Genomic DNA, 57,671 nt, shown 5'->3' with positions numbered 1-57,671 from the left:
CTCGAATGCTGTGGCTCATCCGCTTGTCGTCGGTGTTGCCTCGTGGGCGATCAATGCCCAGGAGTCCGTCGCCTTTGAGTACTCGCGTTCCAACGCGAACATGTTCCTCGCGACGGAGACTACGAACCCCTATCGCTCGTCCGATCACAATCCGGAGATTATCGGCCTCGACCTCGTCCGCGACGTCGAGCCCTCCCCGAACCCTCAACCCCAGCCTCAGCCTCAGGGCACACCTGGGCAGACGCCCCCCGTTCGGACTTCGCCGTCCGCCTCAAGGGGGCTCGCGCGTACGGGCGTCAATGACGGCTTCGCGCTCATCACCGTCGCAGGACTCGTCCTCGGGGCGGTAGGCGTCGCCGGTATGGCGGCGTCGAGGAAGCGACGCTGACCAGACCTGAGGTCAACGCCGCGCAAGCGCCCGCGATGTGGCGGGCGAATAAACGAAGGAACACCATGAATAAACACAGAACAATGCTCATCGGTGGTAGCGCCGCCTTCCTCCTGGCTCTGTCGCCCGTCGCGGCTCTTGCTGTGCCAACAACGGACGGAGCCTCGGATGAACCTCAATCCGGTGTTGCCGCAGGCGTTACCGGAGCCCAATCGGGGGTCGCGACAACCCTCGCCGACTCCGACGCCGAGGGCGCGAATGCCCCGTCGGCTCCCGATTCGACCCCGGCGACCGGGGTACCGGGGTCGGCGCCCGTGAACGGCGGGGGAGTCGTCGAACTCGACCTCTACACACTCACCGACGTCCACGGGCACATCGAGCAGGTAACGAAGAAGGGCACCGTAAAAGAGGCCGGGCTTGCAGCGATGAACTGCTACCTCAAGTCCGCTCGTACCAAAAACCCGAATTCGTCGTTCACGCTCCTCGGTGACAACATCGGCGCCTCGCCCTACACGTCCGGGTCTCTCAAGGACAATCCGACGATCGCCGCGCTCAACACCCTCGATCCGCTCGCTTCGACGATCGGTAATCACGAGCTCGACATGGGGCAGGCCGTCTTCAAGCAACGCGTCGACGGCTCGAATACCGCAGAGTTTGTGCAGGCGAGCTTCCCCTACCTCGGAGCCAATGTCCGGGGAATGGGCTCGTGGGAAGACGGGGGGATTTCAAAGCCCTACCTCGGTGACTACAAGGTGTGGGCCTCGCCCTCGGGCGTCAAAGTCGCCTTCATCGGCGCCATCGCCCAGGATGTCCCCTACAAGTTGAGTCCGGGAACGACCGCGGGGCTCGTCTTTGACGACCCGATCGCCAGGATCGACGAACTGGCCGCGCAGATCAAGCAGTCCGGCGAGGCCCAGGTGGTCATCGCCATGCTCGACGATGATGTGAAGAACAACTATCCGCTGGTCGGGAAAAATGTCGATGGCATCATGGGCGGGGATACCCACGTGCCCTACGAGTTCGACAAGGTTGACTCAGCCGAGAAGCTTGACTCGAAGAACCCGCTGCTCGCTGGCGTTGCGTCGGGCTCGTACACCGACAATCTTGGACTCATCCGCATCTCGTACGACATGACAGCAGGAGCCGTCGTCAAGGCGGACACCCAGCTCGTGCCTGCGGCGAAGGTCGCCGAGTGCGGCGAGGCTCCCGAGACCAAGGCCATCGTGGACAAGGCGGTCGCGGATTCGAAGGAAGCTGGCAAGCGGGTCGTCGGTACCGGTTATACGGAGGCGTTCCGACGGGGCGTCTTCACGACCCCGGGCGGACAGACCGATCCTGGATCCAACCGTGGTATCGAGTCGAGCCTCGGGGACTTCGTAGCCGACGCGATGCGCGAGACGATCACGACGAAGGAGGGGCGTCCCGTCGATATCGGTATCATCAACGCGGGTGGTCTGCGTGAGGACCTCGTCCCAAATGATGACGGCACCATCACCTACGCCCAGTCGTACGCGGTCATGCCCTTCTCGAACGAGCTCGGATATGTGTCCATTACCGGCGCTGACTTCAAGCTCGCCCTCGAACAGCAGTGGAAGACCAATCTCAACTCCCAGAATTCCCGCCCGCTGCTCAAGCTCGGGCTCTCCGAGAATGTTCGGTACACGTACGACCCGGAGCGTCCCTTCGGCGAACGCATCACCTCGGTTACCGTTGACGGTCAGCCACTGGACGAGGCGAAGACCTACACCGTCGGGTCCGTCACCTTCCTGCTCGCCGGAGGCGATTCCTTCGACGCGCTGACCAAGGGCGGGCCGTTCGTTAACAGCGGAAACCTCGACCGCGACAAGTTCAATGAGTTCCTTACCGCTCATTCGGGAGCTACGCCCCGATCGCTCAAGTCCGCGATTGGCGTCACGCTGCCCAAGGACCCCGTCAAGGACGGTGCCTCATTCACCGTCGGCCTGAGGGGGCTCTCCTTCTCGGAGGGGCCGTCAAAGACCACGGGCGTTCGAGTCGCGGCGGGCGGTGAGGTTGCTGCGGCCACTGTCGACAACTCCCTCGTCGAGGACCACGCCTCTGACGAATCCTCGGTGATCACAACCGACGGAGCCGGACGGGCGACCGTCTCGGTCACCGCTGTCGGGGCATGTGAGGGGAAGGCGGCTGGTGAGGTCGTATCGACGCCTGTGACGATCGATACCGACTTCGGCCGCGTCGTCGAGGCCTCCGCCGGTCTGAGCGTTAACGTCGCTTGCGCTGGGCCCGGCTCGATTCCTTCGGGCGACGGAGGCGCTGCGTCGTCTGCGTCCACTACCGGAACCTCGTCGGGGAAGACGGGGAAGAGCGGTCTCGCGCGAACCGGCTTCGATGGCGGATCTGGCCTCGTGCTCGCGGGACTCTTCCTCGGTGCGGGCGCCGTCGCTCTCACGACGAAGCGACGCTGATCCCCCGGCCCCGGACGCGGTTCTCACCCGCCGCGTTCCGGGGCTGACCCTGCCCGCGTTCCGCCGAGAGGCGGTTCGAACCGGGACGAAAGTCGCGACTGTCGACGCGTGCGAACGCTCACGCCTGAGAGGATGGGTGCCCCGTGTCGGGCAATTCATGTTGCGAAAAGATAACGGTGGCAGTCGTGACCTCCCGTCCTTGCTACAGTTGTCAACCCCCGACATCGCAGGATGTCAGTGTTCGACGACGAGCGCCGGATGAGGGGGTGGCCTCACCCCCTCATCCGATCCTCGGTTCCGGCCTCGTTGTCCTCGAAAACTAAGGAAGAATGCATGCCCTGGTGGGAAATCATCGGTTGGACCGGCTCGGCGCTCGTCGTCATCTCGCTCATCGTCCCTTCGATCAGGCGTTTCAGAACGCTCAATCTCGCCGGATCGCTCATCGCGACCGTGTACAACGTCGTCTTCGGGATCTGGCCCTACGCGGCGATGAACGCTGTCATCGCAATCATCGACGCCTATTGGCTCTACCGTCTGCGCAGCGGGGGGCGTGAATACCGTTTCGTGCCGGCCGAGGCGGATTCTCCCCTCGTCCGCGATTTCCTCGAGGTTCACGCCGCGGGCATCGAGGAGGCCTTCCCGGGCTTCTCCCATTCGGATCTCAGCACCGCCGGCGCTCATCTCATGATGTGCGCGGATGAGATCGCGGGAGTGTTCGTCCACGTGAACAACGGCGACGAGGGTCGGGTTCTGCTCGACTACGTCACCGACCGTCACCGTGATCTCACTCCCGGGCGCGCCCTCTATTCCGACGAGGGCGTTCGTCGGGCCGTGCCCGCCGCGCTGCGCCTTGCGCGTAGCGCAACGAGCGATCCGGCCTATTTCGAGCGGATGGGGTTCATCGCCGAGGGCGATGATCTCCTCTTTAGTCTGCACGATTGACCAGGGGACTTGACAGGTCCCGTTCCACTCTCGATAATTTTGTCACACGTCAATTCGGAGTTTTACTAATGTTCCATACGGGATGTCGACGCTCCGCAAGGACAGAGCCGAAGAAGGCTCAAGCAACAGCGCTGTTCATCGCCGAACAGCCCAACTGGAGGAAACCCATGAACACCTTCTCGAAGTACCTGGCAGTCGCGGGAGTCGCCGCGCTCGCCCTAGCCGGCTGCACGTCCGGCGCCAAGCCCGCCGCCGAATCTGGCGCCACCGCCAGCGAAGGCTCCTCTTTCAAGGCCTGCGCCGTTTCCGACGCTGGTGGCTGGGACGATAAGTCCTTCAACGAATCCGCCTACAACGGCCTGACCGCCGCCAAGGAGAAGCTCGGCATCTCGGTCAACACCGCCGAATCCTCCTCCGACGCGGACTTCGTCCCGAACGTCGAGGCCATGGTCGACGACGGCTGCAACCTCATCATCGGCGTCGGCTTTAAGATTGAAAAGGCTCTCCACGCCTCCGCCGATCAGAATGCGGATCTCCACTACGCCCTCGTCGACTCCTCCTTCTCGGACGCGGACTTCAACACCGTTGTCCTCGAGAACGGCCGTCCGCTCCTCTTCAACACCGCTGAGGCCGCCTACCTCGCCGGCTACGTGGCCGCAGGCATGACCCAGACCGGCAAGGTCGCCACCTTCGGTGGCATCCAGATCCCCTCGGTCACCATCTTCATGGACGGCTTCGCCGACGGCGTCGCCGCCTACAACAAGGCGAAGGGCACGAACGTCCAGCTCCTCGGCTGGGACAAGGCCGCTCAGAACGGCTCCTTCACCCAGTCCTTCGACGACCAGGCTCTCGGCAAGCAGCAGGCTCAGCAGTTCATCGACCAGGGCGCCGACATCATCATGCCGGTCGCCGGCCCGGTCGGCCTCGGCGCTGCCGCAGCTGCCAAGGAGCACGGCTCGACCTACATCATCGGCGTCGACTCCGACTGGTTCCTCACCAGCCCCGACTACTCCTCGATCATCCTTACCTCGGTGATGAAGGAGATCGGCGCCTCCGTCGAGCAGGCGATCACCGACTCCGTTGAGGGCAAGTTCACCTCCGACCCCTACGTCGGCACCCTTGAGAACGGTGGCGTCTCCATCGCTCCCTTCCACGACTTCGACTCCAAGGTCTCCCAGGAGCTCAAGGATGACATCGTGAAGCTCACCGACCAGATCAAGAGTGGCGAGCTCAAGGTCGAGTCGGAGAACTCCCCGAAGTAATCGGCCTCGAGGGCGTGGCGGGGCACCCCGCCACGCCCTCGTCGTCTCAAAAACCCGCTTACCGACACTCGAAGAAGAGCCAAAGGCAGGTTCTCAGTGAAACTGGAACTCAGGGGGATTACGAAGCGCTTCGGGCCCCTGGTCGCGAACGACCACATTGACCTCACCATCGAGGAAGGACGGATTCACGCCCTCCTCGGAGAGAACGGCGCCGGAAAATCGACGCTCATGAACGTCCTCTACGGACTCCACCAGCCCGACGAGGGGCAGATCCTCATCGACGGGGCGCCCGTCGTCTTCAAGGGGCCCGGCGACGCGGTCGCCGCCGGGATCGGCATGGTGCACCAGCACTTCATGCTTATCCCCGTCTTCACCGTTGCCGAATCGATCGCCCTCGGCGATGAGCCGGTCGGCAAGGCCGGGCTCATCGATCTGGCGAAGGCTCGCGCCCTCGTGAATGAGGTCTCCGCCCGCTTCGGATTCGACCTCGACCCTGACGCGAAGATCGAAGACCTCCCCGTCGGAGCCCAGCAGCGCGTGGAGATCGTCAAAGCCCTCTCCCGCGAGGCGAAGGTCCTCATCCTCGACGAGCCGACCGCCGTCCTCACCCCGCAGGAGACCGACGAGCTCATGGCCATCATGCGCCAGCTCGCCGACTCGGGAACCTCCATCGTCTTCATCACCCACAAGCTCCGCGAGGTTCGCGCCGTCTCCGACGACATCACCGTCATCCGCCGTGGCGCCGTCGTCGGCACCGCCTCGCCCGACGAGTCCGAGAACGAACTCGCCAACAAGATGGTCGGTCGTGCGATCATGCTCAAAGTCGAGAAGGAAGAGGCCAAGCCGGCAGGCGGAGGTCTAAGCTTCGACAAGGTTTCGCTCCTGGGCTCCGCCGGCAACACAATCCTCGATCACGTCAGTCTCGACGTCGAACGGGGCGAGGTCGTCGCCGTCGCCGGCGTTCAGGGCAACGGCCAGACCGAGCTTGCCGAGGCCATCCTCGGCCTCGTCAACCCCGACTCGGGCTCGATCACTCTCGAAGGTGTCGACATCACCCACGCCGGGCCACGCAAGTCGCTCGATGCGGGCATCGGCTTTATCCCCGAGGACCGCTCCACCGACGGCATCATCGCCGGCTTCTCCATCTCGGAGAACCTCATCCTTGATCAGTTCGACAAGGCGCCCTTCGCGGCCGGCCCGGCTCTTAGGCTCGGCGTCATCGAGAAGAATGCGAAGGCTCTCGAAGCGGAGTACGACATCCGTCTGACCTCCATCGAGGACCCGATCTCCTCCCTCTCCGGTGGCAACCAGCAGAAGGTCGTCGTTGCCCGTGAGCTCTCGAAGGATCTCAACCTCCTCGTCGCGAACCAACCGACCCGTGGCGTCGACGTCGGCTCCATTGAGTTCATCCACAAGCAGATCGTCTCCGTGCGCGACCAGGGGACGCCCGTTCTGCTCATCTCCTCCGAGCTTGACGAGGTCGTGGCGCTCGCTGATCGCATCGCGGTCATGTACCGCGGGCGGATCATGGGCGTCGTCGCCCCCGATACCCCGCGTGAGGTCCTCGGCCTCATGATGGCGGGCGTGCCCCTTGAAGAGGCCCTCGCCTCCCAGTCCGATTCCACCCAGGAGGAGGCACGATGACGAAGAAACCTCAATCCAAGGGCGGCCTCGTCGCCCGGCACATCCTCGGATCGAAATGGTTCGTCTCGATCCTCGCAGTCCTCATCGCCTTCGCGGTCGGCGCGATCCTCATCGTCATGGCTGGCGCCTCGGTGACCGACGCCTACTACGCGATGTTCCGCGGCGCTATTTTCGACCCGGAGGCCAATAGCTTCGTCCGACAGATCAAGCCGATCACGAACACCCTGCTCTACGCGACCCCGCTCATTATCGGTGGCCTCGGCCTCGCCTTCGGCTTCCGCGCGGGACTGTTCAACATCGGCGGCAAAGGCCAGGTCATCTTCGGCGCGCTCGCTGCCGTCTGGGTCGGCTTCAACCTCCACCTGCCACCGGTCCTGCACACCGTCGTCGCCCTCCTCGTCGCGGTCGTCGCGGGAGCGCTGTATGCGGGGATCGCGGGCTTGCTCAAGGCCCGCACCGGAGCCAATGAGGTTATCGTCACGATCATGCTCAACTCAATCGCGGCTCTCACCCTCGGCTACGTGCTCGCGCAGAAGTCCTGGCAGGTTCCCGGCTCGAACCAGCCGCAGACCCCCGATGTCGCCGACACGGCGGCCTTCCTCCCGATCCTTCCCTCGCCCTTCAAGCTCCACGCGGGCATCATCGTCGCCTTCCTGGCTGTCGTCGTGTTCTGGTGGATCTTGGATCGCTCGACCCTCGGCTTCCAGGTGCGCGCCGTCGGTGCCAACCCCGCGGCCGCCCGCACCGCTGGCATCTCCGTCGAGAAGATCACCACGATTACGATGATGATTTCCGGTGCCTTCATGGGTCTTGTCGGCGCGAACGAAGCCCTCGGAACCGTCGGGTATGTCTCGCGTGATGTCGCGGGATCGCTCGGCTTCGATGCGATCACCGTCGCCCTGCTCGGACGCAACAAGCCCCTTGGAACCATGTTCGCCGGTCTTCTCTTCGGCGCGTTCAAGGCCGGTGGTTACACCATGCAGCCTAAGGGCGTTCCGATCGACATGATCCTCATCCTCCAGTCGGTCATCGTTCTGCTCATCGCTGCCCCCGCTCTCGTGCGCTGGCTCTTCCGCCTGCCCAAGGAGTCCGAGAAGTCGCTGCGCGCCGAGCTCGCCACCCTTGGCATCGACGATGAGGCTCCCGCCCTCGTCACCCCGGCGACCTCGAAGGTGGCCGAGACCGCCGTCGACGCCACGGCCACCGATGCGGAAGGAGAATCGCGATGACCACCACCCGAACTCAGGCCGACGTCATGGACGACGTCCAGGTGAAGCGCTCCTGGAAACTGCCGATCGTCTACACCCTCGCGACGCTCCTGCTCGCCTTCTTTTCCTTCACGGCGAAGGGCGAGGTCACGATCCGCCTCACCGACAAGGCGCAGGCTTTCGAGATCCCCGATATCGTCCTTGGTGGCGCGGGCATCCTCTGGGTGCTACTCGCCCTCGTCGCGCTCGTCGCCGTTTGGTCGATCGTCACGACTTCGATGCGGGTCAAGAATCCGCGCTGGCTCGACATCCTCGGGATGGCCCTTGCCGGTATCGGCACGATTCTCGCGTTCCTCGTGTACGCGGGCTCGGGCTCGGCGGGCGTCGTCACCCTTACCTCGACCCTCGTGTCGACGGTGGCGATCTCGACGCCGCTCATCTTCGGCGCCCTCTCGGGCGTCGTGTCCGAGCACGTTGGCGTCGTCAACATCGCGATTGAGGGTGACCTGCTCGTCGGCGCATTCGCGGGCGTCATGGCGGCCTCCTTCTTCCAGACCCCCTACGCGGGTCTTGTCGCGGCCCCCCTCGCAGGGGCGCTCCTCGGCAGCCTGCTCGCTCTGTTCTCCGTCCGCTACGGAGTGGATCAGATCATCGTCGGTGTTGTGCTCAACGTGCTCGCCCTGGGTCTGACCACCTTCTTCTACGGAACGCTCATGAAGGTCTCGCCCGAGACTCTCAACACGAACAGGTTCTCCCTGCCTTCGTTGAAGATCCCCTTCCTCGCGGAGATCCCGATCATCGGCCCGATGTTGTTCAACCAGACGGTGCTCGTGTACCTCATGTACGCGACCGTCGTCTTCCTCGCGGTCTTCCTCTACCGCTCGCGCTGGGGTCTGCGCCTGCGCGCCTGCGGTGAGCACCCGAAGGCCGCCGACACCGTCGGCATCAACGTCAACCGTACGCGTTCGCGTAACACGATCCTCGCCTCGGCTTTCGCGGGCCTCGGTGGCGCGTTCTTCACGATCGGCTCCGGCCTGGCCTTCACGGACAATATCTCCGCGGGCAATGGCTACATCGCCCTCGCGGCGATGATCCTCGGCAAGTGGCATCCGATCGGAGCCATGTCAGCGGCCGTCATGTTCGGCTTCGCCCAGGCCGTCGCGAGGATGCTGCCGAACGTGGCACCCGCGATCCCCTCCGACCTCGTGTCGATGATCCCCTACGTCGTGACGATCATCGCGGTCGCCGGGTTCGTCGGGAAGTCGAAGGCCCCCGCGGCTGAGAACATCCCCTACGTGAAGTGAAGGACAGATCATGGTGGACACTGTCGATGAGGTGATCTGGGATCGCCTGCGCGTCGCGGCGATTGAGGCGATGAAGCGAGCCTACTGCCCCTACTCCGGATACCCCGTGGGTGCGGCGGGCCTCGCCGAGGACGGGAGCATCGTCGTCGGCTCGAACGTCGAGAACGCCGCCTACGGGTGCGGGCACTGCGCGGAGACCTCAATGGTCTCCGAGCTCATCCGCACGGGTGCGGGTCGCCTCCTCGCAGTCGCCTGCGTGAATGGGAACTCCGAATCGGTGGTCCCCTGCGGACGTTGCCGACAGGTGATCTTCGAGCATGGCGGTCCGACTTGCCTCGTCCTCATGCCGACCGGCGTCATGCCGATGAGCGAAGTTCTCCCCCAGGCATTTGGCCCCAGCGACCTTGATGAGGTCGCCACCTCCACCCCGCGCAAGGATTGAGGGCTCGGTTGGCTCCGGCGTCTCCGGAGCCGACCGCCCTCGTCCCTCGTACAGCTTCGGGCGCTCCCGACAGCGCCCGCAGGAAGGAAAGAGAAGATGGAAGTTTTCGACGTCGTCGATGTTATCCGTACCAAGCGGGACGGAGGCGTTCTCAGCGGCGAGCAGATCGACTGGACGATCGACGCCTACACCCGTGGCGCCGTCAAGGACGAGCAGATGGCCGCCCTCGCGATGGCGGTCTTCCTACGCGGGATGAACCGCGAGGAGATCGCGCGCTGGACGAAGGCCATGATCGCTTCCGGAGAGCGCATGGACTTTGGTCGCATCGTGCGCCCGACCGCTGACAAGCACTCGACCGGGGGAGTGGGGGACAAGATCACCTTGCCACTCGCGCCCCTCGTCGCCGTGTTCGACGTGGCCGTCCCGCAGCTGTCGGGTCGTGGCCTCGGGCACACGGGCGGAACCCTGGACAAGCTCGAGTCGATCCCGGGCTGGCGGGCCGCCATGACGAATGAGGAGATCTACCGCGAGCTCGGCGAGGGCTGTGGCGCGGTGATCTGCGCCGCCGGAGCGGGTCTGGCACCCGCCGACAAGAAGCTCTACGCACTACGCGACATCACTTCGACCGTCGATTGTATCCCGCTCATTGCGTCCTCGATCATGTCGAAGAAGATCGCTGAAGGCACGGGTTCGCTCGTCCTTGACGTCAAGGTCGGCTCGGGGGCCTTCATGAAGGATCTCGAGCAGGCGCGTGAACTCGCCCGGACGATGGTCGACCTCGGTACCGATGCTGGAGTGAAGACCTTCGCCTACCTCACCGACATGTCGACCCCGCTCGGCCTCAAGATCGGCAACGCCCTCGAGGTGGAGGAGTCCGTCGAGGTTCTCGCCGGTGGTGGCCCCGCGGATGTCGTCGAGCTCACCTGCGCGCTCGCACGCAAGATGCTTGAGATGTCGGGCAAGTCCGATGTCGATGTCGAGGCGGCCCTCAAGGACGGTCGCGCGATGGATCGCTGGCGCGAGATGATCCGTGCTCAAGGTGGTGATCCCGATGCGGAGCTGCCGACCTCTGCGGAGAAGCACGTCGTCTACGCGGAGTCTGACGGTGTCCTCGAGACGCTCGACGCGCTGGCCGTGGGCGTCGCCTCTTGGCGCCTGGGCGCCGGACGCGCCGTGAAGGAAGATCCGGTTCAGGCGGGCGCGGGCATCGAGATCCATGCGAAGCCCGGTGCGACCGTGAAGAAGGGCCAGCCCCTGCTCACCCTCCACACCGATGACGAATGGCGCATCGCCCGTGCTCTGGAATCTCTCGAGGGCGGCGTCGTGATCGGGTCGGCCGTCCCCGAGGCCCGTTCGGTGATCCTCGGAGAGGTCCAGTAGGGCGCGGTGCGGCCGACGCGCGCTCGCACGTAGCCCTGCGGATGTCCGCGATCGTGCGGATGCCCGCGACCGTGCGCACCGGGGCGCGGATCACGACACGGAAGGAGGAGGAGTGGATAAGAGGGACGAACAGGTGATTGACGCCGTCCGGCTCTATTTCGAGCGTGGCCTGAGCCAGGCCGAAGTCGCGGCCAAGATGGGCATTTCACGTCCGACCGTCGCCAAGCTCCTGCTACGTGGGAAAGAGGCCGGGTTCGTCACCGTGGAGATCCACGATCCTCGAGAGACCTCGTCGGTGTTGGGCGAGCAGCTCGCTGAGCAATTCGGCTTGGTCGAAGCGCGGGTCGTCCATGGTTCCGGTGCATCCGAGCGCGAGATCCTCGACGATCTCGGGCGCGTCGGTGCGGGCCTTGTCGAGTCCCTCGTCAAGGACGGCATGAGTGTCGGTGTCTCCTGGGGGCGGACGATGAACGCAATCGCGTCGCGTTTGCGCCACACGCTGAGGCGCGATGTCGAGATCGTACAGCTCAAGGGCGGGATCTCGCATTCCTCGGAGGTGACCGATGATTTCGAGGTCATGAGGGCCTTCTGCGAGGCCTTTAATGCGATTCCGCGCTACTTGCCCCTGCCGGTGATCTTCGAGGATGTCCGCACCTTGGAGATCGTGCGCTCGGACCCATATATCGCGGCGATCCTCGAGGCGGGCAGACAGACGGACCTCGTAGTCTTCACGGTCGGGGACGTCGCCGCCGAGAGCCTTGCGATCAGCCATTCTCGCCTCAAGGGATCCGAGGCTACTGAGTTGCTCGCGAAGGCGGTGGGGGATGCGTGTTCGCGCTTCTTCACCGCCGAGGGCGAGATCGCGGTGCCGGGAATTGATGAGAGGACTGTAGGCATTTCCTTGAAGGATCTTGCCTCGCGTCCGATCCGCGTGCTCGTCGCGGGCGGTCCGAAGAAGGCTGTGGCTTTTGCGACGGCTCTGCGGATGGGCTTGGCGACGCATGTCGTGGTCGATCAGGATCTCGCGAGGGTGCTTCTCGCCGAATCCGCTCGCGCTTGAGCCCCGCCCTCGTCGCGAACAAATGTAAAAGTAAAGCTTGACTCTTTGGAATACCTCTGATTAGTCTGATCGGACCCCGGCGCAAGGACGCCCGGCGAATGGTTTCGCCGTCGCGGGTCCACGAAGGAGAAAAAATGAAGGCAACGCCACATATTGACCCCCAGGCTCCGATCGCTGAGACGATCCTGCTGCCCGGCGACCCACTCCGCGCGAAGTTCATTGCCGAGACCTACCTCGAGGACGCGGTCCAGTTCAACTCCGTGCGCAACATGCTCGGATTCACCGGCACCTACCAGGGCACCCCGGTCTCCGTCATGGGCTCGGGCATGGGCATCCCCTCGATCTCCCTTTACTCCTGGGAGCTCATCCACGTCTTCGGATGTAAGAAGCTCATCCGCATCGGCTCCTGCGGCGCGATGCAGCCCGGCGTCAACCTCTACGATGTCGTCATCGGACAGGCCGCCTGCTCCAACTCGGCGTTCATGGACCAGTACGACCTGCCGGGCACCTACGCGCCGATCGCCTCCTTCCGCCTGATTGAGGCCGTGCGCCGTCGCGCCGAGGAGAACGGCGTCACCACCCACGTCGGCAACATTTTGTCCTCGGACACCTTCTACAACGCCGATGAGACCTTTAACGAACGCTGGCAGAGGATGGGGATCCTCGCCGTCGAAATGGAATCCGCGGGCCTGTACGCCACCGCCGCACACGCCGGCGTCGAAGCACTCGGCATGTTCACCGTCTCGGACTCGCTCGTCACGGGCGAAGCCACAACCGCAAAGGAACGCGAGACCGCGTTCACCCAGATGATGGAACTCGCGCTGCCCCTGGCGCAGATCTGAGGAAGGCACCACCATGAAGAAGACCGAAGTCGCCCAGATGATCGACCACACCCTCCTCAAGCCCGAAGCGACCGTCGCCGATGTCGCGGCCCTCGTCGCCCAGGGCGCCGAGCTCGGCACCTACTCGGTGTGTGTCTCACCCTCCATGCTGCCCCTCGAGACCCCTGAAGGTCTCATGGTTGCTTGCGTCGCAGGCTTCCCATCGGGCGCAGTCAAGCCTGAGATCAAGGCCGCCGAGGCCGCTCGCGCCGTTGAGGACGGCGCCGACGAAGTTGATATGGTCATCAACATCGCCCTCGTGAAAGAAGGCCGTGAGGCCGAGCTCGAAGCAGAGATTCGCGCCGTGCGCGACGCCGTTCCCGCTCCGCGCGTCCTCAAGGTCATCATTGAGTCCGCGGCCCTGACCGATGAGGAGATCGTCATGGCCTGCCGCGCCTCCGAGAACGCGGGGGCCGACTTTGTGAAGACCTCCACCGGCTTCCACCCTGCCGGTGGCGCCTCGGTGCACGCCGTTAAGCTCATGCGCGAAACGGTCGGCGACCGCCTCGGCGTCAAGGCCTCGGGCGGAATCCGCGATGCCGCGACCGCGCTCGCCATGATTGAGGCCGGAGCCTCGCGCCTCGGCGTATCGGCGACGGTCGCGATCCTTGAGGGCATTGAGGAGTGAGACGATGAACGATCAGCTTCTTGCGACGGCTCGCGAATGGGCCACTCATGATCCGGACGGTCAGACCTCTTCGGCGCTCCTCGCCTCCGTCGAGGCTGCTTCGGCGGGTGACGAGGGTGCCCTGGCCGAACTGCGGGCCGCGATGAACGGGCCCCTCGAGTTCGGCACCGCGGGTCTGCGTGGCGAGATCGGCCCGGGTGAATCCCGGATGAACCTCGCCGTCGTTATCCGTGCGACCGCGGGCCTCGCCGCCTACCTCAAGACGCAAACCGAGCGCGAACCTCGCGTCGTCATCGGTTGCGACGCCCGGCACGGCTCCGTCGATTTCGCCCGTGCGGCCGCGCGCGTCGTGTCGGCGGCGGGCTGTCGGGCCCTGGCCCTCCCCGTCTCGCACCCGACCCCGCTCACCTCCTTTGCGGTGCGCGCCCTTGACGCCGACGCGGGCATCATGATCACCGCTTCGCATAACCCCGCTAAGGACAATGGCTACAAGGTCTACCTCGGCGGAAGCGTCGTCACCGACGCCGGTCAGGGCGCCCAGATCGTGCCCCCGCATGACGCGGGCATCGCCGCTGCCATCGCGGCAGCCGCCCCGGCTGACGAGGTTCCCCAGGATGAGGAGCGCATTGAGCAGGTCGATCCGCGCGACGACTACGTCGCAGCCGCAGCGGCTCTAGCCACTGGCGAGCATCGGGGAGACCTCAAGATCACCCTGACTGCGATGCACGGCGTCGGCGGAGCACTCACCGAGCGCGTTCTCAAGGAGGCGGGCTTCACCCAGGTGTCGCTCGTCGTCGAGCAGGCGGAGCCCGATCCCGACTTCCCGACCGTCTCCTTCCCGAACCCGGAGGAGCCCGGCGCCCTCGATCTGGCGATGGCGCATGCGCGCGAGCACGGCTCGGACCTCATCATTGCCGTTGATCCCGACGCCGATCGTTGTGCCCTCGCCATCCCGGATGAGGCCTCGGCGAGCGGATGGCGTCAGCTCACCGGCGACGAGACCGGTTCGATCCTCGGCGAGTTCCTGGCCGGGCGGGCTCCGAAGGGCGGGGTCTTCGCCAACTCGATCGTGTCGAGCCGCCAGCTCGAGCGGATCGCCGTGGCGCACGGCCTCGACTACCGCCATACCCTCACGGGATTCAAGTGGATCGCCCGCACCCCGGGCATTGTCTTCGGCTACGAGGAGGCCATCGGCTTCTGCCCCGATCCCGAGCACGCGCGCGACAAGGACGGCATTTCGACCTCGGTCGTCGCCGCCTCTCTGTTCGCCGACCTCAAGGCGCAGGGCCGCACCGGCCAAGACGAGCTCGAGCGCATGGCCCGCGCCTATGGCTGCTACGTGACGATGCCACTCACCTTCCGCGTCGAGAACCTCGGTCTCATCGCCGAGGGCATGGATCGTCTGCGTGAGAACCCGCCGGAGCAGCTCGCGGGCTCGCCGGTCGTCTCCGTCGTCGACATGTCCCAGGGGTGGGACGGTCTGCCGGGCACGAACGCGATCATGGTCACCACTGAGGCGAACGACCGCGTCATTGCCCGTCCGTCCGGCACCGAGCCGAAGCTCAAGTGCTACCTCGAGGTTATCCTCCCCGTTGAGGATGGCGCTCCGGTTCCCTGGTCGCAGGCGCGCGAACGTCTGGAGACGATCAAGGCCGAGTTCGGAGCCGCGATCGGCATCTGAAAGTCCCACCGTGGGCCCGGCCTGTGATGGGCACGGTCGGGCTCACGGTCCTCTGTTGCAGACACCCTTTTTCCACGCCGAAAGCATCACCTTTTGGCGTCGAGGCGATGCGGGGAGGCCCCGGCGCCCGGTTCAGCATGTGCTCACGCTGAACCGGGCGCCGTTTCCTCTTCAGAAGGGCGCTCCGCCCCTCGTGAGTGAGACGCGGCGGGGAAGAGAGACAAAAGAACGTGCGTCCGAGGCGCAGTGAGAGGACGAGGGAGCAGTGAGAGGATGGGGAAGCCCTGAGAGGACGAGGCATGAGACGCTGGCCTGCCCGGGGTGGGGGCCGAGACGCCGAGGGGCTGAGCCGTCGGTTTGCCGAGGACGTGAAGGGCCGAGACGCCGAAGTTCGAGGGTCTTCCACGGCGCGAAGAACGTGGCTCTGCGAGCGACGTTCGCAGAGCCACGCAACGCCCTCACGGCCGAAGACCTAGAGCCCCGGCAGTGAAAGGCTCACAACCCGGGACGCTTGCCGATCGTCAGCGTGACCTCCTGCGTGCCTGCGAAAAAGTCATTGCCCTTGTCGTCGACGATGATGAAGGCCGGGAAGTCTTCGATTTCGATCTTCCACACGGCTTCCATGCCGAGCTCCGGGTATTCAAGAAGTTCGACCTTCTTGATGCAGTTTGCGGCCAGTTCAGCAGCCGGACCACCGATCGAGCCGAGGTAGAAACCGCCGTGCTTCTGGCAGGCGTCGGTGACCTGCTTGGAGCGGTTGCCCTTTGCGACCATAATCATCGATCCGCCGAGCGCCTGGAACTGATCCACGTATGAGTCCATGCGGCCTGCGGTCGTCGGTCCGAAGGAGCCGGACGGCATACCTTCCGGAGTCTTCGCCGGGCCCGCGTAGTAGACGGGGTGCTTGAGCATGTATTCCGGCATCGGCTCGCCGTTTTCGATGCGCTCGCGGATTTTCGCGTGGGCGATATCGCGGGCAACGATCATCGTGCCGTTCAAGGACAGGCGCGTCTTCACCGGGTACTTCGACAGTTCGGCAAGGATTTCGCTCATCGGGCGGTCGAGGTTGATCGACACGGCGCCGGTGTCTTCGCCCAGCTCAGACGGGTCGGTTGCCGGCAGGAAACGGCCGGGGTTGAAGTCGAGTTGCTCCAAGAAGACACCCTCGGGCGTGATCTTTGCCTTTGCCTGGCGGTCAGCCGAGCAGGATACCGCGATGGCGACCGGCAGAGATGCGCCGTGGCGAGGGAGACGAATGACGCGAACGTCGTGGCAGAAGTACTTGCCGCCGAACTGGGCGCCGATGCCCATCTGCTGGGTCAGCTTGAAGACCTCCTCTTCCATCTCGACATCGCGGAAGCCGTGTGCCAGTTCCGAACCGGTGGTCGGTAGCGTATCGAGATAGTGAGCGGACGCGTACTTCGCGGTCTTGAGCGCGTATTCAGCGGAGGTGCCACCGATGACGATCGCCAAGTGGTACGGCGGGCATGCTGCGGTGCCGAGGGAGCGAATCTTTTCTTCCAGGAACTGCATCATGTGTTCCGGATCAAGGATTGCCTTCGTCATCTGGTACAGGTACGACTTGTTCGCGCTACCGCCACCCTTAGCCATGAACAGGAAGTGGTAGTCGAGCTCGTGACCGACCTGCGTGTCCGCATAGAGTTCGATCTGCGCCGGCAGGTTGCAGCCCGTGTTCTTCTCTTCGTACATGGTGATCGGAGCGTTCTGCGAGTAACGCAGATTGAGCTCGGTGTAGGCGTCGTAGACGCCCTTCGCGAGGGGGCGCTCGTCCACGCCTTCGGTGATGACGCGCTGGCCACGTTCGCCCTTGATGATGGCCGTGCCCGTGTCCTGACACATCGGCAGAACGCCTGCGGAGGCAACGTTTGCGTTCTTCAGTAGGTCGAGTGCGACGAAGCGGTCGTTTGCGGATGCTTCCGGGTCTTCGAGGATCTTCGCCAGCTGTTCGAGGTGCGCGGTGCGCAGGTAATACGAGATGTCGTGGTACGCGGTTTTCGCCAGTAGCTCGAGTGCGCTGGGGGCAACCTTGAGGAACTGTGTTCCGTCAGGGCCTTCAACGGTTTCGACGCCTTCGGTGGTGAGCAGACGGTACTCGGTTGTGTCTTCACCCAGTGGCAGCATGTCTTCGTAGAAGAACTCGGTCATTAGGACTCCTTGGAAGGGAATGTGTCAGTAGATCTGGCAGTTTCCGTGCGCTGGATTGCGCCCAGAAAACGCCGTGTTCGTCTTCACGCTATTGCGCGCTTGTTCACCAATTCGGGACCGTTGTCCCGTTTGAAAGCGTCAGATCTTTTGGTGTTTTTCTCGCCTTTTGTTTTTCGCAAGCTGGTGCGAATAATTCGATGACGTGCACTGATGAATTCACGAGGCCGCGCCCACATTCCTAATGTCTTTCCTTGTATGTGGCGCGGATTTGTGGAGCTTAACGGGCTACGTATTTTGCGGATATCTCTACGGTTTGCCTAACCTTTCCTGTCCGATTGGAGGGGTGAAGCGGTGAACAAGCGCGGTAAAAGAGCAGGTGGTGGTGAACAAGCGCGGTGGGGTGGGGTCACGGAGCCAGATTTTGCGAAGGCTGAAGGCGACACTCCGCTGATTGATCCGACGTCGCACGTCGCGATGGTTCACCCTGGAAACAACAACGGTCGTCGTATGTTGCGTCGTGGGTACAACTACCTTGAAGGGGTGGACAAGCTGGGTCGCCTCGAAGCTGGTTTGTTCTTCATTGCTTTCGCCCGTGATCCTTCGACGAACTTCATCCCGATCCTGTCGAAGATGGTGAACGACCAGATGACGGAGTACCTCCAGCACATTGCGACCGGCATGTACTTGATGTTGCCGGGCGTGAAGGAGGGCGACACCTACGTGGGTGAGAAGCTGTTTGCCTGAGCGAAAAGTTTCAATGTGGCGCGGTTGTGTTGTTTTTAACGAGACCGCGCCTCCTTTATTTTCGCTACCTTGCTCGATCGCGCTTGTTCAGCATTTGCCCAGCGCGCTTGTTCAGCGTTTGTCTAGTTTAGGGCCACGCTTGTTCACCGTTTGCTTAGCTTGCGGTCGCGCTTGTTCAGCGAGCGCCTACAAGCAAATCAGGGAGACACCTGATTGAAGCGAGCCCGAATCCTTGGATAGTGTTCGAGTATGTCTAGCTCGGCCTCGTTTACCCCGAAGAACTCTGTCCGCTATCCCGCGCCGGATCTTGCACGCGGCTTCATGCTGATTCTGATCGCGGTCGCAAACGTGCCGTTTTGGCTTTCTTTCTTCCCCGACAATCCCGAATACTCACTGAGCGATCAGTGGTGGGTGTTCATTCGCGGAATGTTCATCGACCACCGCTCGTATCCGCTCTTTTCGATGCTTTTCGGTTTCGGTCTGATGACGATGGTGTTGCGACGCCAGCGTGCATACGTGGAACGTCGAATCGACGAACTTGATGAGAACCTGCCCGGAATGCCTGACCAAGTGCGCGCAACGTGGATCGCAGGATTCGAAAACGAGAGTATCGATGACTCTCGCCGTCTGATCCGTAGGCGCGGCTGGTGGATGCTCCTCTTCGGCTTTGTCCACGCACTCTTCTTCACCGGCGACATTATCGGCGCGTATGCGCTGGTTGCGATTGTTTTCGCAGGACTCATTGCGCGGCGACGCTTCACGATCTTGACCGTGATTGCTCTGGTCGTCCTTGCCATCATGACGCTGAGCCAGCTTGGAGTCGAATCGTTCGTGAACTGGGGCGAGAGCCTGAAGGGGCTTGGGGGCGCAACCAGTACACAAATGACGATTGCTCCAGCCGATGCTCCAGGCAACCTGATGCTCGGCTGGTACTACCCGCTGATCAGCGTATTTGGCTGGGTATTCTCGTCACTCCTTGGGCTGATTATGACGACAGTTCTTCCTGCGACCGTTTTCGGTGCGTGGCTGGCCACCACGGACTATATTTCGCGTCCGGACGTTCACAAGGGGCGCCTGATGCTGGTGGCGTTCCTGGGTCTTGCTCTGGGTGCCCTTGGTGGCCTGTCCTATTCCTTGAAGGCTTCGGGCCTGATGGATTCCTACTTCTTCGGTCAGGACGCTCTTCACGAGATTACTGGTTTGCTTGGAGCTGCAGGTTGGCTGGCCTTGCTCGGGTTGCTTGCCGGTCCTGCACGCGAAAACCTCGGGGGAGTGCGCCACTTCTTTATCGCGGTTGGTAAGCGCTCAATGACCGCATATGTCGGTCAGACTGTTCTTTTCCTTGCCACGTTCATTGCTCTCGGCTTGTCGGGTATTCGAGGAGTTTCCCAGAGCCTCGGGCTTGCTATTGCGCTCGCGGTCTGGACCTTGATGGCGCTATTCTGCTGGATGCTCGAATCGAAGGGATATCGACGAGGCCCACTGGAGGTTCTTCTTCGTCGAGCAGTGGCACGAAGCGCCGGCACTCATCCGGTTCCTCGGATTCCTCGTATGATTCAGCCGGCAGGTATAGACGCAGAAGTGGACACCCCACAATCGGCGGTCAGCCCAATGTCAGCGTATGCGCCACCGGCTGACACTGAGCGTTAAACGCTGACCTTGAAATAGTGTGCCCCCGGGTTTCTACCCCCGGGGGCACACGCTATTTCAAGGATGAAGATCAGCTCTCGGCCTGATCAGACTCCACCTGGCGCTTTGCCGCGTTAATCGCGGCCGCGCGCGCCAGCGCCCCAAGAGCGAGGGACACAATAATCCCGGAGATCAACAGAACGTGAAGGAAGGCTTCGCCGTCATTGCCCATGAGTGAAGCAAGACCGCAGCCAACCGCGTGAAACACCGCCACAACGCAGGCCATGGCCATGATCGGCCAGGCGGCCTCGTGACCCGTATTCCATGCGTCGTCGGAGGACTCCAACACTGCCGAATGGAGACCCAAGCCTGAGCCTCGTGCCAGAGTACCGGCCCTGCCTTTCAGGGCAACCAAGCCGAAAACACACGCGATCCCGGCAAAGCCGATCACGCCGGTCAACGTCAGCGTCGTCATCAGTTCTCCTTCGTCTGAGTAGCCGGAACGCCACTGTTAGGAACGCCCGCGACGGCCTCTTCCAACTCTGCGATCCACCGTGCGCCGGTCACGTCGGACGGCATTCGCCAGTCACCACGAGGCGATAGAGCGCCACCAGCCACAACCTTCGGGCCATTTGGCAGAGCAGAACGCTTGAACTGCTGGGTGAAGTAGCGGCGCAGGAACAAGGTTTCCCACTTCACGATCTCTTCGAGTGAATAGGCGACGCGGTCACCTTCGGGGAATCCGGCCGGCCACTCGCCAGCATTCACATCCGCCCACGCCTTCTCAGCAAGGAAAGCGATCTTCGACGGACGAGCCCCTCGACGCAACACGTAGTACAGGGTGAAATCCTGCAGGTTGTACGGGCCGATCTTGTCCTGCGTGGACTGCATCTTCTCACCGGGCTGAGCGGGAACCAATTCGGGAGAAATCTCCGTGCCGAGGATCGACAGCAGAACCTCGCCCGCGCGATCGGAGAACTGGCCGGAAGCTACAACCCAGCGGATCAGATGTTGGATCAGAGTCTTCGGAACACCCGTATTGACGGCGTAGTGGCTCATCTGGTCGCCCACGCCGTACGTGCACCAGCCGAGCGCCAGCTCGGACAGGTCACCCGTGCCCAGAACAATTCCGCCGTTGCGGTTGGCAATGCGGAACAGGTAGTCGGTGCGCAGGCCCGCCTGAACGTTCTCGAAGGTGACGTCATACGTGTCGTTGCCGTCGGCGTAGGGATGCCCCATGTCGGCCAACAGCTGGCGAGCTGCCGGACGAATATCGATCGTCTGGTAGGGAATATCGAGGCTTTCGCACAGCGCAATCGCGTTCGACTTCGTGTGATCGGACGTCGCGAAACCGGGCATCGTGTAGGCCAAGATGTCCGTTCGCGCCCGACCCAGCATATCCATCGCGCGCGCCGCAACGATCAGAGCATGAGTGGAATCGAGGCCACCGGAAACACCAATAACGATCTTCGGGTTACCGATCGCCTTGAGGCGCTGAACCAGGCCATGAACCTGAATATTGTAGGCCTCGTAGCAGTCCTGAGCTAGGCGCTCCGGATCGTCAGGAACGAAGGGGAAACGATCAACGGTGCGTTCCAAGCCAAGGTCCGTGCGGGGCGGGTTCAGCTGGGTGTAGACGGGCATAGGGGCGGTCGCCTTCAGTCCTTGGTCCTCGCCCAGGTAGCGATCCGCGTTGTCCTTAAATGAATTCTGGCGCGTGCGTTCAGTGACAAGACGATCGAGGTCCACGTCAGCGATCGTGATCTGACGACCTCCGGCTTTGAAACGCTCGCCCTCTGCCAGCAGGTCGCCGGCCTCGTAAATCATTGTCTGGCCGTCCCATGACAGGTCGGTTGACGATTCGCCCGCACCCGACGCGCAGTACACGTAGGCGGAGTTGAGGCGCGCTGACAAACTGCGAACCAACAGTCGGCGATCTTCCGCACGACCAACGGTGATCGGCGAAGCAGAAAGATTCATCAGAACCGTCGCGCCATTCAGAGCAGCAAGAGTTGACGAGGTAAGCGGAACCCACATGTCCTCGCACACTTCGGGGGCAATGATGAGGCCAGGAACATCCTCAACATCGATTGTGATCGGAGAGAAAGGAACGAATGCCGAAGCACAGTCATCGTCGACAAAACCCCACGCGGTCGTGTCAATAAAGGAAGGAGTTGTCGGACCGGGAGTCGCGAAATGGCGCTTCTCGTAGAACTCGCGATAGTTCGGCAGGTGTAGCTTCGGGGTGACACCCAGGATCTTGCCTCGGTGGATCGTTACCGCACAGTTGTAGAGGGACCCATCGTTGCGAATCGGGGCACCAACAATGAGAATCGGCAACAGATCCTTCGTCTGAGCAGCAATGCGATGCAGAGCCTCAGTCACTTCATCCAGCACGACATCCTGAAGCAACAGATCATCAATGGCGTAGCCGGAAATGCCCAGCTCGGGAAAGACGGCCGCGGCAACGCCCTTGTCATCAAGCTCGCGAGCAACGTCAATGACCTCGTTAGCGTTAGCAAGCGGCTGAGCGGGATGAACAGGAACCGTCACCGCAGCAACGCGCGCGAAGCCCTGATCGTAAAGCGAATGGAAGTTCAACTTTCCTCCTAGTGTTGCCTCTATTGTCTCCCATGATCCATCCGTTTGCCCACGCGCTTACGCTCAAAGCTGATGGCAGGAAAAACAATGGTGGGCTGGCTCTTTCGAGCCAGCCCACCGAAGCTCATCACGCGCGAGGCGCGAGCAGAACTCAGATCACCTCACGTGCGAGGCGCGCGATCGCGAACTCTTCGTTCGTCGGGTACACCAGCAGGGTGACCTTCGAATCGGGGGTGGAGATCACGCGAGGCTCGCCGATACGACCGTCGTTTGCTGCTAGGTCGATCTTCACGCCGAAGGGCTCAAGCGCCTGGGCGAGTTCCTTACGAACATCCCAGTCGTTCTCACCGATGCCAGCGGTGAAGGTGATGACATCCAGGCCACCGAGTTCAGCGGTGTAGGAGCCAACGTACTTGAGCAGGCGGTTGATGTAGACGTCCATGGCAACGCGAGCCCTGTGCTGCGCTTCCTTGTCGTCATCGTTGAAGATCATCTCCCACACGCTACGCATGTCGGATTCGCCGGTCAGGCCCTTCATACCGGACTGCTTGTTGAACAGCGTGTCGATCTCGTCGATCGTCATGCCACCCTGGCGAGCCAAGTGGAAGACAACGGCCGGATCGATGTCGCCGGTGCGGGTGCCCATCATGAGGCCCTCCAGCGGGGTCAGACCCATGGAGGTATCGATCGGCTTACCGTTGAGAACTGCGGACACGGAAGCGCCATTTCCGAGGTGCATGACGATCTGCTTGAGATCATCGCGACCCAGGTACTTTGCGACCTCGCGGGAAACGAACTGGTGCGAGGTGCCGTGAGCACCGTAGCGACGAACAGCGTACTTCTCAGCGACTTCAGCGTTCAGTGCGTAGGTGTAGGCCTTTTCGGGAAGAGCCTGGAAGAACGCGGTGTCGAAGACTGCAACGTGAGGGATTTCCGGCATGAGCTCGCGGGCCACGTCGATGCCCTTGAGGTGTGCGGGGTTGTGCAGGGGAGCCATCGGGCAGAGCTCTTCGATGAGGTTACGGACCTCGTCGTCGATGACGGCCGGGCCATCGAAGTACTTGCCACCCTGAACGATGCGGTGACCGACGGCAACGATTCCAGCTTCTGCAAGCTTCGGGCCCTTGTCGTCGAAGAGGCGAAGAACTTCACGCATACCAACTTCGTGGTCTGCGATCGGGATTTCTTCGATGGTGACGTCGTCACCGTGGGTGTGCTTGATCTTGCCGACCGGGTCGCCGATACGTTCGACAAGCCCCTTGGCGATTGCTTCACCGGTTTCGGGATCGACCAGCTGATACTTGATCGAAGAAGAGCCGGAGTTAATGACGAGAACGGTCTGGGACACGAGTTCGCCTTTCCTGTGAGTAATCGGTAAAAACTTGGAAGCTTCAGCCCTGCGCCTGAACGGCGGTCAGAGCAACGGTGTTGACAATGTCCTCGACCAGTGCGCCACGCGACAGATCGTTGACCGGCTTGTTCAGACCCTGGAGGATCGGGCCGACGGCGACCGCGCCGGAGGAACGTTGAACCGCCTTGTAACCGATGTTGCCCGCGGACAGGGACGGGAAGATGAAGACGTTTGCCTTGCCAGCAACGGGGGAGCCAGGGAGCTTCTTCGAAGCAACGGCCGCGTCAACGGCTGCGTCGAACTGGATCGGGCCCTCGATCGCAAGCTCGGGGGCCTTCTCGCGGGCGATCCGGGTCGCCTCGATGACAGCGTCGACGTCCGGGCCGGAGCCGGAGTCCCCGGTCGAGTAGGAGAGCATTGCAACGCGAGGCTCAACACCGAACTGAGCGGCGGTGCGTGCCGAGGAGATGGCGATGTCGGCAAGCTGTTCCGGAGTCGGGTTCGGGTTCACGGCACAGTCGCCGAATGCCCACACCTGATCCTTCATCAGCATGAGGAAGATGGAAGAAACAATCGAGACGCCGGGAGCGGTCTTGATGATCTGAAAGGAGGGAACGATCGTGTGCGCGGTCGTGTGGGCTGCGCCGGAGACCATACCGTCTGCGTCGCCCATGTGGACCATCATCGTGCCGAAGTAGGACACGTCTTTGATCTTTTCGCGAGCCTGCTCGATGGTGACGCCCTTCTTTTCACGCAGGCGTGCGAATTCAACGGCGTATTTTTCGGACAGTTCTGGGTCGTCTACGGAGACGACGGATGCTGCGGTGAGGTTAATACCAAGTTCATCTGCGCGGGTTGCAACTCCAGCTGCGTCACCAACGAGGATGACATCTGCGATACCGCGAGCGAGGACCTCAGCAGCTGCGAGGAGGACGCGATCGTCTTCCGGTTCGGGCATGACGATGCGCTTGCGGTTTGCACGTGCGCGGTCAATCAAGTCTGCCTGGAAAGCGAGGGGGGTGACTGCGGTCGGAGCGGGGGCCTCAACCAGGGTCTTGAGTGCCTCGTCGGAAAGCGGAAGGGAGAAGACAGGGACGTCGACGCCGAGATCGGTGGGGGCGCCGGGCAGAATCACTGCCACGAGCTGCGCTTGATGTGACTTGCAGCGGGCAGCGAAAACGTTGATTTCTTCAGTGAGCAGTTCGGCTGGAACACCTTCGGGGTCGAGGACCAAGATGACGTTTGCGCGAGCCGATGCTGCCAGGTTCACGTTCCAACGGATGGCATCGAACGTGCGAGCTTCTCCGGCGACAACTCCGTCGATCAGAACGAAGTCTGCGTCAGCTGCGCGAACAGCTTCGACAGCTGCCGGCAAAGCCGAGGCGCTGGAGGTTGCTGCTGCGGATGGGGTCGTGCCAGCGAGCGCGTCAATGCGCGCAAGCGTTCCACGCGCTGAAAGCGCGGTGGCAAGTTCGTGAGCTGCGTCTGTTGCAGCATTTGCGGAATCGGGCCCGACAACGATGTAACGGGAAGTCACTGATGCTCCTTCAACACGTGAAAATGTGCGCGGCCTGCTCGGTCGCATGAACATCGTAGCGCGCTCCGGAGGTAAATTAAGACGTGAAGATGTGTGAATAATGCATTACCCCGTAGGCTTGCAGTGTGAAGAAGCAGTTGCGAGTGAATATGTCGCCGTCGTATGCGTACTGGGGGACGATCATTTTCGTCCTCGTCGGTGTTGGCGCTACGACGATTTTTGCGCTTTTGAACCACCCTCATCGTGCGGTCTATGCCCTTGCTGGCACGTTGCTTGTGATGGCTGGTGCGCGTCTTGTTTTGCCGGGACGCCCGTGGTTTGCTTCGCGTAATCGGTGGACGGATGCCGTGGTGCTCGCTTTCTTGGCGCTTGGTATTTGGTATTTTTCGCCGTTCACGGCAACGATGAACCTCCTGTCCTAACTAGTCAGCCCGACATGTTTGTGTTGTCGGGATCTTTACGTTGGTGAGCGTATTTCTTCTGTCTCATCTGTGGGCGAGAGTGTATTTAATCAAGTAATCTTGATGTCAAGATAATTTCTCGCGCAGCGCCAGCTCGCCCGACGAAAAGAGAAACGATGTCGAAAATGAAGGTTGCAGGCCCGGTCGTTGAACTCGATGGCGACGAAATGACCCGCATCATGTGGCAGTTCATTAAAGACCGCCTGATCCACCCGTACCTGGATGTTGATCTGCGTTACTACGATCTGTCGATCCAGAATCGCGACGCGACTGACGACCAGGTGACGATTGATGCCGCCAACGCGATCAAAGAGCATGGCGTGGGCGTCAAGTGCGCGACAATCACTCCCGATGAGGCGCGTGTTGAAGAGTTCGGCCTGAAGAAGATGTGGCGTAGCCCCAACGGCACGATTCGCAATATTCTCGGTGGCGTTGTCTTCCGCGAACCAATCATTATTGACAACATTCCGCGCCTCGTCCCCGGATGGACCAAGCCGATCGTTATCGGTCGACACGCATTCGGCGACCAGTATCGTGCGACTGACTTTAAGGTTCCGGGAGCGGGCACCATCACGCTGACCTTCACTCCCGACGATGGGTCGGAACCGATTGAGCACGAAGTGATCCGTATGCCTGAAGGTGGTGGCGTCACGATGGGCATGTACAACTTCAACAAATCGATCGCAGACTTCGCTCGAGCATCCTTTGAATATGGACTCAAGCGTAGCTATCCGGTCTTCCTTTCGACGAAGAACACGATCCTCAAGGCCTACGATGGCGCATTCAAGGACATTTTTGCCGATGTTTTCGAGCGCGAATATAAGGACAAGTTCGCCGAAGTTGGCTTGACCTACGAACATCGTCTGATTGATGACATGGTTGCCTCGTCTCTGCGCTGGGAAGGTGGCTACGTCTGGGCGTGCAAGAACTACGACGGTGACGTTCAGTCGGATACTGTCGCCCAGGGATTCGGCTCGTTGGGTCTGATGACTTCCGTCCTGATGACCCCAGATGGTCGTACGATGGAAGCTGAAGCCGCTCACGGCACTGTCACCCGCCACTACCGCAAGCATCAGGCGGGGGAACCAACGTCAACCAACCCGATCGCCTCGATTTTCGCTTGGACCCGCGGTCTTGCTCATCGAGGAATGCTTGATAATACGCCTGAGATTATCGACTTCTCCCACAAGCTTGAGAAGGTCATCATTGACACGGTTCTTTCAGGCAAGATGACGCGCGATCTGTCTCGTCTGGTCGGTGGCGATACTCCGTGGCTCACCACTGAAGAGTTCCTTGCGACGCTCGACGATAATCTGGCGAAAGCTCTCGCTTGATCTGCTCACACAACGAAACTGGGGTGCGGTGAGCTTCGGCTTGCCCGCCCCGGTTTCGTCTATATAGCGCGTGAAACTGCCTGAGTAGCGGTGTCGGAATGTTCGAATAGTGAACGAAAACTAATCGGAATGCGGTCTGCGGGCATCCTGTACGTATCCCGATCAGTCGAACGACTCAAGGAAAATCATGCGAAAGTTTATGGAGAAGAGCAGCATCCTCGTGTGGGTGCTCGTTGCAATCGTCCTCGCCCTCGTGCTGGGAGCCATCAAAGTAGGTGACTCGCACCTGGTGCCTGTCGCAGTTGGACGAGTCTTCGCGACATTCTCAGCTATCTTCAGCCAGTTCCTGTCCTTCTCGATTCCGCTCATTATCATCGGTCTGGTCACTCCGGCTATTGCTGATCTCGGACGTGGCGCTGGCAAGTGGCTCGGCATTACCGCTGCGCTGGCCTACACCTCGACTCTTTTCGCAGGCTTCCTGACCTACCTAGTCACAGCAACCGTCTTCCCGAAGCTCCTTTCGAACGGTCTTGCTGATGTTACCGAGCCCGGCTCGGCACTCGAATCGTTCTTCACCATCGAAATGCCTGCAGCTGTCCCGGTTATGACCGCGCTGTTGCTCTCCTTCGTGGTCGGCATCGGACTTGCAATGATCCCGCGTGGCGTTATGCGTAAGGGCTTCATTGAATTCCGCGCCATCATCACCAAGCTCATCGAGCGCATCATCATCCCGCTGTTGCCCCTGCACATCTTTGGTATCTTCTTGAACCTCACCTACACCGGTGAGGCGTGGGACATTATGCGCACCCTGGTCCGCGTTGTTGTCGTCGTCCTCCTGCTTGAGATCGTCATCCTGCTCACGCAGTACATCGTTGCTGGCGCAATCGGCAAGAAGAACCCGATCACGTCGCTACTCACCATGATGCCCGCCTACCTGACGGCACTCGGCACCTCGTCGTCCGCGGCGACTATCCCGGTCACTCTGCGTCAGGCAAAGAAGAACGGCATCTCCGACGCCGTTGCATCCTTCACCATTCCGCTCTGCGCAACGATCCACCTAGCAGGCTCGACCTCGAAGATTTTCGCATTCGCGTTCGCCATCGTCATCACCCAGGGCATCGATGTCGGTCCCGTGCAGTGGGTTGGCTTCATCTTCATGCTCGGCATCACGATGGTCGCAGCCCCCGGCGTTCCCGGCGGTGCAATCATGGCAGCAACCGGTCTACTCTCGTCAATGCTTGGCTTCGACGATGCCCAGGTTGCCCTCATGATCGCCACCTACATCGCCCTCGACTCCTTCGGCACCGCAACCAATGTGACCGGTGACGGCGCAATCGCGATCATCGTTGACCGGATGGCCGGTGGCAAGATCGGCGCAGAAGGCGATCCGGAGAACGCTCGCGAGCTCTCCTTCGACGGTATGGCTTACCTTGACCGCGTCTCGGTCGAAGGCGTTGTCAGCGCCGAAGAACTCGCTGCATCTGCTGCTGCGAACCCGTCGGCTAGTAACTGACGGATTGGCTCGCGCGCGTACCCGTCATTATTCGTCATCAACCGAATAGACGCTGATTCTTCAACGCACGAGCTCACATGCCCCCTAAGAGTGGTGGCCCGCAATGAGACATACGGGTCACCACTCTTTTATGTCCGAAAACTGTTCTGGCAAGCCTGAATACTCGATTGCTCTACCCATCACTTCCCGCTTCGCCGTAAACTGGACGAGGCTGGTAACACTTTCAGACCGTGAACAGGAATGGAGCTTCACGCAATGGCTACTCCGCAACCGCTCAAAGCCCCCGCTGACTTCAAGATCGGCGTTCTCACATCAGGCGGTGACGCGCAGGGAATGAATGCGGCCGTCCGCGCCGTCGTGAGAACTGCGCTTGCCGTGGGCGCCCAACCCTATGCGGTCATGGAAGGCTGGTCTGGCGCCGTTAAAGGTGGAGATGCGATCAAGAAGCTCTGCTGGTCGGATGTCTCATCAATCCTCGCCGAGGGTGGCACGGTTATCGGTACGGCCCGGTGTCCAGAATTCCGCGATTACGAGGGTCGGCATGCGGCCGCGAAGAATCTGGTCGAACACGGTATTGACCACCTTGTCGTTATTGGTGGTGACGGCTCCCTCTCTGGCACGGATGAATTCCGAGGCGAATGGGCGCAACACATTCGCGAACTCGTTGCTGAAGGCGTGCTCAGTGAAGAAAAAGCAGCAAAACATCCGGCTCTGATGGTTGTTGGTCTTGTCGGCTCGATCGACAATGACATGGTGGGCACCGACATGACAATCGGTGCGGATACCGCACTCCATCGCATTTTGGACGCGATGGACCAGCTGACATCCACGGCAGCATCTCACCAGCGCACCTTCGTTGTCGAGGTCATGGGTCGCCATTGTGGCTACCTACCCCTGATGGCAGCGGTTGCCGGTGGTGCCGACTACGTGTTTACCCCCGAAGATCCGGTTGGACCGGGCTGGGAAGAAGACCTCGCTGAACACCTGCGTTTGGGTCGTGAAGCAGGGCGACGCGAATCCATCGTGTTGGTCGCCGAAGGTGCAACCGACCGCGAGGGCAATGTACTGACCACTCAACACATTGCCGATGTGATTACTGAGCGCACAGGTGAAGACGCGCGCGTGACGATCCTTGGCCACGTCCAGCGTGGTGGCTCGCCGTCAGCCTATGACCGCTGGATGTCATCGTTGCTTGGCTACGCCGCTGTTCAGGAAATGCTTTCAGCAACGCCGGAAGACACCCCGAATGTTCTGGGTGTCCGCCACAATCGCGTGACCCGTATTCCGCTGATGAAGGCGGTGCACGATACTCGCGCGGTCAAACACCTGATTGCGGCCGGTGACTTTGAAGCTGCCCAGGCTTCGCGCGGTGTTTCTTTCACGACGATGGTCGAAATTAACACGATCCTTTCGACTCCGCCTCAGCTGACGCCCGAACCTACTGAAAAGCCTCGTCGAATCGGTATCCTGCACGCTGGTGGTCTTGCACCCGGCATGAACACGGCAGCGCGCGCGGCAGTCCGCTTGGGTATCGCCCGCGGTTGGACGATGCTGGGAATCGAAGGCTCGTGGAAGGGGTTGGCCGATAACGCGGTCAAGGAACTGACCTGGGCTGACGTTGAAGGCTGGGCGTTCAAGGGTGGCGCGGAACTCGGCACGAGGCGCGATGTCCCCGAAGTTGAGCAGTTCTACGCGCTGGGACGCGCTATTGAACGTAACGAATTGGATGCGCTGATCGTTATTGGCGGCCTGAACGCCTACCTTGCTGTCCACTCGATGATCTCCGAGCGTGACCGCTATCCGGCGTTCCGTATCCCGATCGTTCTGGTTCCCGCCTCCATCGACAACAACCTGCCCGGTTCGGAACTTTCGATCGGTGCCGATACCGCGATCAACAATGCCACCTGGGCGCTTGACCGCATCAAGGAATCCGCCGCAGCAACCAAGCGTTGTTTCGTCGCCGAAATCATGGGACGTCGTTGCGGGTACCTGACGCTGATGGCGTCACTGTCATCCGGTGCTGAGTACATCTATCTCAACGAAGATGATGTGACTCTGAATGAGATCGCTGATGACACGAAGCGCATGGTTGATTCCTTCGCTGAAGGACGTCGCCTGTTCCTGGTCCTCGTCAACGAGGCAGTGTCGAAGTACTACGACCGCGAATTCCTTGCGTCCGTGTACGAGGCAGAATCTGACGGCAAATACGACGTGCGTCATTCCGCGCTCGGCCACCTGCAACAGGGTGGTTCGCCCAGCCCGTTCGACCGCCTGCTGGCAACGCGCCTTGCTCACCGCGCGCTCGACCACATCAACAACCAGTTCAATCGTGGCGAATCCGAGGGCGTGTACATCGGTCAGGTGCGCAACCACATCGAAGCTCGCCTGGTGAAGAACATGTTTGAGGATCTGGATATCCGCAATCGTCGTCCGTTCGATCAGTGGTGGCGAGAGCTCAGCCCGGTTCAGCGCATCGTTTCGATGAAGGATTCGGGTAAGCCTGCTGTCGAGATTTCCATCGCAGATCCCGAGTAAGTCATCGCCGAATCATCTGATTCGAATAAAACTGATATTTTCATTCAAGAACCGCGAACTCATCGCAGATCCATTGATACAGGAGAATTCATGACTGACAATCCGGTCGTTGACCCCACAATGACTCCCGCGTGGGAAGCACTGGACGAACACGCTGACGCTTTTGATCCGGACCTTCGCGCTTGGTTCGGAGCTGATCCGAACCGTGCAACTCGCTGGACGATTGACGGTGCCGACCTGCACGTTGATTTCTCGAAGAACCTGATTGACGAAGACGTGCTTGCTGACCTGCTGGCGTTGGCTGAGCAGACTGGCGTCTACGACCTGCGCGACCGCATGTTCGCCGGTGAGCACATCAATGTCACCGAAGACCGCGCTGTTCTGCACACCGCGTTGCGCCGCCCGGCAACCGACGAGCTGACCGTTGACGGCCAGGATGCGATCACGGACGTTCACGAGGTTCTGAACAAGGTCTACGACTTCGCAGAGCGCGTTCGCTCCGGCGAATGGATCGGTATTACCGGCAAGCCGGTTGAAACGGTTGTCAACGTTGGTATCGGTGGCTCGGACCTTGGTCCGGTCATGGCCTACGAGGCCCTGAAGCCCTTTGTTCAGGATGGCCTTGAATGCCGTTTCATCTCGAACATTGATCCGACCGACGCGGGGGAGACCACGAAGGATCTCGATCCGGAAACCACCCTGGTTATTGTTGCGTCGAAGACGTTTACGACGCTTGAAACGATCACGAACGCCAAGGTTGTGCGCGACTGGTTCCTCGGCGCCCTGCGCGACCGTGGCATCGTCACCGACGAGGCAACCGAGAAGGACGCCATCGCCAAGCACTTCGTCGCCGTGTCCACCGCTCTGGACAAGGTCGCTGAGTTCGGCATCGACCCGAACAATGCTTTCGGCTTCTGGTCCTGGGTTGGCGGCCGCTACTCTGTGGATTCCGCTGTCGGCACTTCGCTGGCAATCGCGATCGGCCCGGATGGCTTCGCTGAATTCCTTGAGGGCTTCAACGCGATGGATGTCCACTTCGCCACCGCGAAGCCGGAAGAAAACCTGCCTGTCCTCATGGGCATGCTGAACGTCTGGTACTCGAACTTCCTCGGTGCCGACACACACGCTGTCCTGCCGTACTCGCAGTACCTGCACCGCTTCCCGGCCTACCTTCAACAGCTGACCATGGAGTCGAACGGCAAGTCCGTCCGGCGCGATGGTGCTCCCGTCACCTACGAGACCGGCGAGGTCTTCTGGGGCGAACCGGGCACCAACGGCCAGCATGCTTTCTACCAGCTGATTCACCAGGGCACCCGCATGGTTCCTGCCGACTTCATTGCCTTCGCTAACCCGGCGTGGCCTCTGAAGGATGGCGAGGCCGACATGCACGAGCTGTTCCTGTCGAACTTCCTGGCTCAGACGAAGGCTCTGGCATTTGGCAAGACCTCGGACGAGGTTCGCGCTGAGGGCACCCCGGAGGCCATCGTTTCGGCTCGAGTCTTCACCGGTAATCGCCCGACCACGTCGATCATGGCACCGGCCCTGACCCCGCGTGTTCTTGGCGAACTGATTGCTCTCTACGAGCACATCACCTTCGTCCAGGGCGCCGTCTGGGGCATCGATTCCTTCGACCAGTGGGGCGTAGAGCTAGGCAAGGTCCTGGCCAAACAGATCCTGCCGGCCATCGAAGGTGACTCGGCTGCATTCGACGCGCAGGATGCTTCCACGAAGGCTCTCATCGAGTACTACCGCGCGAACCGCAAGTGAGCCTTCTCAGCTAAGTGCTGCTCCGTCTTGACGGCGGTGCGCGGCAAGTGTAGCGACACGGTTCCGGCCTCGTTGATTTCATTATCGACGAGGCCGGAACTTTGTTGTCGCTCTCTCCCCTCATTGCCGGGAGCGAGCGGGGAGCAACTATCCCCAGGCGCTCACGGAAATGTGGGGCGCATCTTTTGAAGCGGAAGCGTCCGATTTCTTCGACTTCTTCTTGTCGAATTTCTTGGATTTCTTGGGCTTTGACTCGCCTTCATTCTTATCTTGGGATCCCGTGTCACCTGACTTTTCGTGGGCATGAGACGACAGAACCTCAGGGGTGAGCGAAGCCGAAAGACGATCTTTCGCACCATCGACATCGAAGTCGGCTTTCGGCCATGTGGGGTTAATGCCTTCGAGCGTACGGACAAGGATCTCTTGGACCGCCAAACGTGCATACCACTTGCGGTCGCCAGGAATGACATACCACGGAGCAATGCGCGTCGAGGTCCGGCGAATCACTTCGGAATAGGCGTCTTGGTAGGCACTCCAGTTGTCGCGAGTATCGAGGTCACCCGTGGAGAACTTCCAGTGCTTATCTGGGCGCTCCAAGCGCTTTATTAGGCGTTCCCCCTGTTCTTCATAGGAGACGACCAAGCAGACTTTAATGACCTTCATCCCGGCTCGAACGGCTTCTAATTCCATCTCGTAGATATCGTGATAGCGACGGTTCAGCTCATCCTCATCAGCGGCGAAGACAGATTCTTGGTTGGCGTAACGCGCGGAGGTGGGAACCAGAAGATCCTCATAGTGCGAGCGGTCAAAAACACCGATGTATCCCGGGCGGGGGAGGTGTGGGCGGACACGCCAAAGGAAATCGTGGGCACGTTCTTCTTCCGTGGGTGCTTTGAAGGCTTTCAGAGCAACACCCTGCGGATCCACCTGCCCGATGACGTGGCGAACGATTCCGCCCTTACCAGCCGTGTCCAAACCCTGAAGGATCAACAGAACTGAATCTGACGCACCTTCCTTCGACGCGGCATACAGGCGTTCTTGGAGTTCAGAAAAATCTACCGCCCGCTTCTCCATCGCTTTCAACGCCTTCTTTTTGCTTGCGCCCCAACCGGGCGTGGCGTCACGAATGAAGGAAAACAGGTCGAACGCATCAGAGGCAACCAGCAGATCGCGCGGATCACCCGTCCAATACTTCGATGGCCCAAACAAGTAGCTCATGGTGTCTTCAGGTGACTCCTGACCTGTGTTTTCTTTCGATCCCATGATGACCTCCAACGCGTGACCTCGACACAACCTAGAAAATGCAAGGCTCGAAAACGAATGTACGTACGTGCAACTCTAATCATGGTCTAGATCACGTGCTTGCGTGTATGAAAAGTAGGACTGCTAGCCCTGTTTTCCCACGCCGAAAGCGTTTAGGCTTGGAACGTCAGTATGTGGCGAAACCGCCACCAAGCGACGGCGAACACCGCCGACGCACACAAACTAAGAAGGAGTGCCGAATCATGGCAGAACCTCGCATCGTTACCGTCACCGGCGCCGCCGGCAACATTGGCTACGCCCTGCTTTTCCGTATTGCCTCCGGCCAACTGTTCGGTCCCGATGTCCCCGTCAAGCTCAACCTTCTTGAGATCCCCCAGGGAGTGAAGGCCGCTGAGGGCACCGCAATGGAGCTCGACGACTGTGCATTCCCAACTCTTGCCGGCGTTGAAATCTTCGACGATGCCACCAAGGCATTCGAAGGCGCCAACGTTGCCTATCTCGTTGGCGCAATGCCGCGTCGCCAGGGCATGGAGCGCGCAGACCTGCTGGAAGCCAACGCAGGCATCTTCGGCCCGCAGGGCAAGGCCATCAACGATGGTGCGGCAGACGACATTCGCGTCCTCGTCGTTGGCAACCCGGCCAACACCAACGCCACCATTGCTCAGAACGCTGCTCCGGACGTTCCGGCCTCTCGCTTCACCGCAATGATGCGCCTTGACCACAACCGTGCAGTTGCTCAGCTGGCCCATAAGACCGGTGCTACAGTTGCCGACGTCAAGGACGTTGTCGTGTGGGGCAACCACTCCGCAGATCAGTACCCGGACGTTTCCTACGCGACCGTTGCTGGCAAGAAGGCTGCTGACTTGGTTGACGAAGCATGGCTTTCAGAGACCTACCGTCCGGTTGTCGCAAAGCGTGGCGCCGCCATCATCGAAGCCCGTGGCGCATCCTCGGCAGCATCGGCTGCAAACGCGGCAATCGATCACATGTACTCTTGGATCCACGGTACCCCCGAGGGTGAATGGGTTACTGCAGGCGTCATGTCCGACGGCACCCACTACGATGTCCCGGCAGGTCTCTGCTTCGGCTTCCCGGTAACCTCTGACGGTGGCGAGTGGCAGATCGTCGACGGTCTGGAGATCTCCGAGGCAACTCGCGCAGGTATCGATCACAACATCAAGGCTCTGCAGGAAGAGTACGACGCAGTGAAGGCTCTCGGTTTCATTAAATGAACTGAGCATCAACGCGATTCGTTGAAACGCTGATCCTGTCTGATTGACAGGGATGGAAGTGGCCACGGGCTAAGCCCGTGGCCACTTTTATTTTCTCTGACCGCGTGCCCCCTGATTCGCTACTACGCGTCTATCTACAAGAATGAACGAAACAAGCTTGTGACCAGCGTCAATGCACTCACAGCCCCAAGTTCAGCTGTCGTGGGTGTAATTCGTGAAAAACCCGCAAATGCGCACCGAGTATCGCGCTCAGCAATTGTGCATCCCGGTGGGCATCGCCCTTGCGTGCATTTCGCCCGTGGCCTTCGTGAAATGCGAAATATTACTTGCACACCCGAAGAAACGCGTTGAAAAGAACGAGCGTTTTGTTGAGCAAGGAGGCCATCACATGGGTCTGCGCATTGTCATTGTTGGTGTCGCTACGTAGTGGCATTGCTCATTCGTTGATTGTTTGTGAAGACCTTGCTCAAGCGATGCTCGATCGTGACGAGGAACTGGATTATCAGGGCTGACTAAGGACATTATGGCCGTGGATACTGGGCGATGAGTAAACCCGCTAATCTGTACCCATGAGTGAATCGACCGTAGAAAACACGAAGCTTGTCATCACGCTGTCCTGCCCGGATCAGCCGGGTATTGTCCACGCGGTGACGGGTGTGATCGGCAGTGTGAACGGCAATATTATTCAGTCCCAGCAGTTCGGGGATCCGGATTCGGGACTGTTTTTCATGCGTATTGAGGTTGATTCGCCGGTCGGTCGAGGTCCCGTCGAAGAAGGTCTGGCGAAGGTTGCGAAGACTTTTGATGCGACCTGGCATATTGATGCCCTCGGTCGTCGCCTGCGTACGGTCATCATGGTGTCGCGCGAGGGCCACTGCCTGACTGACTTGCTCTACCGTCAGCGTAGCCAGGGCCTGCCGATCGAGGTTGTCGCGGTCGTGGGTAACCACCCGGATCTTGCTCCCGTTGCTCAGTTCTACGGCGTTCCCTTCCTGAATATTCCAGTGACGAAGGAAACGAAGGCTGACGCTGAGCGTGAGTTGCTCAACCTGGTCCGCTCGGAAAAGGTGGAGCTAGTTGTTCTGGCACGCTACATGCAGATTTTGTCTGAGAAGGTCTGCGAAGAAATGCAGGGGCGCGTCATCAATATTCACCACTCCTTCCTGCCGTCGTTCAAGGGCGCTCGCCCGTACTCGCAGGCGCATGATCGTGGCGTGAAGCTCATCGGTGCCACCGCGCACTACGTGACCGCCGACCTGGACGAGGGCCCGATCATCGAGCAGGACGTCACGCGCGTAACGCACGCCGACTCCACGCCGGACATGGTGGCGCTTGGCCAGGACGTGGAACGTCGCGTTTTGGCTCAGGCAGTCCGCTGGCACGCCGAACGTCGCGTCCTCATGGACGGCACGCGAACCGTGGTGTTCTCCCGCTAGTTTTCGTTATTCCCCAGGCGGATGCGTTACACAACCACTGCTGAGAAATTGATTCACGAGGCCGAGACCACTTCTCGCTGGTGAGCCTGAGCGCCGGTTTCGGCTTTCGTCATATCCGCCCCATAGTAGGCGGGGAGTGCCTAGATGGAGGCGGCCTCGTACGTGGGAAGGCAGTGCGCGAACTGCTCGCTTCGCGATAGGGTGGAGCAGTCGTGACTGGCGAACAGGTGGGAAACCACCGGGGAGCGATGAACAGGCACCGTAGCCGCCCGCCTGGGCTAAGGCGCCGACCGAGAAATCGGCAGTTCAAGGAGCAGGAGAACCCAATGGATTCCCTTAATGACATGACCCTTGCCCAGCTGGATCCCGAGATTCAGGCTGTGCTCGACGCTGAGCTGGCACGTCAGCGGACGACCCTCGAAATGATTGCGTCGGAGAACTTCGTCCCGCGCGCAGTCCTAGAAGCGCAGGGATCCGTGCTGACGAACAAGTACGCGGAAGGCTACCCGGGTCGTCGCTACTACGGTGGCTGTGAAGCCGTTGACGTCGCAGAAAACCTTGCGATTGAGCGTGCAAAACAGGTCTTCAAGGGCGCCGACTTCGTCAACGTTCAGCCACACGCCGGCGCACAGGCAAACGCCGCAGCCCTAATGGCGATGGCAAACGTGGGCGACACGATCCTTGGCCTGTCCCTCGCTCACGGCGGTCACCTGACCCACGGCATGAAGATCAACTTCTCCGGCAAGAACTACAACGCGGTGGCCTACGAGGTCGACCGTGAGACCATGCGTATCGAGGCTGAGCAGGTGCGCGAAGCTGCTCTGCGTGAGCGCCCCAAGGTCATCATCGCCGGCTGGTCCGCCTACCCGCGTCATCTGGACTTCGCGGCATTCCGCGAGATCGCTGACGAGGTCGGCGCAGCACTCTGGGTTGATATGGCACACTTCGCCGGCCTTGTCGCAGCAGACCTGCACCCCAGCCCACTCCCGCACGCTGACATTGTCACCACTACCGTCCACAAGACGATCGGTGGCCCCCGTTCGGGCATGATCCTGTCATCACGTGGCGAGCAGTGGGGCAAGAAGATTAACTCCGCAGTCTTCCCCGGCCAGCAGGGCGGTCCGCTCATGCACGCGATCGCCGCAAAGGCAATCGCCATGAAGGTCGCGCAGACCGAAGAATTCAAGGATCGCCAGCGTCGCACCCTCGAAGGTGCTCAGCTACTGGCTGATCGTCTCAATGCTGACGATGCGAAAGCGGCCGGCATCAAGCTGGTCACCGGTGGTACCGACGTTCACTTAGTCCTCGTTGACCTCGTCGAATCGAAGCTGGACGGCCGCGACGCAGAGGATCTTCTGCACGAGGTCGGCATTACCGTCAACCGCAACGCAGTTCCCTTCGATCCGCGTCCCCCGATGCGCACCTCCGGTCTGCGTATCGGCACGCCGGCTCTGGCAACCCGTGGCTTCGACGCCAAGGACTTCGCTGAGGTCGCCGACATCATCGGCACCACGCTGGTTCAGGGGGCATCTGGCGTATCGGTTGACGTTGACGGCCTGCGCGCGCGCGTGAAGGCTCTGACCGACGCTCGTCCGCTCTACGTTGGACTTGGCGAATGAGGACCGGCTGGGAAGGACCCGCTAAGGTCCTCGACGGTGCGGGTACAGCTACCACAATCAAGGCGGAACTTACCCAGCGTGTGAAGAATCTCCGCGCCCGCGGCATTGTGCCCGGCCTTGGCACGATCCTCGTCGGTGAAGATCCCGGTTCGGTGTCCTACGTTGCGGGTAAACATCGCGACTGCGCTGAAGTGGGTATCGAATCCATCCGCGTTGACCTGCCGGAAACGGCTTCGCAGGCTGAGATTGAAGCAGCGATTGACCAGTTGAATGCTGACCCGGCATGCACGGGCTACATCGTTCAGTTGCCACTACCGAAGGGTATCGACCAGAACGCGATCCTAGAACGCATTGATCCTGCGAAGGACGCAGATGGCCTGCACCCGATGAACCTTGGTCGCTTGGTTCTTCGTGGCTCCGGGCCGATCGATACTCCGCTTCCATGCACGCCTCGCGCCGTCATCGAACTGATGGAACGACACGGTATTGACCTTCGTGGCAAGGATGTGTGCGTTGTTGGTCGCGGTGTCACTGTTGGCCGTTCGATTGGTTTGCTACTGATCCGCAAGGAAATCAATGCAACCGTCACCGTCTGTCACACCGGTACGAAGGACCTTGTTGCTCACGTGCGTCAGGCGGACGTTGTCGTGGCCGCGGCGGGTAGTGCTGGACTGATCACCAAAGACATGGTGAAGCCGGGCGCAGTTGTGCTCGATGTTGGTGTATCCCGCGTTGAAGGGGAAGACGGCAAGGCTCGCCTGCACGGCGACGTTGCAGACGGTGTTGACGAAGTCGCATCGTGGCTGTCCCCGAACCCGAAGGGTGTAGGTCCCATGACCCGCGCGCTCCTGGTGACGAACGTTGTCGAGGCAGCAGAGCGCCTCGCGTAACTGTTTTTGGTGCTGGGGTGGAGCCTGGCGTTGAGGCTCCACCTCAGTGCCACATATGTTGGAGTTGAAAATATTGAGTTCACTGAATCCGTCAGTCACATCTGAAGTTGGCGTACTGAAGACAGTCCTCGTTCACCGTCCCGGTAACGAAATGTCGCGTATTACGCCAACGAACATGGAAGAACTCCTCTTCGACGACGTGATCTGGTTGGAGCGCGCCCAAGAAGAACACGATGTGATGACCTCAAAGATGCGTCATCGTGGCATCGAGGTTCTTGATTTTTCGACTCTTTTGACTGAAGCCCTCGAAGTTCCCGGCGGTCGTGATGAAGCCCTGGAACTCGTTTTCACCGATAAAACGGTTGGTCCTGCAGCTTTGGATTCACTCCGCGCTTTTGCAGCCGGACTGGATTCGTCTCACCTTGCCGAGATCTTGATTACCGGCATGACGAAGCGTGAGCTTTTAGAACAGATCGATGAACCGAAGTCGGCCTGGATCTCCGGAATGGACTTGGATGACTTCATTCTTGCCCCGTTGCCGAACCACCTGTTCACCCGTGACACCTCATCGTGGATCGGCGGGGGAGTTGCGGTTTTGTCTATGCGAAAACCGGCTCGCCGTCGCGAAACGATCAACCAAGAGATCGTCTACCGGTTGCACCCGCGTTTCGCTGATCTGAACATCCCCTTTTGGAAGCACGGGACTCTTGACGGCCAGGCCACAATTGAGGGGGGCGACATCATTAACGCCGGAAACGGCACACTGATTATCGGCGCCTCAGAACGTACGACTGCTCAGGGAATTGAACGTCTTGCTCGCAGGCTTTTTGCCGGCGAAGTAGCGTCCACCGTGATTGTTCTGCAGATCGAAAAGAAGCGTGCTCAGATGCACCTCGACACGATCTTCACGATGCTCGATGAAGCAACATTCACTGCCTATGCCGGGTTGGGGAAGGTTCGTACTCAGGTGATTCGTCCCGGTGTTGCTGGTGAATTGGATATCACCGTTCACGAAGCTGATGAGATGTATGACGTCATCGCTGCCGGATTGGGATTCGATTCTATCCGCGTGCTGACGGTCCCCACGGATTCCTTGACCGCCGAACGCGAACAGTGGAATGACGGTTCGAATCTCCTTGCCCTAGAGCCCGGTGTCGTCATGTCATACGAACGAAATACGGTGTCGAACGACTACTTCTCGGACCAGGGTTTTGAGGTCATTACGATCCCCGGCAATGAACTTGGTCGCGGACGTGGCGGGGCGCACTGCATGACTTGCCCGATTGTGCGCGATACTTTACCCGCACGCGTTTAACGTTTGATGCCTCTCACGTTCAACGTTCCTACTTTCAGACCTACATAATCTCAAAAGGAGCATCCATGCCTCACGCTCTTCATGGTCGTCCATTCCTCCGCGAAATCGACTTCACTCCTGCCGAATGGCTGTCTTTGATTGATCTGGCAGCTGAACTCAAAGCCGCGAAGAAGAATGGTACCGAGGTCCAGCACCTCAAGGGGCGCAATATTGCGTTGATCTTCGAGAAGACGTCGACGCGCACGCGTTGCTCCTTCGAGGTGGCAGCTTTCGATCAGGGTGCGCACACCACCTACCTCGATCCTTCCGGTTCGCAGATGGGACACAAGGAGTCGACTGCTGATACCGCTCGCGTTCTGGGTCGTATGTTTGATGGTATCGAATACCGCGGTGATGAGCAGGAAAAGGTTGAGGTTCTTTCGGAGCTCTCCGGTGTTCCGGTGTGGAATGGTCTGACCGATGACTGGCATCCGACTCAGATGCTCTGCGATTCGCTGACCATGCGTGAACATGCCGGTAAGCCTCTGAATCAGGTGTCTTACGCCTACGTTGGTGATGCTCGTTTTAACATGGGTCGTTCCCTGCTGGTCAACGGTGCATTGATCGGAGCTGATGTCCGCATTGTTGCGCCGCGTGAACTTTGGCCGGATGAAGAATGCATCGCTCACGCACGCCGTATTGCTGAAGAAACTGGGGCGAAGGTGACGGTGACCGACAACGTTGATGAAGGTGTTGCGGGTGTTGACTTCGTCCACACTGACATTTGGGTGTCGATGGGCGAGCCGAAAGATGTTTGGAATGAACGCATCGAGATGCTACGTGACTACCAGGTGAATGCTTCGCTGATGGAAAAGGCTGGCCCGCAGGCAAAGTTCATGCACTGTCTGCCGGCGTATCATGATCGTAAGACCGTGATCGGCGAGCAGCTGTTTGAAGCCACCGGTATGGATGGCATCGAAGTGACCGACGAGGTCTTCGAAGGCCCCGCTTCGATCGTCTTCGATCAGGCAGAAAACCGTATGCACACGATCAAGGCGGTCATGGTTGCCACGTTAGGCGACTGACACGCTGGTGAATTCAACGCACAAGGGATAAGCGTGAAGATTACAAGCATTAACCTGAACGGGATCCGTGCAGCGGTAAAACGTGGTTTCCTTGACTGGATTGCGGTCGAAGACCCGGATGTTCTGCTGATGCAGGAAGTACGCGCCGATACTCAGATCACCGAAGACATCTTGGGGCAAGAGTGGGTGCTTGCCACCGAGCCGTGTCGCATCAAAGGTCGCGCGGGTGTTGCGATTGCAGTGCGACGAGGCCGTGCAACCCTCGATGATGTTCGCGCAGGGTTGGGGGACGCGGACACTGACGTTGACTCTGGGCGTTGGATTGAAGGCGTTGTCACCGCGGACTCTCAGAGTGTTCGTGTTGTGTCCGCATACTTCCATTCGGGTGAAAAGGATACGCCGAAGCAGGAAGCGAAGATGGCTCATCTGCCTCGCATTGGCGAGCGCATGGCTGAGATTCTTGCGTCGGGTGAAAAGGCTGTCGTCTGCGGTGACTACAACGTTGTTCGCTCACGTCAGGATATAAAGAACTGGACGCCGAACCACAATAAACGTGCGGGTGTCTTGGACGAAGAAATCGTATTCTTAAACGATTGGGTGGATGCCGGCTGGCATGACGTTGTTCGTGACCTAGCTGGTGACGTGCAGGGGCCGTACACGTGGTGGTCGTGGCGAGGCAAAGCCTTCGATAACGACACGGGTTGGCGCATCGACTATCACTATGCGACTCCGACTCTGGCATCGACCGCGACTGCATTCGCGATCGGGCGCGCTCAGGCTTACGACCAGCGATTCTCTGATCATGCACCACTCACCGTGACCTACCGGGTCTAACCGCTAGGGCTGTCGCGGAGGCTGCGAAAGGGAATCTTCTGGATTTCTTTTCAACTCGGGCATGAAACAAGCGAAGTGGGGGAACACCATCTGGTGTTCCCCCACAGTCGTATTCAGGCTGCCCGACCTCGTGAACTAACGGCGGAGGGCAGTTACTTGATCGTCTGCCACTCCAAGTCGCGGCTTGCCGAATACAACGGGTCGGGGCGAACTTCCCCGGAAATTGGGTGGTGTGGCCAGAGCAGTGTTCGCGGATCCGAGCAGGTGATGTAGTTCGGGCGCTCTGTGAAATGGACTTCGTCAGCCTCTGTGGGCTTGCCGGGTGCCGGCGGGTTTGCCGTCCACGCGCATGCCATCAGGAAAGCTCGCATCTGTAGGTTGATCCAGAGGATCAGCGTGATGATGGAAGCGCCCGCCGCAAGGAGTGGACTCGACGAAGCACTGACAGCAGACGTGCCAAGAATTCGTAGCATGATCGATGCGACTGAGATGATTGCCAGTCCCCAGATCAGGTCTTTGCGCGGAGGATGAACGCGCGCGACAACCCAGATGAGAAGCCACGTGACCAACGCATAGACGACGAAAGCGACCGCGTAGGAAGCAATTTTCAGCAGGGCAGTGGCAACGGGTCCGGAAGACAACCCGATCGCTCCTAGGATCCACTGGCCACCAAGATCAACGACAATGCCAAGGCCGGCGCCCAGAATGATGGAGAGGGCAAGGCCGAGTGCCCCCAGCGCATTACGCAGAATCTGCATCAACGGATTATCGGGGACCGTGGGGATCGCGAACATTTTGCGAATCGAATTCGCGAGCTGTCCAATCACGCCGATGGCACTCCACGCCATGATCGCAAGAGCGATGATGCCGGTGATCGACACGGCTCCGGTCATCACGAAATCATCGGGGCTGACCATTCCGTTCGGGTTGTCATCTGTTTGGATCAGGGATGGGATGGCCTGCGCAATCGCATCGAAGAATGCGGTGCGGAGTTCCTGATTGTCGCCGATGATCGACAGGAAAACAGTGACAAGAACGGTCAAAGCGGCGGTCAATGACAGGAGTGCGGTCAGGGCCATGCCTGAAGAAATCAGGTTGCCGGAGACCTGGTTGTAGCGTGCGAGCATACGCGCCAGGCGCGTATGTGCCCACCAGGCGCCAAGTTGGGCGACCTTATCGCCCAGGGTCGGGGCGCGGAGCGCGTCAGCTAGACGCGGTGGCTCGGCAGGTGCGGAAGTGGGGGTGGCACCCTTGTGTGTTTGAGGGGACGAGGCCGCCTGTTTTTTCGTCATGCATTCACCGTAACGGTGGCGGATGAGTGGACACAACGAACGTGACGGATCCCCTTAGTGAGGGGGAGTTGAAGAGATTAGAGTGTGGCTGCTTCGAAGTCGAATAGGGCCATGGTGGAGTACATACCTCGTTCATCGACTTTGTCGAGGCGGAATCCGGGGACAATCCACGAGGCTTCGAAGGTGTTGCCGATATCTTCAGCCAAGTCAAGCACAGGATCTTCAAGACCCTGTGCCAAGGTGACGTGCGGGTGGTAGGGGAAACGTTGCTCGATGTCCAGTGGCCCAGTGCGGACTTCGTCGGCGAGGCTTTCACATTCGCGCGCACCGTGATCCACATTGAGGAAGGCAACCGGTGAAATCGGACGGAACGAGCCACTGCCTTTGAGGGTCACGCGGAAGGGGCGGTGGTGTTTTGCCACTTCACGCAGGTGACGAATGACTTCGGGACGCTCGCCCGAGGGGAATGGCGTCGGCGGAAGGATCGTAATGTGCGCCGGCACCATCGACCCTTGAAGATCTCCGAGGTTCAAGCGAAGTTCTGTCAGCTGTGTGACCCACGGCTCCGGGATTGCAACAACGACACCAAGCCAGTCTTGACCGGGGGAACGCTGAGGAAGAAACATTGCAATGCCTAGGGTAGATGGTGAACAAGCGGAGTAGCTGCTGACAAGCCTACGTGAGCAACGCATATGCCCGCTAACCCACTTCGGTCCGCGTGGTGTGCAACGCCTTATACGTCATTGTGTGGACGCTAATGGCAGAATCGACGTATGACGTCTTCATCCACGTGGCTTGTTGTTGGCCTTGGTAATCCGGGGGAGCAGTATGCTGCGACCCGTCACAACGTCGGTCAATTGACCGAAGGTGTGTTGCTCCAACGTACAGGTGCATCGTGGTCATCTCATCGAAGTGGCACCCACGTAGCGGATGTGCGTCTTGGGATTCTTCCCGGTGGTGTGCCCGGCCCGAAAGTTGTGCTCGCAAAGTCGGATTCCTATATGAACACCTCGGGTGGCCCGGTTGGCCGACTGATGAAGTTCCTTGGAATCGATGTCGATCATCTTCTGGTCATTCACGACGATCTGGATCTTCCTGCGCATGAGCTTCGCTTGAAAAAGGGCGGTGGCGAAGGCGGCCACAACGGGTTGAAGTCCATTTCTCAGGTCCTTGGAACGAAGGACTATCATCGCCTGCGTATTGGTATCGGTCGCCCGCCGGGCAGGCAGGCCCCCGCAGACTTTGTTCTTGCTCGTCTGAGTGCCAAAGACCGCCCCGAATGGGACGTGACCTTTGAAAATGCTGCCGATGTTGTCGAATCCATCGTGACAAACGGTTTTGTTCCGACTCAGATGGCTCTGCACTCAGCGAACTCAGGGAAGTAAAGAGTGAACCTTACCGGTTTAAAAGGCATTATTGCCTCAGATTCTGCACTCGATCAGGCGTGCGGTTCGATCTCGTCGGCAAGGAACGGTGTTTTCGTTGTTCCCGCTGGCGCGCGTCCTGTCGTTCTTGCCACTCTGAGCGAATACGGACAGGCACAGCCACTGATTGCCCTGACTGCGACAGGGCGGGAAGCTGAACGTTTGACTGCTGCCCTGAGGTCGTGGACGGACAGTGTTGAAATGTTCCCTTCCTGGGAAACGCTCCCGCATGAGCGTCTTTCACCTCAGGTCGACACGATGGCCCGTCGTATCGCTGTGCTCCGCAGGCTGGTTCATCCCGTTGCAGGCGATCCGCATGCGGGTCCACTTTCGGTTCTTGTTGTCCCGATTCGCGCGTTCCTCCAGCCAATTATTCGAGGTGTGGCTGACATTGAAGTCGTGCGCGTCAAAGTCGGGGATCGTGTTGACCTGACGGATCTTGTCGACCGACTGACTGAACTGGGATACCAGCGCACCGACATGGTCGAATCTCGCGGACAAGTCAGCGTTCGCGGTGGAATCCTTGACGTTTTCCCGCCTCAGGAAGCGCATCCACTACGCATCGAGCTGTGGGGGGACGAAGTCGATGAGATTCGTGCCTTCTCTCTTCAAGACCAGCGAACCTTAGGGGAAGCACCGGACGGCCTCTGGGCAACCGCATGCCGTGAACTCCTGCTCAATAGGGCAGTGCGAGCTCGCGCACGCGAACTGGCCACCGAGCTTCCAGGCGCTACCGAAATGCTGGCACTCGCTTCCGAGGGAATCGCGGCACCCGGCATCGAATCCTTGGCACCGGTTCTCGCCTCCGGCATGGATCGTCTGCTTGATCTTCTGCCCGCAGACAGCCCGATTATCGCCTGCGATCCGGAGAGGATCGCTGCCCGTGCCCAAGACCTGATCGCAACGACCGAAGAATTCTTAGCAGCCGCCTGGTCCACCGCCGCCGGTGGAGGACACGTGCCCATTCAAGCAGGCGAGGCCTCGTTCCTTCACTACGAGGACATCTGGAAGTCGGACGATCGTGCCTGGTGGGAATTGACCACGCTACCCCCACCCGAACTTGCCGACGCGCTTGGCGAGGACACTTCCGACGCGCTCGCGGAAGAGACGAAAGCAGTGGTTGCGTCCCCAACTCTGATGAGCATGGGAGCACGTGACGTACGCTCGTACAGGGGCGATTTTGTGTCGGCGAGCGCAGATTTGAAGCAGCTTGCGTCGCAGGGCTGGCGGATTGTCATCACAACCGAAGGCCCCGGTCCTGCACGCCGAATCCGCACAATTATGGCTGAAGCAGGGGTTCGGGCAAGCCTGCGCGATGATATTGAGACTCCTGTCGAAGCCGGTTCGGTTGCCGTTACGACCGCGCAAGCTGGACAGGGTTTTGTCCTGCCGGATGAGCAGTTCGTTATCCTCACAGAGTCGGATCTGACGGGGCGTACGGGTTCTACAACCCGGGACATGCGACGGATGCCCTCGCGTCGCAAGAAGGGCGTCGACCCGCTGTCACTGCACCCGGGTGACTACATCGTCCACGAGCAACACGGTATCGGCCGATTCATTGAGATGGTCTCGCGCACCGTGGGACATGGCTCCGCATCTGTCACCCGTGACTATCTGGTTTTGGAGTATGCGCCTTCGAAGAGAGGCCAGCGTGGAGATCAGCTGTTTATTCCGACCGATGCCCTTGGACAGATTTCCAAGTACACGGGTTCGGATCAGCCGACGCTGACGAAGATGGGTGGAGCTGACTGGGCGAAGCGGAAAGCGAAGGCGAAGAAAGCGGTCAACGAGATTGCCAAGGAGCTTATTCGCCTCTACGCTGCTCGCCAAGCAACCAAAGGACACGCGTTCGGCCCCGATACTCCGTGGCAACGCGAACTTGAGGATGCATTCCCATATGTGGAAACCCCCGATCAGCTGGTGACGATTGATGAAGTGAAAGCTGATATGGAGAAGCCGATCCCCATGGATCGCCTGCTAACGGGCGATGTCGGATACGGCAAGACCGAAATCGCTGTTCGCGCTGCGTTTAAAGCAATTCAAGATGGCAAGCAGGTTGCAGTGCTTGTTCCGACAACCCTGCTTGTACAACAGCATGTTGAAACTTTCACCGAACGCTACGCGGGCTTCCCCGTGACCATTGCGTCCCTCTCGCGTTTTTCAACGCCGAAGGAAACGCAAGAGGTGAAAGAGGGGCTTGCCTCGGGGCGCGTTGACCTTGTGATTGGCACTCATTCCTTGCTGACGGGAACGGTGGTGTTCAAGAACCTCGGCCTTGTCGTGATTGACGAGGAACAGCGTTTCGGCGTTGAGCATAAAGAGACGCTGAAGGCGCTGCGCACCGACGTGGATGTGCTGTCGATGTCGGCCACGCCGATCCCAAGAACGCTGGAAATGGCAGTGTCAGGTATTCGCGAGATGTCGATTCTGCAGACTCCACCAGAAGAACGCCAGCCGGTTTTGACTTTTGTCGGGGCGTACACGGATGCGCAGGTCAGCGCGGCAATTCGCCGTGAGTTGCTACGCGACGGACAGGTGTTCTTCGTCCACAATCGCGTGGATTCAATTTCGAAGGTCGCAGCCCACATTCAGGAACTCGTTCCCGAGGCGCGCGTGAGGATCGCTCACGGAAAGCTCAGCGAACACCAGCTAGAGGACGTGATCGTCGACTTCTGGAACCACGAGTTCGACGTTCTGGTGTGTACCACCATTGTGGAAACCGGCTTGGATATTTCCAATGCGAATACGCTGATCGTGGATCGCGCCGATGTGTTCGGCTTGTCCCAATTGCACCAGTTGCGCGGTCGAGTGGGACGAGGCCGCGAGCGTGCGTATGCGTATTTCTTCTATCCGGCGGACAAGACTCTGACGGAAACCGCGCATGAGCGCCTGAAGACTATCGCTGCGAACACCGACCTGGGTGCAGGGCTTGCTGTCGCACAAAAGGATCTAGAGATCCGAGGTGCCGGCAACCTGCTGGGCGGGGCTCAATCCGGTCATGTTGAAGGGGTTGGCTTCGACCTGTATGTGAGAATGGTCGCCGATGCGGTCGCAGCCTATCGAGGTGAGGCTCCTGAAGAGAAGAGCGACCTGCGGATGGATCTGAGCGTTGATGCCCACATTCCTGAGGACTATGTGCCCGGTGAGCGTCTGCGCCTGGAGGTATACGGCAAGATCGCGTCGATCACGTCGCCCGAGCGAGCAGCCGATGTGCGCGAGGAACTGATTGACCGATACGGGCCGTTGCCCCGCAATGTGGAATTGCTGTTCGATGTTGCTCGCCTTCGCACTATCGTGCGCGCAACCGGCATTGAAGAGATCGTGACCCAAGGCAAGTACCTGCGTGTTGGTCCGGTAGACCTGCGCGAGTCTCAGGTTCTTCGCTTGAAGCGTTTACACCCGGGTGCGGTCATTAAAGCTGCTGTTCGACAGGTCATGGTTCCCCTTCCCATGACTCGTCGAATCGGCGGAGAACCGCTCACGGATGAAGCGTTGCTGGATTGGGTTGAAATTTTGGTAACGAAGATTCTTGTCCCTTTTAACGCCTGATTTCATCATCACGGCGCTTTCAGCACTTTTAAAGGAACGTGTCATAAAATAATCGTGGCCAACATGGGCCATACGGCAGGGAGGACCTACGTGTTCAGCGTAAAGAAAGCAGCAATGGTTGCTGTAGCAAGCATTTCCATCCTGGGACTCGGAGCATGCTCGGCACACCCGGGCACCGCAGTTTCAGTGAACGGCGTCAACTACTCCGAAGCTGATGTCTCAGACGCCCTTTCCCAGTACGCCGAGCTGACCGGCCAGCCGATGGATCGCGCAACCCTTGTGGCCATGCTTCCCGATGCTTTGAAGTTCACGCAGCTGGCTAATGAGAACCAGATTTCTGCAACCGATGAGCAGGTGAATGAGTTCGTTGCGTCGCTCGTCGACCAGGGACGTATTCATGCTCCATCCGGTGACCTCAGCCCCGTTCTGACCGAGATTCTTCGCTACTCGGTGATCAAAGCTCAGCTGGATCAGATGGGCCAGGATGCGCTTGCCACCCTCGCTGAGGACTACAAGGAAATCGCTGCTACGCAGAAGGTTGACATCAACCCCCGCTACGGCACGATTACAGAAGATGGCAGCCTCAAGGCACCGATCTTCGGTGACGTTGTGGATGCTTCCGTTTTCACGGCTGACCAGACCGGTGGCGGAGCTGGCTCTGGCGAGTGATCGTGTGATCCATTCCTCCTTGGTTTCGTCAAAGATCGGGACCAAAGGCGGCTGAACGGATCATCGCACTTCACAAGGCGTGAATGCTTGTTCAGATTTGCGTCTGCAACTAGGCTGAATGGCCGCAAACGTACTACCGTTATGACTGACAACAGTCCACGAAATTGATCGATTGGAGAATGACGTGGCAAGGATTGAGGCTATTGGAGCTCGCGAGATTCTGGACTCGCGCGGTAACCCGACCGTTGAGGTTGAGGTCCTGCTCGAAGACGGAACGCTTGCACGTGCATCCGTGCCTTCAGGCGCTTCCACCGGCGCATTTGAAGCAGTTGAGCGTCGCGACGGCGACAAGGGCCGTTACCTGGGCAAGGGTGTTCAGGACGCCGTTGACGCAGTGAACGACATCATCGCCCCCGAACTGATTGACGAGGACGCTGCAGATCAGCGCGCCATCGACCAGATCATGCTGGACCTCGACGGCACCCCGAACAAGGGCAAGCTTGGTGCAAACGCCATCCTCGGTGTTTCCCTCGCCGTTGCACACGCAGCAGCTGAGTCCGCTGGTCTGTCGCTCTACCAGTACCTCGGTGGCCCGAACGCTCACGTTCTGCCCGTCCCGATGATGAACATCCTCAACGGTGGTTCGCACGCCGACACCAACGTTGACATCCAGGAATTCATGATCGCTCCGATCGGTGCACCGACCTTCCGCGAAGCCCTCCGTTGGGGCGCAGAGGTCTACCACACCCTCAAGGGCGTCATCAAGGAACGCGGTCTGTCCACCGGCCTCGGCGACGAAGGCGGTTTCGCACCGAACCTCGAGTCCAACGCTGCAGCACTCGACCTGATCATCGAAGCAATCGAAAAGGCCGGCTTCAAGCCCGGCGAAGACGTTGCTCTCGCCCTCGACGTTGCTTCCTCTGAGTTCTTCAAAGACGGCCTGTACCAGTTCGAAGGCGAAGGCCGCACGACCGAGTACATGGTTGAGTACTACGAGAACCTCATCTCGAAGTACCCGCTGGTTTCGATCGAAGACCCGCTGTCGGAAGACGAATGGGATGCATGGAAGTCCCTCACCGACAAGATCGGCGATCGCGTCCAGCTCGTTGGCGATGACTTCTTCGTTACCAACCCGGAGCGTCTGCGCAAGGGCATCGAGCTCGGCGCCGCCAACGCTCTGCTGGTTAAGGTCAACCAGATCGGTTCGCTCACCGAAACCCTCGATGCGGTTGAGGAAGCACACCGTAACGGCTACCGTTCGATGACCTCGCACCGTTCCGGCGAGACCGAAGACGTCACCATTGCTGACCTCGCAGTTGCCACCAACTCCGGTCAGATCAAGACTGGCGCACCGGCTCGTTCCGAGCGCGTTGCCAAGTACAACCAGCTCCTGCGCATCGAAGAAGAACTCGGCGATGCAGCTGTTTACGCTGGCCGTTCCTCCTTCCCGCGCCTCGGTCGCTGAACTGAGCGTAGCTAGGAAAAACGCTTCGTCGACGATGTGCTCACGCACTGAGGCGACGTGTGGGCCCCGAACCGTCGGTTCGGGGCCCACTGCTGTATCAAGCCAATGAAGCTTAAAAGTTGGAGCACATCACAGGTGCGCGCTTCGGCTCGCCGTTAGGCTGACGCGCGCCGAAGCCCGAAGTGGGGCACCATTAGAAGCATGCCTCGTAATCCACGCAGTGAGCGCCCCCAAGCGCCCCGACGACCAGACCCCAATCGTGGTCTATTGCGTGGAACCGCGCCCAAAAAGGATCAGAAGGCTTCAGAAAAATCATCCTTGTTCAAGCGCTCCAAGAAGTCTGATAGCGCAAAGGGATCGGCAGATACGCAGGCGCCACGCTCTCCCGCAGAACGCCTGGAGCGAGCACGGGAGATTCGTAGCGCTCATAGGGCGAATGCCGCTGCTTCAACTCATCAGCTCCGTCCTGCACGTGTTCCGCTCAGTCGTGAAGAACGCCGTCGAACTAAAGCTCGCGAGCGTCGTCAAGAGAAGAAAGCTCGCCAAGAACGCCGTCTTGCTGAAGGAAAGACGTTCCTTGTGGGCGGTCTGGAGCTTTCGACGCGTTTGCTCTCCGTTGTTGTTCTTGTCGGTGTGCTTGGGGCATTGCTCGTCCCCAATTTGTACGCGTGGTGGAAACAGGAGCAGGAGCTTCGTGACATCACCGCGAAGGTAGAACAGACGAAGAAACAGAATGCTCAGATGCGTGAGCAGCTCGACTTGTGGAGCGACCCGGAGTTCATTGCCTCGCAGGCTCGTGAACGACTCGGGTACGTGAAGCCGGGTGAGGTGCAGTACGCGGTGGTTGATCCTGGCGAGGAGTATTTGGACAAAGCGCAGATCAACGCTGCGTCGCCTGAAGGCCCAGCACGGCCGTGGATTCAAGTTGTCGGTAAACTGATTCAAGAAGCTGACGAAGCTGAAGTGGGTCAGTCGAAGGCTGTACCATCGCAGTCTGGCGATCAGTCAGCGCCCAGTGGCGCCCAAAGCGCTCAATCTCAATAGTCGCGCGTTGCGGCCAAATCGTAAGGAGCACGTTATCGTGACCGAAGTGGGGAAAGACCCGTCGATTGCTACCGAAGCAGATCTGGATGTTTTGCGTGAGCAGTTGGATCGTGTGCCTCGCGGTGTTGTTGGTATTGGTGCACGTTGCGTGTGTGGTCGTCCGACTGTCGTGAAGACGGCTCCGCGTCTTGAAGACGGTAGTCCGTTCCCGACGACGTTCTATCTGACCAGCCCTCCGATCGTGAAGGCGTGTTCAACGCTCGAGGCTGAGCATGTCATGGAAGATTTCAATGACCTGCTGGCCAATGATGAAGAGGTTGCCGCTCAGTACCAGGCAGCTCATCGTGACTATATTGAACGTCGTCTCGAATTGGGGGATGTTCCTGAAATCTCGGGTGTTTCCGCTGGTGGCATGCCGGCGCGTGTCAAGTGTCTTCATGCTCTGGTTGGTCATGCCCTAGCAGCGGGTCCCGGTGTGAATCCGATTGGTGATCGCGCGTTAGCGATGATGGAAGAACGAGGGATGTGGAGCGCTCAGCGCTGCTCCTGCTAGCTGGTGGTTGGCCGCGGTTGTTGCCTGGCAATGACGGTGTCGTTGATGAGGTGACGGCGTAACTCGGGAGTGTGCCCCAAAAAGGAATGTGTATTTAATGAATCGTGTCGCTGGTATTGATTGTGGAACGAACTCCATCAGGTTGCTTGTTGCCGATGTAGAGCGTGATGAAAACGGTGTGCGCCTGACTGATTTGACTCGTCAGATGCGTATTGTTCGCTTGGGGCAGGGAGTAGATAAAACGGGTCGTTTCGATCCGGCTGCGATTGATCGCACGATTGATGCCGTTGTTGAGTATGAGCGCATGATCTCCCGCCTGGGTGCTTCAAAGGTGCGGTTTGTGGCGACGTCTGCGTCGCGGGATGCGTCCAATCGCGATGAATTTATCGATGCTGTTCGTTCGATTCTCGGCATCGATCCGGAGGTTGTTGAAGGAACGCTCGAGGCCGCCCTGTCTTTCTCGGGCGCAGTCTCTGGCCTAGGGGCGGGCGTCGAAAGCCCGATGCTTGTCGTCGATATCGGTGGTGGCTCGACCGAACTGGTCTTGGGTGATACTGAGGTTCGTCAGGCAATTTCTGTCGATATGGGTGCGGTGCGCGTGACAGAAAAATTCTTTGCTGACTGTGATCAAGAAGCGGGAATTCCCCTTGCGGATCAAGAGCGTGCAATCGAGTGGATTGATGAACAGCTCGATGGGGCACAAAAAGTTGTTGACCTTGAGCGTGTGAAGACATTGGTGGGTGTTGCTGGCACTGTCACAACGTTGACCGCTCAGGCTTTGGGGCTTGCGACATATCAGCCGGAACTCATTCACGGTGCGTCGTTGAGTCTTGATCAGATTGATCAAGCGGTGCGTTTCATGGTGGATCAGCCTTCGAAGGTGAAGGCCGCTCTTGGGTTTATGCCTGAGGGGCGTGAAGATGTGATTGCGGCGGGCGCGCTGATTTGGAGCCGTATCGTCAAGCGTGTTGTTGCTCGCGCAACTGAGCAGGGGACCGTCATTGACCGTGTTGTGACGTCCGAGCATGACATCCTTGATGGCATTGCCCTGTCGCTTGCCTAGGATCAGAGGAATTGCCTGAGATAGGCGGGGAGCGAAAAGTACCCCCAGTCGGACTCGAACCGACAACACACCGATTTTAAGTCGGTTGCCTCTGCCAATTGGGCCATGGGGGCCGCGCATGTGCGCGCCTCATTCTAACCTAAAGAACGCACTGCCTGGGCATGAGGATCTGTCGGCCATGCGCGCTTGTTCACCGCTTTCTTAAGCCTTCTCCGTCTGGCGAGGGATGAGTGTTTTCAGGAAAGACACAGGTTTTGTGGCGGTTTTGTGCGGTTTCTTCTAGGGAAAGTCCGTGGAAGTCGTGGGACAATAGAGGTAGACACGTAAGACCTAGGAGGCCAGAAGTTGTCTAACCCAGTTTTTGACAAGCTTGAAACTCAGTGGGCGAAGGAATCGCACTACACGCCGGCGGGATACCCCACAATGCCCGGATACGCTCCGTCATCACAGGTGGGCACCGGTAACGCTGCGGATCAGCGTTACCCATATTCGACGGCGAACCCGTATTCCACCCAAGCTGGGTCGGCCTCGTCGATGGACTACGGGCGCTACACGCAGTCTCAGATGGAGTCGATGTACCAAGCACCGGCCGCGGATGCTGTTGATCGTGGGGTGATGACCTACGACGACGTCATTATGAAGACCGGAATTTCCCTGGGTGTCCTGCTGGTTGCCGCTACGGCAACGTGGATGCTGTCTGCCGTGAACCCGTCGATGGCGATTGTGCTGTCCGGTATTGGCGTGCTTGTTGGCTTCATTCTGGCGATGGTGAATTCGTTCTCTCAGACCATTCGTCCCGCTTTGATCCTCGCCTATGCGGCTTTCGAGGGGTTGGCTCTTGGCGCAATTTCTGCCGTCTTCGAATTGATGTACCCCGGAATCGTCGTTCAAGCACTCGTTGCGACGGCCGGCGTCTTCGGTGTGACCCTTGCGCTCTTTGCTTCCGGTAAGGTCCGTAATTCGTCGAAGCTGATGAAGTTCACGCTGATTGCACTGATCGGCATCCTCGTTTACCGACTCTTGTCATGGGTTTTGACCTTGACGGGTCTCCTTTCCTCCGGTGGCTTCGACTCGATTACCGTGATGGGTATTCCGCTGGGCATTGTCGTTGGTCTGCTGGCTGTCTTCGTTGGAGCAGCCTGTCTGATCGGCGATTTTGACCAAGCGCGAATCGGTGTAGAGCAGGGTGTTCCTGCAAAGTATGCGTGGATGTGTGCTTTCGGTATTCTGGTCACCGTCGTGTGGATGTACCTAGAGATTCTGCGACTCATCGCAGCATTCAGGGACAACTGACTCTTCCTCTCCGATTCCAACGCAAGGAATCGAATTCTTACCGTGCATCACGAATCTTGAAAGAATCCTCATGGAAAACATCACTGTTACCGGCGACTTTGCCCGTAAGCCCCAGCTCACCTTCGAAAATGCTCCCTCCGACGAACTTCTTGTCGAGGTTCTGACAGAAGGTGACGGCGACGTCGTTGAAGCCGGAGACACCATCCACTGCCACTACCTTGGCCAGGTATTTGGTGGCGATATCTTCGACAACTCCTACGATCGTGGGGCAGCCCTGAGTTTCCAGATCGGCGTTGGTATGGTCATCCGCGGATGGGACGAGGGCCTGCTGGGCCACCGCGTTGGTTCGCGCGTTCTGCTCTCCATTCCGCCGGAATACGGCTATGGCGCACGTGGCGTGCCACAGGCAGGTATCGGTGGCGGTGACACGCTGGTATTCGTCACCGACATCATGGGCGTTGCCTGAGTCTAGAGATAACGAACCGCGCCCGTAGCAAGCACAATGCTTTGTTGCGGGCGCGGCCTCGTATATATGCGCACAAGCCGAACGGAAAACATTGGGTGTTGAAGCGCTAGGTGACTAGATGATCGGGCAGGGGATCCCTGTTCGTGCGTGGCATTCGTATCCGTTGGGATTCTTAAACAGGTACTTTTGGTGATAGCCCTCTGCGTACCAGAATTGACCGGCTTTAGATGCGGGGGCGATCTCAGTTGCGATTTGGCCGAAGCCAGCTTCGCTGATCTTTTCTTGATACGCATCCCGGGCAGCAAGAGCCGTTGCCAACTGTCCATCCGTCGAAGTCCAGATTGCACCGCGATACTGGGTCCCACGGTCGTTACCCTGGCGGTTCACTTGAGTTGGATCGTGAATCTCAAAGAAGAGGGAAATGAGCTGAGCCACACTGGTCTTTTCGGTTGAATAGACAACGCGCACGGTTTCAGCGTGACCGGTCAGCCCGCTACAGACGTCTTCGTAGGAGGGGTTTTCCAGCGTGCCACCCATGTAGCCCGTTGCGGTTGCAACGACCCCAGGAGTATTCCAGAAGACTTTGTCAACTCCCCAGAAACACCCCGCTGCAAAATAGATGACTTCTTCGTTCTTGCCGGGCTCAGTGTGAATGGGAGCGTTGAGAGCTGCAGGGGCAATGAAACTGCCACTGCTGAAAAGATCAGTCAGGTTTGTCATGGCTTAATCCAAACACTGAATACGCCAAGGCGCGACAGGAGGAGGAAATAGGCTGCAAATGGATTTGTACACGGTCTCAGGTAGTCTTGAAACAGTTCAACAGTGAAAGGGGTCGCGATGTTTGATCGCAGTGGACGAAACAAAGCGCGTCTTGGCGCGTTTGTTGCTCGGCTCGTGTCAGAAGCGGAGCGCAAGAATGGCGTCGGCGCAGAAGAGTCCACGATGGAGTTTCACCGCGGGGATACGCTTGAAAGTGAACGCGATGCAGCAAGGTCTGTTCCTTGGCCTCTTCGCTTATCTGCCGCGCTGTCATGGCGTCTGATTGTCGTTGCGATCGCAGCGGCGGGTATTACGTGGGCTGCTTCCAAGATCTGGACGCTGATTATTTCTGTCGCGATCGCTTTGCTTCTTGCTGTCTTGCTTGAACCGCTTGTGCGTTGGCTGTCGGTAAAGGCAAAGCTCCCGAGGACGCTAGCAGCAGCTCTGGGTCTGCTATTTCTGGTTGCGCTTGTCGCAGGTTCTCTGTCGCAGGCGGGCACAGAAATTACCATGCAGTTGCCTGATCTGATGACGAAGGCTAGCGGTGGTCTTGATACGTTCCGTGACTGGCTGGCTAAGTTGCCATGGAAGATCGACATGACGGTCTTCGACAATGTTGTCACCAGCGCGATGACTCAGATTACCAACTATGTGCAGCAGAACGTGCAGCAGATTTTCAGTCAGGCCTACTCGGTCACATCCTCGGTGGTGTCGTTGGTTTCCGGCTTCCTGATTATGCTGTTCTGCCTGTTCTTCTTCCTTAAAGAGGGGCGCACAATCTGGCTGTGGATCGTTCGACTGTTCCCAGCTCCGGCACGTACTCCTCTGCACGAATCTGCGATTCGTGGCTGGGTGACGCTCGGTTCGTACGTTCGCACCCAGATTGAAGTTGCTGCTATCGACGCGGTGGGTATCGGTTTGGGAGCCTTCTTCTTGGGGCTCCCCATGGTTCTTCCGATCATTGTGGTCGTATTCTTTGCGTCCTTCGTTCCGATTGTTGGCGCATTGGTGTCCGGTGCCATCGCTGTTCTGGTTGCTTTGGTCGATCAGGGGATTACGGCTGGCGTCATCATGCTGGTTATCATCTTGGTTGTTCAGCAGATCGAATCGAATCTTCTTCAGCCTCTGTTGATGTCTCACGCTGTTTCTCTTCACCCGATGGCCGTGTTGCTTGTCGTGGCAGGCGCTGGTTCGCTGGGTGGTATTCCTGGCGCTGTTTTCGGTGTTCCGATTGCGGCGTTCTTGAATGCCACGTTCCTCTACCTGCATGGATATGACTCCATGCCAGAGTTGGCAGCAAAGCAGGATCGTCCCGGTGGTCCTCCCGGAATGCTCGATGAAATGGTCGCAGCATCGTACTCGTCGAAGACGCGAGTCAGCGAGGCCCCCGCTCAATCTTCGTCCCAGGACGCGACGTCTCAGGTCGTGGCTGACGGATCGGTTGCGTCCACTTCTAGCCACGAGACCCCCGGTTCAGAGGAAAAACCGGATATGGACGACACTGAAAGTGCGCAGAGCATGGAAAGCCCAGGGGAGGCT

At 59.6% G+C, this 57,671-nt stretch carries 47 protein-coding genes, 1 tRNA gene and 1 riboswitch (1 of these 49 running past the window's edge); of the genes, 38 read left to right on the top strand and 10 right to left on the bottom strand.

Annotation, left to right across the window (positions count from 1 at the left end; all coding sequences use genetic code 11):
- The 13 genes from PG731_RS03235 to PG731_RS03175 all read left to right on the top strand — a co-directional run.
- On the top strand, positions 1-388 hold the final stretch of the coding sequence (locus PG731_RS03235) for an ExeM/NucH family extracellular endonuclease (protein WP_270772142.1). 1,997 nt of this gene lie to the left of the window's left edge; only the last 388 of its 2,385 coding nucleotides appear in the window; its start codon lies beyond the left edge, outside the window; the stop codon is at positions 386-388.
- 65 nt (positions 389-453) lie between these two features.
- Complete coding sequence (locus PG731_RS03230; protein ID WP_270772141.1) at positions 454-2,832, top strand: bifunctional metallophosphatase/5'-nucleotidase; 2,379 nt, start codon at positions 454-456, stop codon at positions 2,830-2,832.
- A gap of 333 nt (positions 2,833-3,165) precedes the next feature.
- A complete protein-coding gene (locus PG731_RS03225; RefSeq protein ID WP_270772139.1) occupies positions 3,166-3,774 on the top strand; it encodes a hypothetical protein in 609 nt (202 codons plus the stop codon).
- Between the two features lie 167 nt (positions 3,775-3,941).
- Positions 3,942-5,036: a BMP family lipoprotein gene (locus tag PG731_RS03220; protein WP_195224838.1), complete on the top strand. Its 1,095-nt coding sequence runs from the start codon at positions 3,942-3,944 to the stop codon at positions 5,034-5,036.
- A gap of 96 nt (positions 5,037-5,132) precedes the next feature.
- Positions 5,133-6,680, top strand: a complete 1,548-nt coding sequence (locus PG731_RS03215; protein ID WP_270772138.1) for an ABC transporter ATP-binding protein — start codon at positions 5,133-5,135, stop codon at positions 6,678-6,680.
- Entirely contained in the window at positions 6,677-7,909 is a 1,233-nt protein-coding gene (locus tag PG731_RS03210; RefSeq protein ID WP_270772137.1) for an ABC transporter permease, read from the top strand. Before PG731_RS03215 ends, PG731_RS03210 begins: the two co-directional genes overlap by 4 nt.
- The gene (locus PG731_RS03205) at positions 7,906-9,192 is read left to right on the top strand and encodes an ABC transporter permease (protein ID WP_195224835.1); all 1,287 of its coding nucleotides are present in this window, start codon (positions 7,906-7,908) and stop codon (positions 9,190-9,192) included. Before PG731_RS03210 ends, PG731_RS03205 begins: the two co-directional genes overlap by 4 nt.
- Before the next feature lie 10 nt (positions 9,193-9,202).
- Positions 9,203-9,634, top strand: coding sequence for a cytidine deaminase (locus PG731_RS03200; RefSeq protein WP_270772135.1), 432 nt, complete (start codon positions 9,203-9,205; stop codon positions 9,632-9,634).
- A gap of 96 nt (positions 9,635-9,730) precedes the next feature.
- Entirely contained in the window at positions 9,731-11,014 is a 1,284-nt protein-coding gene (locus PG731_RS03195) for a thymidine phosphorylase (RefSeq protein ID WP_195224833.1), read from the top strand.
- A 112-nt stretch (positions 11,015-11,126) separates the two neighbouring features.
- Positions 11,127-12,074: a sugar-binding transcriptional regulator gene (locus PG731_RS03190; protein WP_270772132.1), complete on the top strand. Its 948-nt coding sequence runs from the start codon at positions 11,127-11,129 to the stop codon at positions 12,072-12,074.
- A 134-nt stretch (positions 12,075-12,208) separates the two neighbouring features.
- The gene (gene deoD / locus PG731_RS03185; protein WP_101627596.1) at positions 12,209-12,916 is read left to right on the top strand and encodes a purine-nucleoside phosphorylase; all 708 of its coding nucleotides are present in this window, start codon (positions 12,209-12,211) and stop codon (positions 12,914-12,916) included.
- Positions 12,917-12,929: 13 nt separating this feature from the next.
- Entirely contained in the window at positions 12,930-13,583 is a 654-nt protein-coding gene (deoC, locus tag PG731_RS03180) for a deoxyribose-phosphate aldolase (protein WP_195224831.1), read from the top strand.
- A gap of 4 nt (positions 13,584-13,587) precedes the next feature.
- Positions 13,588-15,264, top strand: a complete 1,677-nt coding sequence (locus tag PG731_RS03175; RefSeq protein WP_270772130.1) for a phospho-sugar mutase — start codon at positions 13,588-13,590, stop codon at positions 15,262-15,264.
- Between the two features lie 495 nt (positions 15,265-15,759).
- On the opposite strand, the gene PG731_RS03170 is transcribed toward PG731_RS03175, so the two are convergent.
- On the bottom strand, positions 15,760-17,430 hold the full coding sequence (locus tag PG731_RS03170) for a fumarate hydratase (protein ID WP_270772128.1): 1,671 nt from the start codon (positions 17,428-17,430) through the stop codon (positions 15,760-15,762).
- 351 nt (positions 17,431-17,781) lie between these two features.
- Here PG731_RS03170 and PG731_RS03165 point away from each other — a divergent pair, with 351 nt between their 5' ends.
- The gene (locus PG731_RS03165; protein ID WP_270772127.1) at positions 17,782-18,174 is read left to right on the top strand and encodes a Dyp-type peroxidase; all 393 of its coding nucleotides are present in this window, start codon (positions 17,782-17,784) and stop codon (positions 18,172-18,174) included.
- Between the two features lie 249 nt (positions 18,175-18,423).
- A complete protein-coding gene (locus PG731_RS03160; RefSeq protein WP_270772126.1) occupies positions 18,424-19,824 on the top strand; it encodes a DUF418 domain-containing protein in 1,401 nt (466 codons plus the stop codon).
- 70 nt (positions 19,825-19,894) lie between these two features.
- Here PG731_RS03160 and PG731_RS03155 read toward each other — a convergent pair whose 3' ends face one another.
- From PG731_RS03155 to pta, 4 genes are all read right to left on the bottom strand, one after another.
- Positions 19,895-20,278, bottom strand: coding sequence for a hypothetical protein (locus tag PG731_RS03155; RefSeq protein ID WP_270772125.1), 384 nt, complete (start codon positions 20,276-20,278; stop codon positions 19,895-19,897).
- Positions 20,278-22,404 (bottom strand): NAD(+) synthase, encoded by a 2,127-nt coding sequence (locus PG731_RS03150; protein WP_270772124.1) that lies wholly within the window; start codon positions 22,402-22,404, stop codon positions 20,278-20,280. Before PG731_RS03150 ends, PG731_RS03155 begins: the two co-directional genes overlap by 1 nt.
- Positions 22,405-22,555: 151 nt before the next feature.
- The gene (locus tag PG731_RS03145) at positions 22,556-23,752 is read right to left on the bottom strand and encodes an acetate/propionate family kinase (RefSeq protein WP_270772123.1); all 1,197 of its coding nucleotides are present in this window, start codon (positions 23,750-23,752) and stop codon (positions 22,556-22,558) included.
- A 43-nt stretch (positions 23,753-23,795) separates the two neighbouring features.
- Positions 23,796-25,340 (bottom strand): phosphate acetyltransferase, encoded by a 1,545-nt coding sequence (gene pta, locus PG731_RS03140; RefSeq protein WP_270772122.1) that lies wholly within the window; start codon positions 25,338-25,340, stop codon positions 23,796-23,798.
- 77 nt (positions 25,341-25,417) lie between these two features.
- Here pta and PG731_RS03135 point away from each other — a divergent pair, with 77 nt between their 5' ends.
- The 5 genes from PG731_RS03135 to pgi all read left to right on the top strand — a co-directional run bounded on the left by PG731_RS03135 (position 25,418) and on the right by pgi (position 32,902).
- On the top strand, positions 25,418-25,714 hold the full coding sequence (locus PG731_RS03135) for a DUF3017 domain-containing protein (protein WP_243381084.1): 297 nt from the start codon (positions 25,418-25,420) through the stop codon (positions 25,712-25,714).
- A gap of 155 nt (positions 25,715-25,869) precedes the next feature.
- Entirely contained in the window at positions 25,870-27,087 is a 1,218-nt protein-coding gene (locus PG731_RS03130) for an NADP-dependent isocitrate dehydrogenase (protein WP_270772120.1), read from the top strand.
- 187 nt (positions 27,088-27,274) lie between these two features.
- Entirely contained in the window at positions 27,275-28,600 is a 1,326-nt protein-coding gene (locus PG731_RS03125; protein WP_270772119.1) for a dicarboxylate/amino acid:cation symporter, read from the top strand.
- Between the two features lie 255 nt (positions 28,601-28,855).
- Positions 28,856-31,135 carry a 6-phosphofructokinase gene (locus PG731_RS03120; RefSeq protein WP_270772117.1) on the top strand — a complete coding sequence of 760 codons (2,280 nt, stop codon included), beginning with the start codon at positions 28,856-28,858 and terminating at the stop codon, positions 31,133-31,135.
- A 90-nt stretch (positions 31,136-31,225) separates the two neighbouring features.
- Positions 31,226-32,902: a glucose-6-phosphate isomerase gene (gene pgi, locus PG731_RS03115; protein ID WP_270772116.1), complete on the top strand. Its 1,677-nt coding sequence runs from the start codon at positions 31,226-31,228 to the stop codon at positions 32,900-32,902.
- A 147-nt stretch (positions 32,903-33,049) separates the two neighbouring features.
- On the opposite strand, the gene PG731_RS03110 is transcribed toward pgi, so the two are convergent.
- The gene (locus PG731_RS03110; RefSeq protein WP_270772115.1) at positions 33,050-34,165 is read right to left on the bottom strand and encodes a PPK2 family polyphosphate kinase; all 1,116 of its coding nucleotides are present in this window, start codon (positions 34,163-34,165) and stop codon (positions 33,050-33,052) included.
- A gap of 242 nt (positions 34,166-34,407) precedes the next feature.
- On the opposite strand from PG731_RS03110, the gene PG731_RS03105 reads away from it, so the two are divergent.
- The 8 genes from PG731_RS03105 to PG731_RS03070 all read left to right on the top strand — a co-directional run bounded on the left by PG731_RS03105 (position 34,408) and on the right by PG731_RS03070 (position 42,555).
- A complete protein-coding gene (locus PG731_RS03105; RefSeq protein WP_101627582.1) occupies positions 34,408-35,397 on the top strand; it encodes a malate dehydrogenase in 990 nt (329 codons plus the stop codon).
- Positions 35,398-35,765: 368 nt separating this feature from the next.
- Positions 35,766-35,909: a hypothetical protein gene (locus PG731_RS03100; protein ID WP_270772114.1), complete on the top strand. Its 144-nt coding sequence runs from the start codon at positions 35,766-35,768 to the stop codon at positions 35,907-35,909.
- A 57-nt stretch (positions 35,910-35,966) separates the two neighbouring features.
- Positions 35,967-36,833, top strand: a complete 867-nt coding sequence (purU, locus tag PG731_RS03095) for a formyltetrahydrofolate deformylase (RefSeq protein WP_270772113.1) — start codon at positions 35,967-35,969, stop codon at positions 36,831-36,833.
- Positions 36,834-37,035: 202 nt separating this feature from the next.
- Positions 37,036-37,119, top strand: a riboswitch (ZMP/ZTP riboswitch).
- Positions 37,120-37,159: 40 nt separating this feature from the next.
- A complete protein-coding gene (gene glyA / locus PG731_RS03090) occupies positions 37,160-38,452 on the top strand; it encodes a serine hydroxymethyltransferase (protein WP_270772112.1) in 1,293 nt (430 codons plus the stop codon).
- Positions 38,449-39,342 carry a bifunctional methylenetetrahydrofolate dehydrogenase/methenyltetrahydrofolate cyclohydrolase gene (locus PG731_RS03085; RefSeq protein WP_270772111.1) on the top strand — a complete coding sequence of 298 codons (894 nt, stop codon included), beginning with the start codon at positions 38,449-38,451 and terminating at the stop codon, positions 39,340-39,342. The genes glyA and PG731_RS03085 overlap by 4 nt, the downstream gene beginning before the upstream one ends.
- A gap of 82 nt (positions 39,343-39,424) precedes the next feature.
- Complete coding sequence (locus tag PG731_RS03080; protein ID WP_270772174.1) at positions 39,425-40,657, top strand: arginine deiminase; 1,233 nt, start codon at positions 39,425-39,427, stop codon at positions 40,655-40,657.
- A 65-nt stretch (positions 40,658-40,722) separates the two neighbouring features.
- Positions 40,723-41,721, top strand: a complete 999-nt coding sequence (argF, locus tag PG731_RS03075) for an ornithine carbamoyltransferase (RefSeq protein ID WP_101627576.1) — start codon at positions 40,723-40,725, stop codon at positions 41,719-41,721.
- A gap of 27 nt (positions 41,722-41,748) precedes the next feature.
- Positions 41,749-42,555, top strand: a complete 807-nt coding sequence (locus PG731_RS03070; RefSeq protein ID WP_270772173.1) for an exodeoxyribonuclease III — start codon at positions 41,749-41,751, stop codon at positions 42,553-42,555.
- 152 nt (positions 42,556-42,707) lie between these two features.
- On the opposite strand, the gene PG731_RS03065 is transcribed toward PG731_RS03070, so the two are convergent.
- Positions 42,708-43,847 carry a YihY/virulence factor BrkB family protein gene (locus tag PG731_RS03065; protein WP_270772108.1) on the bottom strand — a complete coding sequence of 380 codons (1,140 nt, stop codon included), beginning with the start codon at positions 43,845-43,847 and terminating at the stop codon, positions 42,708-42,710.
- A gap of 77 nt (positions 43,848-43,924) precedes the next feature.
- Positions 43,925-44,473, bottom strand: coding sequence for a 2'-5' RNA ligase family protein (locus PG731_RS03060; RefSeq protein ID WP_101627573.1), 549 nt, complete (start codon positions 44,471-44,473; stop codon positions 43,925-43,927).
- A gap of 147 nt (positions 44,474-44,620) precedes the next feature.
- Here PG731_RS03060 and pth point away from each other — a divergent pair, with 147 nt between their 5' ends.
- From pth to PG731_RS03025, 7 genes are all read left to right on the top strand, one after another.
- A complete protein-coding gene (pth, locus tag PG731_RS03055; protein WP_270772103.1) occupies positions 44,621-45,232 on the top strand; it encodes an aminoacyl-tRNA hydrolase in 612 nt (203 codons plus the stop codon).
- Positions 45,233-45,235: 3 nt separating this feature from the next.
- Positions 45,236-48,820 carry a transcription-repair coupling factor gene (gene mfd / locus PG731_RS03050; RefSeq protein WP_270772101.1) on the top strand — a complete coding sequence of 1,195 codons (3,585 nt, stop codon included), beginning with the start codon at positions 45,236-45,238 and terminating at the stop codon, positions 48,818-48,820.
- Positions 48,821-48,910: 90 nt separating this feature from the next.
- Positions 48,911-49,489, top strand: a complete 579-nt coding sequence (locus tag PG731_RS03045; RefSeq protein WP_270772099.1) for a hypothetical protein — start codon at positions 48,911-48,913, stop codon at positions 49,487-49,489.
- Between the two features lie 184 nt (positions 49,490-49,673).
- On the top strand, positions 49,674-50,954 hold the full coding sequence (gene eno, locus PG731_RS03040) for a phosphopyruvate hydratase (protein WP_179369854.1): 1,281 nt from the start codon (positions 49,674-49,676) through the stop codon (positions 50,952-50,954).
- A 318-nt stretch (positions 50,955-51,272) separates the two neighbouring features.
- Positions 51,273-51,998 carry an FtsB family cell division protein gene (locus PG731_RS03035; RefSeq protein ID WP_270772098.1) on the top strand — a complete coding sequence of 242 codons (726 nt, stop codon included), beginning with the start codon at positions 51,273-51,275 and terminating at the stop codon, positions 51,996-51,998.
- A gap of 37 nt (positions 51,999-52,035) precedes the next feature.
- Entirely contained in the window at positions 52,036-52,551 is a 516-nt protein-coding gene (locus tag PG731_RS03030; protein ID WP_101627567.1) for a DUF501 domain-containing protein, read from the top strand.
- 97 nt (positions 52,552-52,648) lie between these two features.
- Positions 52,649-53,614 carry a Ppx/GppA phosphatase family protein gene (locus tag PG731_RS03025; protein WP_270772096.1) on the top strand — a complete coding sequence of 322 codons (966 nt, stop codon included), beginning with the start codon at positions 52,649-52,651 and terminating at the stop codon, positions 53,612-53,614.
- Between the two features lie 39 nt (positions 53,615-53,653).
- Here PG731_RS03025 and PG731_RS03020 read toward each other — a convergent pair.
- Positions 53,654-53,727, bottom strand: a tRNA-Leu gene (locus PG731_RS03020).
- Positions 53,728-53,959: 232 nt separating this feature from the next.
- Here PG731_RS03020 and PG731_RS03015 point away from each other — a divergent pair.
- Positions 53,960-54,907, top strand: a complete 948-nt coding sequence (locus PG731_RS03015) for a Bax inhibitor-1/YccA family protein (RefSeq protein WP_270772094.1) — start codon at positions 53,960-53,962, stop codon at positions 54,905-54,907.
- Positions 54,908-54,977: 70 nt separating this feature from the next.
- Positions 54,978-55,373: an FKBP-type peptidyl-prolyl cis-trans isomerase gene (locus PG731_RS03010; RefSeq protein ID WP_101627564.1), complete on the top strand. Its 396-nt coding sequence runs from the start codon at positions 54,978-54,980 to the stop codon at positions 55,371-55,373.
- 114 nt (positions 55,374-55,487) lie between these two features.
- Here PG731_RS03010 and msrA read toward each other — a convergent pair whose 3' ends face one another.
- Entirely contained in the window at positions 55,488-56,093 is a 606-nt protein-coding gene (msrA, locus tag PG731_RS03005) for a peptide-methionine (S)-S-oxide reductase MsrA (protein ID WP_270772091.1), read from the bottom strand.
- 117 nt (positions 56,094-56,210) lie between these two features.
- Between msrA and PG731_RS03000 the strand changes: the two genes are divergently transcribed.
- Positions 56,211-57,671, top strand: a 1,461-nt coding sequence (locus PG731_RS03000) for an AI-2E family transporter (protein ID WP_270772090.1), incomplete at its 3' end; no start/stop codon positions are given.

The organism is Pauljensenia sp. OF14-1SRA (assembly GCF_027694595.1).
In the GTDB taxonomy this organism is placed as follows: Bacteria; Actinomycetota; Actinomycetes; order Actinomycetales; family Actinomycetaceae; genus Pauljensenia; species Pauljensenia turicensis_B.
The sequence above is the reverse complement of the archived record's forward strand: the minus strand, read 5'-3'. Positions and strand labels throughout refer to the sequence as shown.

What these genes read in the sequence shown, in the direction of transcription:
- PG731_RS03230 (WP_270772141.1), top strand. Translation starts at nt 454, where the DNA reads ATGAATAAACACAGAACAATGCTCATCGGTGGTAGCGCCGCCTTCCTC.
- PG731_RS03225 (WP_270772139.1), top strand. Translation starts at nt 3,166, where the DNA reads ATGCCCTGGTGGGAAATCATCGGTTGGACCGGCTCGGCGCTCGTCGTC.
- PG731_RS03220 (WP_195224838.1), top strand. Translation starts at nt 3,942, where the DNA reads ATGAACACCTTCTCGAAGTACCTGGCAGTCGCGGGAGTCGCCGCGCTC.
- PG731_RS03210 (WP_270772137.1), top strand. Translation starts at nt 6,677, where the DNA reads ATGACGAAGAAACCTCAATCCAAGGGCGGCCTCGTCGCCCGGCACATC.
- PG731_RS03205 (WP_195224835.1), top strand. Translation starts at nt 7,906, where the DNA reads ATGACCACCACCCGAACTCAGGCCGACGTCATGGACGACGTCCAGGTG.
- PG731_RS03200 (WP_270772135.1), top strand. Translation starts at nt 9,203, where the DNA reads ATGGTGGACACTGTCGATGAGGTGATCTGGGATCGCCTGCGCGTCGCG.
- PG731_RS03195 (WP_195224833.1), top strand. Translation starts at nt 9,731, where the DNA reads ATGGAAGTTTTCGACGTCGTCGATGTTATCCGTACCAAGCGGGACGGA.
- deoD (WP_101627596.1), top strand. Translation starts at nt 12,209, where the DNA reads ATGAAGGCAACGCCACATATTGACCCCCAGGCTCCGATCGCTGAGACG.
- deoC (WP_195224831.1), top strand. Translation starts at nt 12,930, where the DNA reads ATGAAGAAGACCGAAGTCGCCCAGATGATCGACCACACCCTCCTCAAG.
- PG731_RS03175 (WP_270772130.1), top strand. Translation starts at nt 13,588, where the DNA reads ATGAACGATCAGCTTCTTGCGACGGCTCGCGAATGGGCCACTCATGAT.
- PG731_RS03170 (WP_270772128.1), bottom strand. Translation starts at nt 17,430, where the DNA reads ATGACCGAGTTCTTCTACGAAGACATGCTGCCACTGGGTGAAGACACA.
- PG731_RS03160 (WP_270772126.1), top strand. Translation starts at nt 18,424, where the DNA reads ATGTCTAGCTCGGCCTCGTTTACCCCGAAGAACTCTGTCCGCTATCCC.
- PG731_RS03155 (WP_270772125.1), bottom strand. Translation starts at nt 20,278, where the DNA reads ATGACGACGCTGACGTTGACCGGCGTGATCGGCTTTGCCGGGATCGCG.
- pta (WP_270772122.1), bottom strand. Translation starts at nt 25,340, where the DNA reads ATGCGACCGAGCAGGCCGCGCACATTTTCACGTGTTGAAGGAGCATCA.
- PG731_RS03130 (WP_270772120.1), top strand. Translation starts at nt 25,870, where the DNA reads ATGTCGAAAATGAAGGTTGCAGGCCCGGTCGTTGAACTCGATGGCGAC.
- PG731_RS03125 (WP_270772119.1), top strand. Translation starts at nt 27,275, where the DNA reads ATGCGAAAGTTTATGGAGAAGAGCAGCATCCTCGTGTGGGTGCTCGTT.
- PG731_RS03120 (WP_270772117.1), top strand. Translation starts at nt 28,856, where the DNA reads ATGGCTACTCCGCAACCGCTCAAAGCCCCCGCTGACTTCAAGATCGGC.
- pgi (WP_270772116.1), top strand. Translation starts at nt 31,226, where the DNA reads ATGACTGACAATCCGGTCGTTGACCCCACAATGACTCCCGCGTGGGAA.
- PG731_RS03110 (WP_270772115.1), bottom strand. Translation starts at nt 34,165, where the DNA reads ATGGGATCGAAAGAAAACACAGGTCAGGAGTCACCTGAAGACACCATG.
- PG731_RS03105 (WP_101627582.1), top strand. Translation starts at nt 34,408, where the DNA reads ATGGCAGAACCTCGCATCGTTACCGTCACCGGCGCCGCCGGCAACATT.
- purU (WP_270772113.1), top strand. Translation starts at nt 35,967, where the DNA reads ATGAGTGAATCGACCGTAGAAAACACGAAGCTTGTCATCACGCTGTCC.
- glyA (WP_270772112.1), top strand. Translation starts at nt 37,160, where the DNA reads ATGGATTCCCTTAATGACATGACCCTTGCCCAGCTGGATCCCGAGATT.
- PG731_RS03085 (WP_270772111.1), top strand. Translation starts at nt 38,449, where the DNA reads ATGAGGACCGGCTGGGAAGGACCCGCTAAGGTCCTCGACGGTGCGGGT.
- argF (WP_101627576.1), top strand. Translation starts at nt 40,723, where the DNA reads ATGCCTCACGCTCTTCATGGTCGTCCATTCCTCCGCGAAATCGACTTC.
- PG731_RS03065 (WP_270772108.1), bottom strand. Translation starts at nt 43,847, where the DNA reads ATGACGAAAAAACAGGCGGCCTCGTCCCCTCAAACACACAAGGGTGCC.
- PG731_RS03060 (WP_101627573.1), bottom strand. Translation starts at nt 44,473, where the DNA reads ATGTTTCTTCCTCAGCGTTCCCCCGGTCAAGACTGGCTTGGTGTCGTT.
- pth (WP_270772103.1), top strand. Translation starts at nt 44,621, where the DNA reads ATGACGTCTTCATCCACGTGGCTTGTTGTTGGCCTTGGTAATCCGGGG.
- PG731_RS03025 (WP_270772096.1), top strand. Translation starts at nt 52,649, where the DNA reads ATGAATCGTGTCGCTGGTATTGATTGTGGAACGAACTCCATCAGGTTG.
- PG731_RS03010 (WP_101627564.1), top strand. Translation starts at nt 54,978, where the DNA reads ATGGAAAACATCACTGTTACCGGCGACTTTGCCCGTAAGCCCCAGCTC.
- msrA (WP_270772091.1), bottom strand. Translation starts at nt 56,093, where the DNA reads ATGACAAACCTGACTGATCTTTTCAGCAGTGGCAGTTTCATTGCCCCT.